This is a genomic window from Streptomyces sp. NPDC003034, assembly GCF_053591375.1.
This window is the reverse complement of sequence record NZ_JBSFTS010000015.1, coordinates 57,672-115,342: the sequence shown is the minus strand read 5'-3', so window position 1 is coordinate 115,342 and position 57,671 is coordinate 57,672. Positions and strand designations below refer to the sequence as shown.

The 57,671-nt window shown below is 72.1% G+C and carries 40 protein-coding genes and 1 riboswitch (2 of these 41 cut by a window edge); of the genes, 10 read left to right on the top strand and 30 right to left on the bottom strand.

Features of this window, described 5'->3' with window-relative positions; genetic code table 11:
• From ACWDX7_RS17275 to ACWDX7_RS17260, 4 genes are all read right to left on the bottom strand, one after another.
• Positions 1-131: the 5' end (the start) of a GntR family transcriptional regulator gene (locus tag ACWDX7_RS17275; protein WP_451492927.1), read on the bottom strand. 547 nt of this gene lie to the left of the window's left edge; the window shows 131 of its 678 coding nt (coding positions 1-131); the start codon lies at positions 129-131; the stop codon falls past the left edge of the window.
• 206 nt (positions 132-337) lie between these two features.
• Positions 338-1,129: a M23 family metallopeptidase gene (locus tag ACWDX7_RS17270; protein WP_451492928.1), complete on the bottom strand. Its 792-nt coding sequence runs from the start codon at positions 1,127-1,129 to the stop codon at positions 338-340.
• Between the two features lie 12 nt (positions 1,130-1,141).
• A riboswitch (cyclic di-AMP (ydaO/yuaA leader) is annotated at positions 1,142-1,301 on the bottom strand.
• A gap of 193 nt (positions 1,302-1,494) precedes the next feature.
• Positions 1,495-2,862 (bottom strand): M16 family metallopeptidase, encoded by a 1,368-nt coding sequence (locus tag ACWDX7_RS17265; RefSeq protein ID WP_451492955.1) that lies wholly within the window; start codon positions 2,860-2,862, stop codon positions 1,495-1,497.
• Positions 2,863-2,882: 20 nt separating this feature from the next.
• Complete coding sequence (locus ACWDX7_RS17260) at positions 2,883-4,256, bottom strand: M16 family metallopeptidase (RefSeq protein WP_451492929.1); 1,374 nt, start codon at positions 4,254-4,256, stop codon at positions 2,883-2,885.
• Positions 4,257-4,585: 329 nt separating this feature from the next.
• Between ACWDX7_RS17260 and ACWDX7_RS17255 the strand changes: the two genes are divergently transcribed.
• On the top strand, positions 4,586-7,039 hold the full coding sequence (locus ACWDX7_RS17255) for a DNA gyrase/topoisomerase IV subunit A (RefSeq protein ID WP_451492930.1): 2,454 nt from the start codon (positions 4,586-4,588) through the stop codon (positions 7,037-7,039).
• Between the two features lie 98 nt (positions 7,040-7,137).
• A complete protein-coding gene (locus tag ACWDX7_RS17250; RefSeq protein WP_451492931.1) occupies positions 7,138-9,222 on the top strand; it encodes a restriction endonuclease in 2,085 nt (694 codons plus the stop codon).
• Positions 9,223-9,274: 52 nt separating this feature from the next.
• On the opposite strand, the gene ACWDX7_RS17245 is transcribed toward ACWDX7_RS17250, so the two are convergent.
• Positions 9,275-10,369 (bottom strand): CobW family GTP-binding protein, encoded by a 1,095-nt coding sequence (locus ACWDX7_RS17245; RefSeq protein WP_451492932.1) that lies wholly within the window; start codon positions 10,367-10,369, stop codon positions 9,275-9,277.
• 24 nt (positions 10,370-10,393) lie between these two features.
• The gene (locus tag ACWDX7_RS17240; RefSeq protein WP_451492933.1) at positions 10,394-11,566 is read right to left on the bottom strand and encodes a citrate synthase/methylcitrate synthase; all 1,173 of its coding nucleotides are present in this window, start codon (positions 11,564-11,566) and stop codon (positions 10,394-10,396) included.
• A 55-nt stretch (positions 11,567-11,621) separates the two neighbouring features.
• Between ACWDX7_RS17240 and ACWDX7_RS17235 the strand changes: the two genes are divergently transcribed.
• From ACWDX7_RS17235 to ACWDX7_RS17225, 3 genes are all read left to right on the top strand, one after another.
• The gene (locus ACWDX7_RS17235; RefSeq protein ID WP_451492934.1) at positions 11,622-12,857 is read left to right on the top strand and encodes a citrate synthase; all 1,236 of its coding nucleotides are present in this window, start codon (positions 11,622-11,624) and stop codon (positions 12,855-12,857) included.
• A gap of 359 nt (positions 12,858-13,216) precedes the next feature.
• Complete coding sequence (locus tag ACWDX7_RS17230; RefSeq protein WP_451492935.1) at positions 13,217-14,833, top strand: ATP-binding protein; 1,617 nt, start codon at positions 13,217-13,219, stop codon at positions 14,831-14,833.
• Positions 14,830-15,528 carry a DUF7342 family protein gene (locus ACWDX7_RS17225; protein WP_451492936.1) on the top strand — a complete coding sequence of 233 codons (699 nt, stop codon included), beginning with the start codon at positions 14,830-14,832 and terminating at the stop codon, positions 15,526-15,528. Before ACWDX7_RS17230 ends, ACWDX7_RS17225 begins: the two co-directional genes overlap by 4 nt.
• 21 nt (positions 15,529-15,549) lie before the next feature.
• Here ACWDX7_RS17225 and ACWDX7_RS17220 read toward each other — a convergent pair whose 3' ends face one another.
• From ACWDX7_RS17220 to ACWDX7_RS17210, 3 genes are all read right to left on the bottom strand, one after another.
• A complete protein-coding gene (locus ACWDX7_RS17220; protein WP_451492937.1) occupies positions 15,550-17,142 on the bottom strand; it encodes a solute symporter family protein in 1,593 nt (530 codons plus the stop codon).
• Positions 17,139-17,684, bottom strand: a complete 546-nt coding sequence (locus ACWDX7_RS17215) for a DUF485 domain-containing protein (protein WP_451492938.1) — start codon at positions 17,682-17,684, stop codon at positions 17,139-17,141. The genes ACWDX7_RS17220 and ACWDX7_RS17215 overlap by 4 nt, the downstream gene beginning before the upstream one ends.
• Positions 17,685-17,838: 154 nt before the next feature.
• Positions 17,839-19,959 (bottom strand): DNA gyrase/topoisomerase IV subunit B, encoded by a 2,121-nt coding sequence (locus tag ACWDX7_RS17210; protein WP_451492939.1) that lies wholly within the window; start codon positions 19,957-19,959, stop codon positions 17,839-17,841.
• 447 nt (positions 19,960-20,406) lie between these two features.
• Between ACWDX7_RS17210 and ACWDX7_RS17205 the strand changes: the two genes are divergently transcribed.
• Entirely contained in the window at positions 20,407-20,640 is a 234-nt protein-coding gene (locus ACWDX7_RS17205) for a DUF7455 domain-containing protein (protein WP_030016583.1), read from the top strand.
• Between the two features lie 293 nt (positions 20,641-20,933).
• On the opposite strand, the gene ACWDX7_RS17200 is transcribed toward ACWDX7_RS17205, so the two are convergent.
• The 7 genes from ACWDX7_RS17200 to ACWDX7_RS17170 form a co-directional block, all read right to left on the bottom strand.
• Positions 20,934-21,806 (bottom strand): S1 family peptidase, encoded by an 873-nt coding sequence (locus tag ACWDX7_RS17200; protein WP_451492940.1) that lies wholly within the window; start codon positions 21,804-21,806, stop codon positions 20,934-20,936.
• A gap of 96 nt (positions 21,807-21,902) precedes the next feature.
• Positions 21,903-23,504 carry an RNA polymerase sigma factor gene (locus ACWDX7_RS17195; RefSeq protein ID WP_451492941.1) on the bottom strand — a complete coding sequence of 534 codons (1,602 nt, stop codon included), beginning with the start codon at positions 23,502-23,504 and terminating at the stop codon, positions 21,903-21,905.
• A 372-nt stretch (positions 23,505-23,876) separates the two neighbouring features.
• Positions 23,877-24,818: a FadR/GntR family transcriptional regulator gene (locus tag ACWDX7_RS17190; RefSeq protein ID WP_451492942.1), complete on the bottom strand. Its 942-nt coding sequence runs from the start codon at positions 24,816-24,818 to the stop codon at positions 23,877-23,879.
• 137 nt (positions 24,819-24,955) lie between these two features.
• Positions 24,956-26,758, bottom strand: a complete 1,803-nt coding sequence (locus tag ACWDX7_RS17185; protein WP_451492943.1) for an ATP-binding cassette domain-containing protein — start codon at positions 26,756-26,758, stop codon at positions 24,956-24,958.
• Between the two features lie 254 nt (positions 26,759-27,012).
• Positions 27,013-27,759, bottom strand: a complete 747-nt coding sequence (locus ACWDX7_RS17180) for an NUDIX hydrolase (protein ID WP_451492944.1) — start codon at positions 27,757-27,759, stop codon at positions 27,013-27,015.
• A 237-nt stretch (positions 27,760-27,996) separates the two neighbouring features.
• On the bottom strand, positions 27,997-29,985 hold the full coding sequence (locus tag ACWDX7_RS17175; RefSeq protein ID WP_451492945.1) for a glycogen debranching N-terminal domain-containing protein: 1,989 nt from the start codon (positions 29,983-29,985) through the stop codon (positions 27,997-27,999).
• A 212-nt stretch (positions 29,986-30,197) separates the two neighbouring features.
• Complete coding sequence (locus ACWDX7_RS17170) at positions 30,198-31,478, bottom strand: DUF4192 domain-containing protein (protein WP_451492946.1); 1,281 nt, start codon at positions 31,476-31,478, stop codon at positions 30,198-30,200.
• Positions 31,479-31,600: 122 nt separating this feature from the next.
• On the opposite strand from ACWDX7_RS17170, the gene ACWDX7_RS17165 reads away from it, so the two are divergent.
• Together ACWDX7_RS17165 and ACWDX7_RS17160 are read left to right on the top strand one after the other, a co-directional pair.
• On the top strand, positions 31,601-33,760 hold the full coding sequence (locus ACWDX7_RS17165) for a RecQ family ATP-dependent DNA helicase (RefSeq protein WP_451492947.1): 2,160 nt from the start codon (positions 31,601-31,603) through the stop codon (positions 33,758-33,760).
• A gap of 215 nt (positions 33,761-33,975) precedes the next feature.
• Positions 33,976-34,605 carry a hypothetical protein gene (locus ACWDX7_RS17160; protein ID WP_451492948.1) on the top strand — a complete coding sequence of 210 codons (630 nt, stop codon included), beginning with the start codon at positions 33,976-33,978 and terminating at the stop codon, positions 34,603-34,605.
• A 313-nt stretch (positions 34,606-34,918) separates the two neighbouring features.
• Here ACWDX7_RS17160 and ACWDX7_RS17155 read toward each other — a convergent pair whose 3' ends face one another.
• The 8 genes from ACWDX7_RS17155 to nrdR all read right to left on the bottom strand — a co-directional run bounded on the left by ACWDX7_RS17155 (position 34,919) and on the right by nrdR (position 45,076).
• Entirely contained in the window at positions 34,919-35,563 is a 645-nt protein-coding gene (locus tag ACWDX7_RS17155) for a hypothetical protein (protein WP_451492949.1), read from the bottom strand.
• A gap of 59 nt (positions 35,564-35,622) precedes the next feature.
• Positions 35,623-36,330, bottom strand: coding sequence for a ribonuclease HII (locus tag ACWDX7_RS17150; RefSeq protein WP_451492950.1), 708 nt, complete (start codon positions 36,328-36,330; stop codon positions 35,623-35,625).
• 523 nt (positions 36,331-36,853) lie between these two features.
• Entirely contained in the window at positions 36,854-38,743 is a 1,890-nt protein-coding gene (locus ACWDX7_RS17145; RefSeq protein WP_451492951.1) for a DUF4153 domain-containing protein, read from the bottom strand.
• Positions 38,744-38,985: 242 nt separating this feature from the next.
• Positions 38,986-39,903 carry an ADP-ribosylglycohydrolase family protein gene (locus ACWDX7_RS17140; protein WP_451492952.1) on the bottom strand — a complete coding sequence of 306 codons (918 nt, stop codon included), beginning with the start codon at positions 39,901-39,903 and terminating at the stop codon, positions 38,986-38,988.
• 11 nt (positions 39,904-39,914) lie between these two features.
• A complete protein-coding gene (locus tag ACWDX7_RS17135) occupies positions 39,915-40,574 on the bottom strand; it encodes a histidine phosphatase family protein (protein ID WP_451492953.1) in 660 nt (219 codons plus the stop codon).
• Between the two features lie 73 nt (positions 40,575-40,647).
• Positions 40,648-41,253 carry a YdbC family protein gene (locus tag ACWDX7_RS17130; protein ID WP_451492954.1) on the bottom strand — a complete coding sequence of 202 codons (606 nt, stop codon included), beginning with the start codon at positions 41,251-41,253 and terminating at the stop codon, positions 40,648-40,650.
• Between the two features lie 261 nt (positions 41,254-41,514).
• Positions 41,515-44,412 (bottom strand): vitamin B12-dependent ribonucleotide reductase, encoded by a 2,898-nt coding sequence (locus tag ACWDX7_RS17125; protein WP_451492383.1) that lies wholly within the window; start codon positions 44,410-44,412, stop codon positions 41,515-41,517.
• Between the two features lie 151 nt (positions 44,413-44,563).
• The gene (nrdR, locus tag ACWDX7_RS17120; RefSeq protein WP_451492384.1) at positions 44,564-45,076 is read right to left on the bottom strand and encodes a transcriptional regulator NrdR; all 513 of its coding nucleotides are present in this window, start codon (positions 45,074-45,076) and stop codon (positions 44,564-44,566) included.
• Positions 45,077-45,545: 469 nt separating this feature from the next.
• On the opposite strand from nrdR, the gene lexA reads away from it, so the two are divergent.
• Complete coding sequence (gene lexA, locus ACWDX7_RS17115) at positions 45,546-46,337, top strand: transcriptional repressor LexA (RefSeq protein ID WP_451492385.1); 792 nt, start codon at positions 45,546-45,548, stop codon at positions 46,335-46,337.
• A gap of 113 nt (positions 46,338-46,450) precedes the next feature.
• Here the strand turns inward: lexA and ACWDX7_RS17110 are convergent, their stop codons facing one another.
• From ACWDX7_RS17110 to ACWDX7_RS17090, 5 genes are all read right to left on the bottom strand, one after another.
• Positions 46,451-48,421 (bottom strand): ATP-dependent DNA helicase, encoded by a 1,971-nt coding sequence (locus ACWDX7_RS17110; protein ID WP_451492386.1) that lies wholly within the window; start codon positions 48,419-48,421, stop codon positions 46,451-46,453.
• A 52-nt stretch (positions 48,422-48,473) separates the two neighbouring features.
• Positions 48,474-50,339, bottom strand: coding sequence for an IucA/IucC family protein (locus ACWDX7_RS17105; protein WP_451492387.1), 1,866 nt, complete (start codon positions 50,337-50,339; stop codon positions 48,474-48,476).
• A gap of 218 nt (positions 50,340-50,557) precedes the next feature.
• A complete protein-coding gene (locus tag ACWDX7_RS17100) occupies positions 50,558-51,220 on the bottom strand; it encodes a GNAT family N-acetyltransferase (RefSeq protein WP_451492388.1) in 663 nt (220 codons plus the stop codon).
• A gap of 32 nt (positions 51,221-51,252) precedes the next feature.
• Positions 51,253-53,115 carry an IucA/IucC family protein gene (locus ACWDX7_RS17095; RefSeq protein ID WP_451492428.1) on the bottom strand — a complete coding sequence of 621 codons (1,863 nt, stop codon included), beginning with the start codon at positions 53,113-53,115 and terminating at the stop codon, positions 51,253-51,255.
• Positions 53,116-53,739: 624 nt separating this feature from the next.
• Entirely contained in the window at positions 53,740-55,017 is a 1,278-nt protein-coding gene (locus ACWDX7_RS17090) for a diaminobutyrate--2-oxoglutarate transaminase family protein (RefSeq protein ID WP_451492429.1), read from the bottom strand.
• Between the two features lie 470 nt (positions 55,018-55,487).
• On the opposite strand from ACWDX7_RS17090, the gene ACWDX7_RS17085 reads away from it, so the two are divergent.
• Positions 55,488-56,660 carry a trypsin-like serine peptidase gene (locus ACWDX7_RS17085; protein WP_451492389.1) on the top strand — a complete coding sequence of 391 codons (1,173 nt, stop codon included), beginning with the start codon at positions 55,488-55,490 and terminating at the stop codon, positions 56,658-56,660.
• Between the two features lie 110 nt (positions 56,661-56,770).
• Here ACWDX7_RS17085 and hflX read toward each other — a convergent pair whose 3' ends face one another.
• Positions 56,771-57,671, bottom strand: partial view of a GTPase HflX gene (gene hflX, locus ACWDX7_RS17080; protein ID WP_451492390.1) — the 3' portion only. Its footprint extends 605 nt past the window's final position; the window shows 901 of its 1,506 coding nt (coding positions 606-1,506); its start codon lies beyond the right edge, outside the window — the gene reads right to left on this strand; its stop codon occupies positions 56,771-56,773.

Sequence of the window (57,671 nt, the reverse complement as noted above, 5' to 3'; positions counted from 1 at the left end):
CGGACGGGGACGCGGGAGACGCCGTACCTGCGGGCGAGCACCTCCTCGGTCAGCCGGCTGCCCGGCTCGAAGACCCCGGAGACGATGTCGTCGCGAATTGCCGTGCATACCGCATGCGCAGGAATACGCAAGACCGGACCTCCGCCTATTTCCGACTGCATCGTCAACGAACGCGCGTGAACGAACGCGCGTGCGCGTACCGCGACTCTATTGCAACACACGATTATTTCCGAGAGCGGTCGGAAATCCGTAAGTTTTGCGGAACGCGAAGACCCCGGCTCGGCGAGCCGGGGTCTTCGGTGAAGGGAGAGGGAGCGACGGTGCGCTGCCGTACGCGTCAGAGGCTGACGCCGTGCGAGCGCAGGTAGGCGACCGGGTCGATGTCCGAGCCGTAGTCGGCGCCGGTGCGGGCCTCGAAGTGCAGGTGGGGACCGCTGGAGTTGCCCGTGGAGCCGGCCAGGCCGATCTGCTGGCCCGGGGCGACCTGCTGGCCGACGGAGACGTTCAGCGCGGACAGGTGCCCGTACTGGGTGTAGGTGCCGTCGTTGTGCTTGATGACGACGTTGTTGCCGTAGGCGCCGCCCCAGCCGGCCTCGACGACGGTACCGATGCCCACCGCGCGGATCGAGGTGCCCGTCGAGGCGTGGAAGTCGATGCCGGTGTGGCTGCCGGAGGACCACATGCCGCCACCGGCGCCGTACTGGGTGCTCACGTACGAGCCCGCGACCGGGGAGACGAAGGTGTTGAGGCGCTTGCGCTCGGCCTCGCGGGCGGCGCGCTCGGCGGCCTCGCGCTCGGCCTTCGCCTTGGCCTCGGCCAGGCGCTTGGCTTCGGCGGCCCGCTGCTTGGCATCGGCCTCGGCCTGCGCCCGCGCGGCGGTGGCCTCGGCGGCCCGCTCCTGGGACTCGGCCTGGTTCTTGATGTCACCCGCGAGGTCCTCGGCCACGACGACGGCGTTGAGGCCGGTGTCCTGGACGGAGTTGTCGATGTCCGCCGCGAACGCCGGGCCCGCGAGGGAGCCGACGACACCAGTGGTGGCGAGGGCGGCGACACCGGCGTAGCCGGCGGTCTTACGGCTCAGACGACTGGAACCGCGGTGCTTACCGGCGGCACGACTGCCAAACGCCATGAAGGGGCTGATCCTTTCCTTCCCTCTCGCCTACCGGGTTAGCTGACGGGTTCGGAGCAGGAAGGTCTCCTACGGGCCTCCTCTTGCGAGGCGGCTCGATTCACCCCAGGGACTGATGTGGGTCCCCGGCTCCCCAGGCTCGCGCCTGACGGGGACTCGGCGATGCTGTCCGCTGCCGCGGGTGCGGCGGGTACGACTGACGAACAGCACGGCCGACGCTAGGCGGATCATCAGTCAATCGCCAAACAGACGCGCCTTTTTGTTGCGTACGCCACATCACATAAAAGCAACCTCACCACTTAACGGACAAAGGGACCCCTGGCGGACAAGCCGCCAGAGGCCCCTTCGGAACCGTCGACAGGGCGTCAGTTGGTGACGACGCTCACGTCCCCGATCCCCAGCGCGCGCACCGGTTCCTCGATGACCGCCGCGTCGCCCACCAGGATCGTGACCAGCCGGTCCACCGGGAAGGCGCTCACGACCGCCGAAGTGGCCTCCACCGTTCCGGTTTCGGCGAGGCGCGCGTACAACTGCGCCTGGTAGTCGTCCGGGAGCTCCTGCTCGACCTGGTCGGCGAGAGTGCCGGCGACAGAGGCCGCCGTCTCGAACTTCAGCGGGGCCACGCCCACCAAGTTCTGCACCGCCACGTCCCGTTCGGCATCGGTCAGACCGCCCTCCGCGAGGGTGCGCAGCACCTTCCAGAGGTCCTCCAGCGCGGGACCCGTGTTGGGGGTGTCCACCGAGCCGCTGATGGCGAGCATCGAGGCGCCCTTGCCGTCGGCGGTGGAGCGCAGCACCTGGCCGAAGGCGCGCACTCCGTAGGTGTACCCCTTCTCCTCGCGCAGCACCTTGTCCAGCCGGGAGGTCAGGGTGCCGCCCAGGCAGTACGTGCCGAGCACCTGGGCCGCCCAGACCCGGTCGTGCCGGTCCGGCCCGATCCGGCCGATCAGCAGCTGCGTCTGGACGGCGCCGGGCCGGTCCACGATGACCACGCGGCCGGTGTCGTCGGCGGTCACCGGCGGCACCGGGAGGGGCTCGGCGGCATCACCCGTCCAGGCCCCCAGCGTGTCCGCCAGCACGGCGTCGAGGTCGATGCCGGTCAGGTCGCCGACGACCACCGCGGTGGCGGCGGCGGGGCGTACGTGGGCCTCGTAGAAGCCGCGTACGGCCGCGGAGTCGATCCGCGCGACCGTCTCCTCGGTGCCCTGCCGCGGGCGGGACATCCGCAGGGACGCCGGGAAGAGCTCCTTGGAGAGCTGCTTGGCGGCGCGGCGCTGCGGGTTGGCCAGCTCGTGCGGGATCTCGTCGAGCCGGTTGCGCACCAGCCGGTCGACCTCGGCGTCGGAGAAGGCGGGCGCGCGCAGTGCGTCGGCGAGCAGGCCGAGCGCCTTGGGCAGGCGGGATGCCGGGACCTCCAGGGAGACCCGCAGGCCGGGGTGGTCGGCGTGCGCGTCGAGGGTGGCGCCGCAGCGCTCCAGCTCGGCGGCGAACTCCTCGGCGGAGTGCTTGTCCGTGCCCTCCGACAGGGCCCGGGCCATGATGGTCGCCACCCCGTCGAGGCCCTCGGGCTCGGCGTCCAGCGGGGCGGCGAGATTGATCTCGACCGCCACCACCTGCTGGCCCGGGCGGTGGCAGCGCAGCAGGGTCAGGCCGTTGGACAGCACCGAGCGCTCCGGGGCCGGGAAGGCCCACGGCTGCGGCTCGCCGGCCTGCGGCTGCGGGTGGAAGGTCATCGTGACGGCTGCGGTGTCGCTCACTGCTCCGCCCCCTCGTTCTCGTTCTCGTCGGACTCAGCGGACTCGCCGGACGCGCCGGCGCCGGCGCCGGCGGCGGGCAGCGGCTCGTACACGAGCACCGCGCGGTTGTCCGGGCGCAGCCGGGCGGCGGCCACGGCCTGGACCTCCTCGGCGGTGATGTCCAGGACGCGCTGGACGGCGGTCAGCGCCAGCTGCGGGTCTCCGAACAGCACCGCGAAGCGGCACAGTTCGTCGGCGCGGCCGGCCACCGTGCTCAGCCGGTCGAGCCACTCCCGCTCCAGCTGCGCCTGCGCGCGCTCCATCTCCTCGGCCGTCGGGCCCTCGGCGGCGAACCGCGCGAGCTCCTCGTCCACGGCGGCCTCGATCGTGGGGATCTCGACCCCGCTGGAGGTCTTCACGTCCAGCCAGCCCAGCGAGGGGGCCCCGGCGAGCCGCAGCATGCCGAAGCCGGCCGCGACGGCCGTCTGGTCGCGGCGCACCAGGCGGTTGTGGAGCAGGGAGGACTCTCCGCCGCCCAGGATGGTCAACGCCACGTCGGCGGCGTCGCACTCGCGGGTGCCGTCGTGCGGCAGCCGGTAGGCGGCCATCAGCGCACGCGCCGGGACCTCCTCGACGATCTCCTCGCGCAGCTGCTCCCCGATGATGTCGGGCAGGGTGCCGTCGCGCGGCGGCTGCTTGCCGTCGTGCGCCGGGATGGTCCCGAAGTACTTCTCCACCCAGGCGAGGGTCTGCTCGGGGTCGATGTCGCCGACGACCGACAGCACCGCGTTGTTGGGTGCGTAGTACGTACGGAAGAAGTGGCGCGCGTCCTCCAGCGACGCGGCGTCCAGGTCGGCCATGGAGCCGATCGGAGTGTGGTGGTACGGGTGCCCCTCGGGGTACGCGAGGGCGGTCAGCCGCTCGAACGCCGTGCCGTACGGGACGTTGTCGTACCGCTGGCGGCGCTCGTTCTTGACGACGTCGCGCTGGTTCTCCATGGACTCGTCGTCCAGGGCCGCCAGCAGCGAGCCCATCCGGTCCGCCTCCAGCCAGAGGGCGAGCTCCAGCTGGTGGGTCGGCATCGTCTCGAAGTAGTTGGTGCGCTCGAAACTGGTGGTGCCGTTCAGGGAACCGCCGGCGCCCTGGACCAGCTCGAAGTGCCCGTTGCCCTTGACGCTCGCCGAGCCCTGGAACATAAGGTGCTCGAAGAGGTGAGCCAGGCCGGTACGTCCCTTGACTTCGTGGCGCGAGCCGACGTCGTACCAGAGGCAGACCGCGGCGACCGGGGTGAGGTGGTCCTCGGAAAGCACCACGCGCAAGCCGTTGGCCAGCCGGTGCTCGGTCGCTGTCAGGCCGCCGGAGCCGGCCTGAGCTGTGGCCGTGTGACCCATGGGCATGTGGTCCCTTCGATCGAGGATGCAGAGATTTCTGTCAGACCTGCCACTGTATGCAAGCGCGTCGGCAGCCGGAGAAGTTCCCGGGTCCGGCCTGGGTCGGAGTAAGCGTTGTCGGTGCCTCGGGCCACAATGGTCCGCGTCCACACCCGTCAGAGCCCCACGAGCCGCCGTCCGACCCCGCGAGACCGTTACACCCGTTACACCCGCCAGAGCAGTCAGATCCGCCAGAGCAGTCAGATCCCGCCAGACCCCGCACACCAGTCACACGTCACACCCGTCACACCCACAGCACACATCTTTCTTGGTTAAGGAGCCGCGCAGCGATGGCCCGCCGCAGCACGAAAACCCCGCCGCCGGAGGAGTTCGAGGAGAAGATCCTCGACATCGACGTCGTCGACGAAATGCAGGGCTCCTTCCTTGAGTACGCGTACTCGGTGATCTACTCCCGGGCCCTGCCCGACGCCCGGGACGGTATGAAGCCGGTGCACCGCCGCATCGTCTACCAGATGAACGAGATGAGCCTGCGCCCCGACCGCGGCTACGTGAAGTGCGCCCGCGTCGTGGGCGAGGTCATGGGCAAGCTCCACCCGCACGGCGACGCGTCGATCTACGACGCCCTCGTGCGCATGGCGCAGCCCTTCTCGATGCGGCTGCCGCTGGTCGACGGCCACGGCAACTTCGGTTCGCTCGGCAACGACGACCCGCCGGCCGCGATGCGTTACACCGAGTGCAAGATGGCCGACGCCACGTCACTGATGACGGAGTCGATCGACGAGGACACCGTCGATTTCACCGCCAACTACGACGGCCAGGAGCAGGAACCGGTCGCGCTGCCCGCCGCCTACCCGAACCTGCTGGTCAACGGCGCGTCCGGGATCGCGGTCGGCATGGCCACCAACATGCCCCCGCACAACCTCGGCGAGGTCATCGCGGCCGCCCGCCACCTGATCCGCCACCCGGGTGCGGACCTGGAAGCGCTGATGCGCTTCGTCCCGGGCCCCGACCTGCCCACCGGCGGCCGGATCGTCGGACTCGCGGGCATCAAGGACGCCTACGAGAACGGCCGCGGCACCTTCAAGATCCGCGCGACCGTGGCCGTGGAGAACGTGACGGCGCGCCGCAAGGGCCTCGTCGTCACGGAACTGCCCTTCACGGTCGGCCCCGAGAAGGTCATCGCGAAGATCAAGGACCTCGTCGGTGCCAAGAAGCTCCAGGGCATCGCCGACGTCAAGGACCTCACCGACCGCGCGCACGGCCTGCGCCTGGTCATCGAGATCAAGAACGGCTTCCACCCGGAGGCCGTGCTGGAGCAGCTGTACAAGCTGACGCCGATGGAGGAGTCCTTCGGCATCAACAACGTGGCGCTGGTCGACGGGCAGCCGCTCACGCTGGGCCTCAAGGAGCTGCTGGAGGTCTACCTGGACCACCGCTTCGAGGTCGTCCGGCGGCGCAGCGAGTTCCGTCGCACCAAGCGCCGCGACCGGCTGCACCTGGTCGAGGGCCTGCTGGTGGCGCTCATCGACATCGACGAGGTCATCCGGCTCATCCGGGACAGCGAGAACTCCGCCCAGGCCAAGGCCCGGCTGATGGAGCGGTTCTCGCTCAGCGAGATCCAGACCCAGTACATCCTGGACACCCCGCTGCGCCGGCTCACCAAGTTCGACCGGATCGAGCTGGAGTCCGAGCGCGACCGGCTGACCGGGGAGATCGACGAGCTGACCGGGATCCTGGAGTCGGACGCGGAGCTGCGCAAGCTGGTCTCCACCGAACTGGCCGCGGTCGCGAAGAAGTTCGGTACCGAGCGGCGCACCGTGCTCCTTGAGTCGGCGAGCACGAGTGTCTCGGCGGTTCCGCTGGAGGTCGCCGACGATCCGTGCCGCGTCCTGCTCTCCTCCACCGGTCTGCTGGCCCGCACGGTGACCGGCGAGCCGCTGGCGGAGGCCGACGGCAAGCGCGCCAAGCACGACCTCATCGTCTCGCAGGTGCTGGCTACGGCGCGGGCCGAGGTCGGGGTCGTCACCTCCACCGGCCGCCTGCTGCGGCTCTCGGTGATCGACCTGCCGCAGCTCCCGGACACGGCCGCCGCGCCGACCCTGGCGGGCGGGGCGCCGATCTCGGAGTTCCTCCCCTCGCTGGAGGCGGACGAGAAGGTGATCTGCCTGATCTCGCTGGACGAGAGCTCGCAGGGCCTGGCAGTGGGCACCGAGCAGGGCGTGGTCAAGCGCGTCGTGCCGGACTATCCCGCCAACAAGGACGAGCTGGAGGTGATCACCCTCAAGGAGGGTGACCGGATCGTCGGCGCGGTCGAACTGCGCACGGGCGAGGAGGACCTGGTCTTCATCACCGACGACGCGCAGCTGCTGCGCTACCCCGCGAGCCAGGTGCGCCCGCAGGGCCGCCCGGCGGGCGGTATGGCGGGCATCAAGCTCGCCGGAGACGCGAAGGTGATCCACTTCTCGGCCGTCGACCCGGCCCGGGACGCCATGGTGTTCTCGGTGGCGGGCTCGCACGGCACCTTGGACGACTCGATGCTGTCCGGGAAGCTGACCCCCTTCGACCAGTACCCGCGCAAGGGCCGGGCCACCGGCGGCGTGCGCTGCCACCGGTTCCTGAAGGGCGAGGACGTACTGGTCCTGGCCTGGGCCGGAAACACTCCCGTCCGGGCGGCGGGGGCGAACGGCAATCCGGCCGAACTCCCGCCGGTCGACCCGCGCCGGGACGGCTCCGGGGTCGCGCTGCCCGCGGCCGTCGCTGCTCTGGCCGGGGGCGAGCTGTAGGAGTGGGGCATGCGGGGTGGACGGTCCTCGGGTCGCAAGCCCCGCATTCCGATTAGTGTTTTCCCTTCGGTGCTTGCGGGTGGGCGGGGGAAAAACTGATGAGTCGTCGGTCCAGCGGAATGATCGGGGTGTGGGCCGAGGCCCAGCGGCAGCAGCAGCGGGCGCAGCTGATCCAGCAGCGCGAGGCGGAGAGCCGGCAGCGGGCGTACGAGCGGGAGCTCGCGCGGGGCCGGCGCGAGCACCAGGCCGCGTACAAGCAGCACCGCGAGGCCGAGGCCCGACGGCGTACCGAGCGGCTTGACGCCGAGGTGGCGGCCCTCCAGGGCCTGCTGGCCGCGGGCTGCCGGGCGCCGGCGTTCCGGATGGTGGCGCTGGTCCGCTCCGAGCAGCTCGAACCCTTCTCCCCCGGCACGCTGGCGCACCCCGTGCCGATGCCGCGCATCGAGCAGTTCCAGCAGCAGGCCGGCTGGACGCTCGGCTCCAACCGGCGGGCGCAGGCGGAGCGCGAGGCACATGCCCGTTACACCCAGGCCTGGCAGGCCGCGCAGGCGGCGGAGACGCAGCGGCAGCGGCAGCTGGCGGCGTACCGCGGGCAGTACGACCGCTGGGCCGCCGAACAGCTCGCCGAGATACGCCGGCACAACAGCGGGCTCGCCGAGCTGGCCGGCACACTGCGCTCGGGAGACGCGACGGCGGTGGTGGACTACTTCTCCGCCGCCCTGTACGCCTCCACGGCCTGGCCCGAGGAACTGCCGCGGCAGGTGAGCGCCGCCTACGACCCGGCGGGGCGGCAGCTGGTACTGGACTGGGAGCTGCCGCGGTACGAGGTGGTGCCGCAGGCCAAGTCGGTGCGGTACATGCCCGGTACGGACCAGGACAAGGAGACGGCCCGGCCCGCCACGCAGCGCCGCGCCCTGTACCGGGACCTGCTGGCGCAGTGCGTGCTCCTGGTCGTGCGTGAGCTGTACGCGGCGGACGAGTTCGGCGTGCTGGACTCGGTCGTCGTCAACGGCTTCGTGGACGACCACGATCCCGTGACGGGCCGCGAGGCCCAGATCGTGCTGGCCACGGTGTCGGCCGCCCGCTCCGCCTTCTCCGGGCTGCGGCTGGAACAGGTGAGCGCGGTGGACTGCCTGGTCGAGGGCCTGCGGGGACAGCTGTCCGCGCGCCCCGACCAGCTGACGGCCGTACGGGCCATCCGCGTGCCGGGCGAGGTCGGCGGCGGGGTGGTCACCCACGGCGGCGCGCACGGGAGCGCGGAGGAGCCCGATCTCTTCGCGATGGACCCGATCGCCTTCGAGAACCTGGTCGCCGAGTTGTTCCGGGCGATGGGCATGCAGGCGGTGACCACCCAGCGGTCGGGAGACGGCGGCGTGGACGTCGAGGCGCTGGACCCGGCCCCGATCCGGGGCGGGCGGATCGTGGTACAGGTCAAGCGCTACCGCAACACCGTGCCGCCTACGGCGGTACGGGACTTGTACGGCACGGTCCAGGACGCGGGGGCGAACAAGGGGGTGCTGGTCACCACCTCGTCCTTCGGACCGGGGTCGTACACCTTTGCCAACGGCAAGCCGCTGGAATTGGTTCCCGGCACCGAACTCGTGGCGCTGCTGCACCAGTACGGCCTGCTGGGGCGGCTGGGCAGCGGTCCCGCCGCCGTCCCGGCGCAGGGCCCGCCCGAGCCCGAGGAGCCGCCCGCGGGTCACAACGTGCTCGGCATGTCCTGGTCGGGCGAGGTCGCGCTGGACGTGTGCGCGCTGGTCTGCGAGGGCAACCGGGTGCTGAGCGAGGACCACTTCGTCTTCTTCAACAACCCGCGCACTCCGGACGGTTCGGTCCGGACGCGGGCGCACGCGGCGCCCGACAAGGCCTCGGTCGAGGTCACCTTCGACGCTTTGCCGCTGCCTGCCGACCGGCTCGTCCTCGTGGCGGCGATCGACCCCGAGATCAATCCCGATGCCGATCTCGCCGGGTTCACCGACGCCCGGATCCGGTTGCTGGGCGCGGCCGGGGAGGAGCTGGGCCGCCTGGAGGTCTCCGACGGCCGGGCGGGCGAGACGGCCCTGGTCCTCGGCTCGTTCCGGCGCCGGCCGAACGGCGACTGGGATTTCGTGATCGGCGGCAAGGGCTACCGGGGCGGGCTGGAAGACCTGCTGCGGGAGCACGGCGTCGAAGTGGCCTAGTAGGGGTCCTGTCGCCCCCTCCCGGCGGTGACCGGGAGGGGCGCGACTTCGATCAGTACTCCTGGTCGGCGCCGGCCGCCTCGCCATCCGGTCCGGGCCGCGGCCCGGGGCCCGGCTGGGCGACGTAGCGCAGGACGCCCCACATGCTCTCGGGGGGCGTCTCCTGCGGCGCCGGTTCGCGGCAGGCCTCCAGTTCGCGCCGCAGAGCGGGGCCGTCGGTACCCGAGCCGATCAGTACGAGCTGCGTCAGGCGCGGTTCCCCCCGCCCCCAGGGCCCCGGGGCGAAGCGGAGGAAGCGGCCGACCGCGTGGACCTCGTACCGCTCCTCGTGACCGGGAACGCCGAACCAGACGTAGCCCTTGATCCGGTAGAGCCCGGCCGGGCGGCGGTCGAGGAAGTCGATGAACCGGCGCGGGCTCAGTGCCTGCTCGCTGGTGAACTCGACGCTCTCGTACGCCGCGTGCACGTGGGTGGAGTGGTCCTCGCCGTCCGCCTCGGCGAGCAGGTCCTCGAAGGAGAGCTGCCCGCGCGTCTCGGTCCAGGGCCGGCGGTCGAAGAGGAGTTCCGGATCGATCCGCCCGTGGTCGGCGCCCACGACGGGGGTGCCCGGTGCGCAGAGCACGGCGAGCTCCGCCTCGATCCGGGCCCGCTCGGCGGCGTCCACCCGGTCGGTCTTGTTCAGCACCACCAGGTCCGCGACGGCGAGGTGCCGGTCGGTCTCCGGGTGCCTGGCCCGGGTCGCGTCGAACTCCGCCGCGTCCACCACCTCCACCATGCCGCCGTAGCGGACGTCCGGATTCTCGCTCGCCATCAGCATCCGGATCATCTCCTGCGGCTCCGCCAGCCCGCTGGCCTCGATGACGATCACGTCGATCCGGTGGGCGGGCGCGGACAGCTTCTCCAGGTACGCGTCCAGTTCACTGCCGTCGACGGCGCAGCACAGGCAGCCGCTGCCGAGGGAGACCATGGAGTCTGCGACGTGACCGGCCACCGACATCGCGTCGATCTCGATCGAGCCGAAATCGTTGACGACGACTCCGATACGGGTGCCTCCCCGGTGGGCGAGGAGGTGGTTGAGCACGGTCGTCTTGCCGGATCCCAGGAATCCGGCGAGGACGACGACGGGAATGGGCTGCCTGCTGTTCACCCGGCCGATGGTAACCAGGCGCCGTCACCCGAGCGGAGGCACCGGCTGGGGCGGGACGGGGCCGGTGTACCGGGCGGCAGGGCGGATGATTTTCGAATCGGCGGCCTGCTCCAGGATGTTCGCGCTCCAGCCGACCACACGGGCGGCGCAGAAGGTGGGGGTGAACATCCCGCGCGGCAGCCCGCACAGCTCCATGACCACGCCCGCGTAGAACTCCACGTTGGTGTGCAGTTCGCGGCCCGGCTTGAGCTCGGCGAGGATTTCCTCGACCCGGTGCTCGACCTCGACGGCGAAGTCCACGAGCGGCCCGCCGAATTCGCGGGCGATGTCACGCAGCATGGCGGAACGGGGGTCCTCGGTACGGTAGACGGGGTGGCCGAAGCCCATGATCCGGTCCCCCGCCAGGACCCGTTCGCGGATCCACGGCTCGATGCGGTCCGCGGTGCCGATGGCGTCCAGGGTGTCCAGGGCGCGGCTGGGCGCGCCCCCGTGCAGCGGGCCGGAGAGGGCGCCGACCGCCCCCGTCAGGCAGGCCGCGATATCGGCGCCGGTGGAGGCGATGACCCGTGCGGTGAAGGTCGAGGCGTTGAAACCGTGGTCGACGGTGGAGATCAGGTACCGCTCGACCGCGCGGGCCTTGGCGGGGTCGGGCTCCTGCCCGGTCAGCATGTAGAGGTAGTTGGCGGCGTACGGGAGGTCCTCCCGCGGTTCGACCGGGTCCAAGCCCTGCCCCAGTCGGTGCAGCGCGGTGAGCAGGGTGGGTACGGCGGCGCAGGCGGCCAGCGCGTCGGCGGCCCGGCGGGCCGGGTCGAGGTCGTAGACCGGGCGGAAGCCGGCGCAGGCCCCGAGCAGGGAGAGCGCCGTGCGCAGTCCGGCGAGCGGACCGGAGAGCGCGGTGGCCCGGGCCAGGGCGGGCAGTGCCTCCCGGACCTCGTCGGGCAGCCGGCGCAGCGGGACGATCTCCGCGGCGAAGCCGGCCCGCTCGGCGGCGTCGGCGGGGAGGGCGCCGCGGAACATCAGGTGCCACACGTCCTCGAAGCTACGGCTCCGGGCGAGCTCGACGGCCGAGTACTGGCGGTAGTGGTAGAAGCCTTCACGGCCTCGGACGTCACCGAGCTCCGTCTCGGCGACGACGACTCCGGCGAGTCCGCGGGGCACGGGGACAAGGATGTTGTTGTTCATGGATCGACCATCCATCTTGGATTCAATCCTTGTCAATATTGATCGAATCAATGTATGTAGGCTGCGCATCATGACGAATGAGACGGACGGAGGACCCCGGCTCAGCACCCGCGAGGCAGCGCAGGTGCTGGGGGTGAAGCCCGCGACGGTGTACGCGTACGTGAGCCGGGGCCAGCTCACGAGCCGACGCGATCCCGTCGGGCGCGGCAGCAGCTTTGACGCGCGCGAGGTGGAGGCGCTGGCCCGGCGCAGCCGACGCGAGGCGGCGGCTGCCCACGGGGAGCTGTCCGTACGGACCTCGCTCACGCTGATCGAGCCCGACCGGTACTTCTTCCGGGGCGTCGACGCCGTAGAACTGGCCACGCGCTACCCGTACGAGGAGGTCGCCGAATGGCTGTGGACGGGGACGCTGCCGCGCGGCGCCCGGTTCACCGCTCCCCCGCAGGCCCTCGCCGCGGCGCGCCGGGCGGTGGCCGCACTGCCCGACCACAGCGGGCCGATCGACCGGCTGCGGGTGGCGACCGCCGCCGCCGCCGTCGCGGACCCGTTGCGCTTCGACCTCTCGCAGGAGGCCGTACTGGGCTCCGCGCGGTGCCTGATCCCGACGCTCGTCGGCGCGCTGCCGACGGCGGGGCAGGACCACCGCGGGACCGGACCGACCGCCTGGCAGCTGTGGCGCCGGCTGACCGCTCGGGAGCCGGATCCGGCTGCCCTGGACGCCCTCGACCTCGCGCTGGCCCTGCTCATCGACCACGACCTGGCCGCCTCGACGCTGGCCGTACGGGTGGCCGCGTCGGCACGGGCGCATCCGTACGCGGCGGTCTCGGCCGGACTCGGCGCCCTCGAAGGGCCGCTGCACGGCGCGGCCGGGCGGCTGGCGCACCGGATGCTGGCCGAGGCGCTGGAGCGGGGCGGCGCGGCGCCGGTGGTCGCGGACCATCTGCGGGCGGGCCGGCGGATCCCGGGGCTCGGACACCGGCTCTACCCGGGCGAGGATCCCCGGGCGCGGGCGCTGTTCGCACGGCTGGAGACGCTGCCCCAGGCAGGGCCCGCGCTGGCCGCCGCCCGGGAGGTCGTCGCCACCACCGCCGCGCGCCGGCCCGGGCTGCACGCCAATGTGGATCTGGCGCTGGCGGTGCTGACGGTGTCCTGCGGGATGGAACCGGAGGCCGGGGAGACCGTCTTCGCGGTGGCCCGTACGGCGGGCTGGATCGCCCACGCGCTGGAGGAGTACCAGGAGCGGCCGCTGCGGATGCGTCCCCGCGGCCACTACCAGGGCCCCCGCCCACCCCAGCCCCTCCCCTGACGCCCGCCCGCACCCCAGCCAGCGCCATGACGGCCGAGCCCGGCCCCGGCGCCGCCCTGTCAGCCGATCCCGCTCCGCCACCCCGTGACGGCCACCCACCCCAGCCATGGCCGTAACGCCCGACCGCACCCCAGCCACCGCCGTGACGGCCGAGCCCGGCCCCGCCACCGCCCTAACCCCGGCCCGGCCCCGTTCCGCCCCGCCGCGGACCAGGGCGGCGGCCCGGACGTGGCGGCCGCAGCTCGCCAGCGCGCGGGCTCCGCTCCCGGCCGGGGAACCGGTCGGACGCGCCTCCCGGCCTCCGGTGCGGAGGCTGCCCGGGATTCCGCTTACGCCCTCGCCCACCTACGGTGCTAGTCATGCGGTTCCCCCTCATGAGCGCTCGGCGCCTCGGGCTGCCCAGACGGGCCGTCTCCCAGATCCTGCTGACCCAGCTGGCCATCGCGGCCGGAGTCGTCGTGCTCGCCACCGGCCTCTTCCTGGCTCCCCTGAGCGCGCAGCTCGACGACCAGGCCATGCGGCGCGCCCTGGCCATCGCCCAGAGCGCCGCGGCCGACCCCTCACTGGCCGCCGGTCTCCTGGCCTCGGGGGCTACGGCGGACAGCCCGGTGCAGTCCTCCGCCGAGCGGATCCGCCGGGCCACCGGAGCCGAGTACGTCGTCGTCCTCGACACGGACGGCATCCGCCGCTCGCACCCCAGCCCCGAACGGATCGGACGGCCCGTCTCCACCGACCCGAGCGACGCGCTGGCGGGCCGGGACGTCATGGAGATCGACGAGGGCACCCTGGGCCGCTCCGCCCGCGGCAAGGTGCCGCTCATCGCCGCCGACGGGGAGATCGTCGGCGCGGTCTCCGTCGGCATCGCCTACGACAGCGTCCGCGACCGGCTGCTCGGCGCCATCCCCGGCCTGCTCGCCTACGCCGGCGGAGCCCTGGCGGCCGGAGCCCTGGCCGCCTACCTCGTCTCCCGCAGGATCCAGCGCCAGACCCGCGATCTGGCGTTCTCCGACATCGCCGGTTTGCTCGCCGAGCGCGAGGCGATGCTGCACTCCATCCGCGAAGGAGTGATCGCCCTGGACCGGGACGGCCGTGTCCGCCTGGTCAACGACGAGGCCGCCCGGCTCCTGGGTCTCGCCCCGGACTCCGCGGGGCTGCTCGCCGGGCGCCCGCTGGAGGACGTACTGGGCGGGGGCCGCACCACCGAGGTCCTCTCGGGCCGCGTCACAGGGCGCGACCTGCTCACCGTGCAGGGGCCGCGGGTCCTGGTGGCCAACCGGATGCCCACCGAGGACGGCGGAGCCGTCGCCACCCTGCGCGACCGGACCGAACTGGAGCACCTCGGCCGCGAGCTCGACGCCACGCGGGGCCTGATCGACGCCCTGCGCGCGCAGGACCACGAGCACGCCAACCGTCTCCACACCGTCCTCGGCCTGCTGGAGCTGGGCCTGCACGAGGAGGCGGTGCAATTCGTCACCGAGGTCGTCGGGGTCCACCGCACCACCGCCGAACAGGTCACCGAGAAGGTCCACGACCCGCTGCTGGCCGCCCTCCTGGTGGGCAAGGCCACCGTCGCCGCCGAGCGCGGCGTCCCTCTTCGGCTGGCCGCGACCACCCTCCTCCCCGACCGCCTGGTGGATCCGGGCGGCCTCGTCACCATCGTCGGCAATCTGGTCGACAACGCCCTGGACGCCACCGCCGGTTCACCGGCGCCGCTCATCGAGGTGGAGCTGCGCGCCGAAGGCCGGACGGCCGTACTGCTGGTGCGCGACAGCGGCCCCGGGGTCCCTGTCGCGCGCCGCGAGGAGATCTTCACGGCGGGCTGTTCCACCAAGCAGCCCAAGGCCCACCGCGAGCGCGGGCTGGGTCTCGCCCTCGTACGCCGCCTCGCGGAGCGGCAGGGCGGAAGCGCCCGGGCCGGTGAAGCAGCGGACGGAGGGGCGGAATTCTCCGTCGTACTCCCGGAGGCCCTGCGATGAACGAGACCCCGATTCACGTATTGGTCGTCGACGACGACATGCGTGTTGCCCGTATCAACGCGGCGTACGTGGCGAAGGTTCCCGGTTTCCTGGTGATCGCGCAGGCTCATTCGGCGGCCGAGGCCCTGGAGTTCCTGGCGGCCCATCCGGTGGACCTGGTGCTGCTGGACCATTACCTGCCGGACGAGAACGGCCTCGACCTCGTCCGCCGCCTGCGCCAGCTCGGCCATCGCACCGATGTGATCATGGTCACGGCCGCCCGCGACCTGGGTACCGTCCAGGCCGCCATGCGCCTCGGCGCCCTCCAGTACCTGGTCAAACCCTTCACGTTCGCCGGTCTGCGGAGCCGGCTGGAGGCGTACGGGGCCCTGCGCCGCACCCTGGACACGGGGGGCGAAGCCGAACAGGCCGAGGTGGACCGGATCTTCGGCGCCCTCGCCACCGCGGGCTCCCCCAACGAGCTCCCCAAGGGGCACTCCGCCACCACCGCCGAAGTGGTCCGCCAGGTCCTGCGGTCCGCCGACGGTCCCCTCTCCACCCAGCAGATCGCCGAACGCGCAGGCATCAGCCGCCAGACCGCCCAGCGCTACCTCAAGCTGCTCGACCGCGCCGGCCGCGTCACCCTCGCCCTGCGCTACGGCGAGACGGGACGCCCGGAACACCGCTACACCTGGCTCCCGTCGGACGGCGCGTGAGACGAGCGGGCCCGCGCGGTCTCAGACCGCTCCGGCGCCCGTCAGCGAACGGACTTCCGTTTGCGCGTACTTCGCCTCGTCGGGAAGTTCCCGGGAGGTGACCGTGCCCAGCCAGCCGGCCAGGAAGCCCAGCGGGATCGACACCAGGCCCGGGTTCTGGAGCGGAAACAGACGGAAGTCCGCGCCGGGGAAGAGGGCGTCGGGGCTGCCCGAGACCACCGGGGAGAGCGCGACCAGCACGACCGCCGGGACGAGCCCCCCGTACACCGACCAGACCGCGCCCCTGGTGGTGAAGCCCCGCCAGAAGAGCGAGTACAGCAGCACCGGCAGGTTCGCGGAAGCCGCCACCGCGAAGGCCAGCCCCACCAGGAAGGCCACATTGAGGTTCTGGGCGAACAGCCCGAGGACGATGGCCACCGCTCCGATGCCCACGGCCGCGACCCGGGCCACCGCCACCTCGCTGCGCTGCCTGGAGCGCCGGCGCTTGAGGGAGGCGTACAAGTCGTGCGCGACGGACGCCGACGAGGCCAGGGTGATCCCGGCGACCACCGCGAGGATGGTCGCGAAGGCGATGGCGGCCACGAAGGCGAACAGCACGGCTCCTCCGGTGGAACCGGCTCCCCCGCCGAGGAAGGCCGCGAGCAGCGGGACCGCCGTGTTTCCGGAGGCGTGGGAGGCCCGTACCGCGTCGGGGCCCACCAGCGCGGCCGCGCCGAAGCCGAGCACGATGGTCATCAGGTAGAAGCCGCCGATCAGGGCGATCGCCCAGACCACCGACCGGCGTGCCGCCCGCGCGGTCGGCACGGTGTAGAAGCGCGACAGGATGTGCGGCAGCCCGGCGGTCCCGAGGACCAGCGCGAGGCCCAGGCTCATGAAGTCGAAGCGGGCGGTCCAGTCCCCGCCGTACTTGAGGCCGGGCGTCAGGAAGCGGGTCCCGTGCCCGCTGCGGTCGGCCGCCGTGCTGAGCAGCTGGTCGAAGTTCCCGTGGAAGCGCAGCAGTACGAGCACGGTCAGGGTCACCGCGCCGCCCATCAGGAGCACGGCCTTCACGATCTGGATCCAGGTGGTGGCCCGCATGCCGCCGAAGGACACGTAGACGACCATCAGCGCGCCGACCCCGACCACGGCGAGCGTCCGGGCCGCCGTGCTCGAACTGCCCAGGAGCAGGCCGACCAGGCTGCCGGCGCCGACCATCTGCGCGACGAGGTAGAGCACCGAGACGACGACCGAGGAGATCCCGGCCGCGATGCGCACCGGTCGCTCCCTCATCCGGGCGGCGACCACGTCCGCGAGCGTGAAGCGGCCGCAGTTGCGGACCAGTTCGGCGACCAGGAAGAGCACCACCAGCCAGGCGACGAGGAAGCCCACCGAGTAGAGCAGGCCGTCGTAGCCGAAGAGGGCGATCAGACCGGAGATGCCGAGGAAGGAGGCCGCCGACATGTAGTCGCCCGCGATGGCGAAACCGTTCTCCAGGGGAGAGAACAGGCGTCCGCCGGCGTAGAACTCCTCCGCCGAGCCGTGCCGGTTCCTGCTAACCCACGTGGTGATGCCCAGGGTGACGGCGATGAAGACGCTGAACAGGACCAGGGCGAGGGTCTGATGTCCGGTGGTCACGACCCGGCCTCCCGCGACCGGATCCGCTCCTGGTCCCGCTGCTGCTCGAAGACCGTCCAGCGCAAGTCGAGGGCCGCGCGGTCCCGGCGCAGCCGCGCGTGCCGCGCGTACGCCCAGGTCAGCAGGAAGGTGCTGAGGAACTGGGCGAGCCCCGCCACCAGCGCCACATTGACCGCGCCGGCGACGGGCCGGGCCATGAGGCCGGGCGCCGCGGTGGCGGCGACCACGTAGGCCACGTACCAGAGGAAGAATCCGGCGGTCGCGGGGACGACGAACCGGCGGTAGCGGCTGCGGACCTCCTGGAAGGCGGGGCTGCGCTGCACTTCCAGGTAGATCTCGCGAGCGCCCGGGGCCCGGTGTCCGCCGGTGGCCGCGGAAGCCGGGGACGTTTCCTCGGCCCCGCCCTCCCCCGCGCCCGCGCCGTCGCCCGCGCCCTCACCCGCGCCCTCACCCGCGCCCTCACCCCAGCCGACGGCCAGCGCGTCGTACCAGGGGTCGTCCAGCCGGATCGTTCCGGCATCACGACCGTCGTGCTTGTCCACCGAACTCTCCTTGTCCGCCGCCGCATTGGCCGCGTGCCAGACAAGGATGTGCGCAATGGTCGCTTTCCGGACGGGTGTCCCGGCGCTCTTCACTCCTTCAGGTGATGGGGTGAAGAGCGCCGGTGTGCCGTGGTGCCGGGTCCGCCCTCGCAGGTCAGGCGTCGATGCGCGAGCGGTCGAGGGTGGCCGCGGAGCTGGTGATGAACTCCTTGCGGGGCGCCACCTCATTGCCCATGAGCAGGTCGAAGACCTGCTCGGCCGAATCGAGGTCACCGATGTTGATCCGGCGCAGGGTGCGGAAGCGGGGATCCATGGTGGTCTCCGCCAGCTGGTCCGCGTCCATCTCACCGAGGCCCTTGTAGCGCTGGATCGAGTCCTTGTACCGGATGTTCTTGCGCTGGTACTCCAGCAGCGTCTGCCGCAGCTCGTTGTCCGAGTACGTGTAGACGTACTTGTCCTGGCCCTTCTTCGGCTGGACCAGCTCGATCCGGTGCAGCGGCGGCACGGCCGCGAAGACCCGGCCGGCCTCGACCATCGGCCTCATGTACCGCTGGAAGAGCGTGAGCAGCAGACAGCGGATGTGCGCGCCGTCCACATCGGCGTCGACGAGCAGGACGATCTTCCCGTACCGGGCGGCGTCGATGTCGAAGGTCCGCCCGGAGCCGGCCCCTATGACCTGGATGATCGCGCCGCACTCGGTGTTCTTGAGCATGTCCGAGATCGAGGACTTCTGGACGTTGAGGATCTTGCCGCGGATCGGCAGGAGCGCCTGGAACTCCGAATTCCGGGCGAGCTTCGCCGTACCGAGGGCGGAGTCCCCCTCGACGATGAAGAGCTCGCTGCGGTCCACGTCGTCACTGCGGCAGTCGGCCAGCTTGGCGGGCAGCGAGGAGGTCTCCAGCGCGGTCTTGCGGCGCTGCGCCTCCTTGTGCTGCCGGGCCGCGATGCGGGTCCGGGCGGCCGCGACGATCTTCTCCATGACGGCGCGGGCCTGCTGCTTGTCGTCGCGCTTGGCGGAGGTCAGGAAGGCCTTGAGCTCCTTGGCGACCACGGCGGCGACGATGCGGGTGGCCGCGGAGGTACCGAGCACCTCCTTGGTCTGGCCCTCGAACTGCGGCTCGGCGAGCCGGACGGTGACGACGGCGGTCATGCCCTCCATCGCGTCGTCCTTGACCACGTCGTCCTCGGCGACCCGCAGCAGCTTCGCCGAGCGCAGCGCCTCGTTCACGGTCTTGGTGATCGAGCGTTCGAAGCCGGAGACGTGGGTGCCGCCCTTGGGGGTGGCGATGATGTTCACGAAGGACTTGACGTTGGTCTCGTACCCCGTGCCCCAGCGCAGGGCGATGTCCACGCCGAGCTCGCGGGTGACCTCGGTGGCGGTCATGTGGCCGCGGTCGTCGAGGACCGGGACGGTCTCCTTGAAGGTGCCCGTGCCGTTCAGGCGCAGCACGTCGCAGACGGCCTTGTCCTGGGCGAGGTACTCGCAGAATTCGCTGATGCCGCCGTCGAAGCGGAAGAGCTCCTCGGTCTTGCCGGCCCCGTCGATGCCGCGCTCGTCGCGCACGAGCAGGGTCAGGCCGGGCACGAGGAAGGCGGTCTGGCGGGCGCGCTGGTAGAGCGTCTCCAGATTGAGCTTGGCGTCCTTGAGGAAGATCTGGCGGTCTGCCCAGTAGCGGATGCGGGTGCCGGTGCGGCCCTTGGGTACCCGCTTGACCTTGCGCAGGCCGTTGGCGGGCTCGAAGGGGCTGTCGGGGCCCTGCTCGGTGAAGATCCCCGGGGCGCCGCGGCGGAAGCTGATGGCGTGGGTCGCGCTGTTGCGGTCGACCTCGACGTCCAGGCGGGCGGAGAGGGCGTTGACCACGGAGGCGCCGACGCCGTGCAGGCCGCCCGAGGCCGCGTACGAGCCGCCGCCGAACTTGCCGCCGGCGTGCAGCTTGGTCATGACGACCTCGACGCCGGACAGGCCGGTCTTGGGCTCGACGTCCACGGGGATGCCGCGGCCGTTGTCGCGGACCTCGACGGAGGAGTCCTCGTGGAGGATCACCTCGATGTGGTCGCAGTAGCCGCCCAGGGCCTCGTCGACGGAATTGTCGATGATCTCCCAGAGGCAGTGCATGAGGCCGCGGCTGTCGGTCGAGCCGATGTACATGCCGGGCCGCTTGCGGACGGCCTCCAGACCTTCGAGGACGAGCAGGTGCCGCGCGGTGTAGTTGGAACCGTCCCGGTCTGCTCCGGACAGCAGCGCGCTGGAAGGCACGGACGTGTGGGCGGTCACGCAGTTCGCTCCTCGCTGAATTTCTTTTCTGGCCCGTCGGGCGCAGGGGTGGCTCGGATGCCGCTCGAAGGGTACCGAGGCCAGGTAGAGCCCATGCAACGCCACCCTCGCGGCTTCGTCAGCCTAGTGCAGATCCGCACGCACGTTCGATCCCCCGGGCGGGTGAAGGAAACATCACGTTCCCTTCCAGGCATGAACCAATTAGGGTTCGGGCACGTCCTCATGAACAAACCCGGCGCCCAGCCGGGGGAGGATGGAACTGCGACAAGCGAACGACTGACAGCGCGAAACCGTAAAGCGACGCAATACGGCTCCTTCGCCGCCAACCGGCAACAGCCGGCCAGCTTCGGAAGGAAGTTTCGAGGAAAAGCCGAGAACGGGAACGTTTTCGGCCTGGTTGGATGTTGACCCTGGTACGACAGCTCGTCGAGCTAGAGAAGAGGCGACGTGACTACTGTTCTGACACCCGCGACCCCGCTGACGGCCGCTGACCGATGCGACCGTTGCGGCGCCCAGGCATATCTGCGCGTCGTCCTGCTGAGCGGCGGTGAACTGCTCTTCTGCGCCCACCACGGTCGCAAGTTCGAGCCGGAACTCAAGAAGATCGCCGCGGAAATACAGGATGAGACCGAGCGGCTTACGTCCGCTCCGGCTGCCAATGCCGAACCCGAGGACCGCTGACACAGGCCTACACCTCGCATCCGACGAGCCAGGACCGGCCAGGCCGGTCGACGGGCGGCACCTCTGAGACCCAGGGGCGCCGCCCGTCCTCATGCCCGGACGTCCTCCTCCCCGGGCCCACCCGGCGCACGCCCACCCGGCAGCCCCCGCCCGCTCACTCCCGGCGCCCGCACCGCCCGCCCTGCCGCGAACGCCGACCGGCCTTCCGGGGTCGCGGCCGCTCCCGACACTGGAGGGCCGTCCGTACGATGCCCCCGCAGGGGGCTTGCGCGCGGTGCACAGGCTGCCGGAGCTCATGGACGGTGTTCCTGGACCCGGCCCTGCTGTGCGCCGCTCTGGGAGACGCTCACGAAGTCGACCAGCGGGGCGATCCGGGTGTACACCCCCGGGCTGTCCGCGCGCCCGCACCCGCGCCCCCACGAGACGAGCCCGATGAGCCGCCCCCGCGCGACCAGCGGACCCCCGCTGTCCCCCTGGCAGGCGTCCGCGCCCCCCTGCCCCCCGCCGCCGGCACACACCATCGACTCCGGCTGGAACTGCCCGTCCCGGTCTCCGGGGTACGCGCGACCGCAGACGTCGTCCGCCAGGACCGTGACCGGAGCCGCATGCAGCGCATACGCGTAGTCACCGAAGCCGCTGGTGTCGCCCCATCCGTACACGGCCGCGTCCGTCCCCGCCCGGTACGCGGGATCCCCCGCTGCCGCCATGGGCAGTACGTACCCCGCCGGCACGGCTTCGCCCAGTTCCAGCACGGCGAGGTCCCCGGCGTTGCTCAGGGGGTCGTAGGCCGGGTTCACCCGGGCCGCGCGGACGGCGATCTCGCGGCCCTCGGCCGCCTGCAGCTCCGTACGCCCGGTGACGACCCGAAGATCCGGAACGGAGTCGACCGGGCCGCCCAGCACCTGGCGGCTCAGGCAGTGGGCCGCGGTCAGCACCTTCGTCGGGCCCACGATGACGCCCCCGCAGAACTGCCCGCCCCGCGTACCTCCGAACCGGTCACGGCTGGCCAGCGCCACCACCCACGGGCTGTCCGCCACCTTCACCGGCTTCCCGCCGATCACCACGCTGTCCGCGGCCGCCCGCGGGGCCTGGGCCAGCGACGTCGCGGCCGCTCCCGCCACCACGGTCAGCGCACCCGCCAGAGCACGGGCAAAGGGACGACGCATGGGGCCTCCTGACTCCGGGTGTGCATGACTCCACCCAGAGTGGGATGCCCGGTGGCCGTGCGCACCCGCGCGGCCACCGCCGCGGACCCGAGCCGGTCAGTCCAGGTAGTCGCGCAGCACCTGGGAACGGGACGGGTGGCGCAGCTTGGACATCGTCTTCGACTCGATCTGACGGATCCGCTCGCGCGTCACGCCGTAGACCTTGCCGATCTCGTCCAGCGTCTTGGGCTGGCCGTCCGTGAGGCCGAAGCGCATCGAGACCACGCCCGCCTCGCGCTCGCTCAGGGTGTCGAGCACCGAGTGGAGCTGCTCCTGCAGGAGCGTGAAGCTCACGGCGTCGGCCGGGACGACGGCCTCGGAGTCCTCGATGAGGTCGCCGAACTCGCTGTCGCCGTCCTCGCCGAGCGGGGTGTGCAGGGAGATCGGCTCGCGGCCGTACTTCTGGACCTCGATGACCTTCTCCGGGGTCATGTCCAGTTCCTTGGCCAGCTCCTCCGGCGTGGGCTCGCGGCCCAGGTCCTGGAGCATCTGGCGCTGCACGCGGGCGAGCTTGTTGATGACCTCCACCATGTGCACCGGGATGCGGATGGTGCGGGCCTGGTCGGCCATGGCGCGCGTGATCGCCTGCCGGATCCACCACGTCGCGTACGTGGAGAACTTGTAGCCCTTGGTGTAGTCGAACTTCTCGACCGCGCGGATCAGGCCGAGGTTCCCCTCCTGGATCAGGTCCAGGAAGAGCATGCCGCGGCCGGTGTAGCGCTTGGCGAGGGAGACCACGAGGCGGAGGTTGGCCTCCAGCAGGTGGTTCTTCGCGCGGCGGCCGTCCTCGGCGATGATCTCCAGCTCGCGCTTGAGCTTGGGCGCCAGCTTGTCCGAGTTCGCCAGCTTGTCCTCGGCGAACAGACCCGCCTCGATGCGCTTGGCGAGCTCGACCTCCTGCTCGGCGTTGAGGAGGGGGACCTTGCCGATCTGCTTGAGGTAGTCCTTGACGGGGTCGGCGGTCGCGCCGGCGACGACCACCTGCTGGGCGGGGGCGTCGTCCTCGTCGTCGGAGATGACGAAGCCCTTGTTCTCGCCGCCCTCCTCCTCGTCGTCGGCTTCGGCCTTGACCACGTCGGGACCCTCGTCCGGGGTCTCGTCGTCGGCTGCGTCGTCGGCGCCCTTCTTGGCGGCCGTCTTCTTCGCCGCCGTCTTCTTGGCAGCGGTCTTCTTGGCGGGCGCGGCCTTCTTCGCCGCCGTCTTCTTCGCCGCCGTCTTCTTGGCGGCGGGCTCGGTTCCGGGCTCGGTTCCGGGCTCGTCCACGAGAGCGTCCGCGGCCCCCGGCTCGACGGGCTCCACCGGCTCGACCTCCGGGTCCGCGGTATCGGCGGGCTGCGCGGCCGCCGGCTTCGCCGCCACGGTCTTGGTGGCCGTCCGCTTGGCCGGGGTCTTCGCTGCGACGCTCTTGCGGGTGGTGCGCTTGGGCGACTCCGCGGCACTGACCATCAGCGTCACACCCTCTTCCTCCAGGATCTGGTTGAGGCTGCGAAGAACATTCTTCCACTGGGTCGCAGGAATCTGGTCAGCCTCGAAGGCCCGACGCACGTCATCGCCGGCGATCTGCCCCTCGGCCTTGCCCCGCTCGATGAGCGCCATCACAGACTCGGAATCGGCGATCTCCGGCGGGAGCGTACGGGATGTGCTGGCCGACACGAACAACCTCTCGGAACGATGGAAACGGCTTCCGACCCCGGGCCTGGTGGTGCTGGACCGGAGCCGACGACCACCGACTGGGGATGGGCCGGCGGCGCGGGCAGGGGCCGGGGAGCTGCACAGCACCTGCAGGGGCTGCTGTGTTCCCTCCGTCGGCCATCACCTCTTAGGTCATCGCGTGACCTCGCGGAGCGTTACGCCCAATCTTCGTGGCCCCAGTCACACCCCGTATACGTCATTGCCGGTCATAGGGTCATACGGGTGATTGCGGCGCGGCCGGGATCGGTTGGGGCGAACGGAGCCGGACACCGGTGTCGCCGGACCCGACCGGGCCCGGCGACACGTCGTACACACCCCCGCGCCCCCGCGCGTCCTCCGTCAGTGCTCGCGCGGGGCGGGGACCACGCGCTCGACCTCCGGATGCACCGTCAGCAGCTGACGCATGGCGTTCTCGGCGGCCAGCGCGTCACCGGCGGCCAGGGCCTCGGCCATCCGCGCGTGGTGGGCGACGCAGGTCTCGCTCGGACGGTCACAGGCGGTGACCGGGCTGCCGGAGACCTGAAGCGCCGAGGAGACGATGCCGGAGAGGTGCTCCAGCATGCGGTTACCGGCGAGCTGGATGAGGAGCGCGTGGAACTCGTTGTCCGCACGGGCGAAGGTGATCGAGTCGCCCTGGCCGAGGGCGTGGCCCATGATCTCGACCATGTCGGCGAGCCGCTGCTGGACGTCCGGACGTCCGTGGCCGGCGGCGAGACGGGCGGCGAGCGGCTCGATCACCCAGCGGAGCTCGTGCAGCTCACGACGCTGGTCGTCCCGCTGTGGCCCAAAGGCCCGCCACTCGATGATGTCCGGATCGAGCAGGTTCCAGTCGGCGACGGGGCGGACTCGGGTGCCGACGTTGGGCCGGGCACTGACGAGGCCCTTCGCCTCCAGGACCCGCAGGGATTCACGGACGACCGTACGGGAGACCTCGAAGCGCTGGCCGATCTCCTCGGGGACGAGCGGGCGGTCCGCGCCGAGGTCACCGGAAACGATCATCTGGCCGAGCTGCTGGACGAGTTGGCCGTGCAGTCCGCGGCCGCGGCTGCCCGCGGCGCGGCGGCCTACCCGGCCGAGCTCGACGTCGGCGCCGTCCCAGTGGGGCGCTCCGACACGGTCGGACCCCGCGGTCTCCGTGTAGGGGTAGCGGTCGAGTTCGCCCGGGCCGGCGAGGCCGGAGTCGGCGTGGCGGGCGGCGGTCATCATGGTGTGCGCAAGGGTACTCACGAATCCTTTGTCGGCCTTGCCTCCTTGACCCTTGAGGTCTTTGGTGAAAAGCACACGAAAGGGTGATCGGTGCCCCCTACGCAATTGACGACTTATCGTAAATAACCGGACGTTTTGCGGGGAGTTGCGATCCGCTTCTCACGAGGAGGCGCCAGCGCTCCCGTCCGGAGCGCTCTCCGGCACCGTAACGATCACCAGCGGACGCGGCTGCGCAGCCGCGTGAACCCGTAGGCGCACAACAAGACCGTCAGTGACAACACCAGCGCGGTCGCGACCGGTTGGGCCATCACCCGCAGGGCTCCGAGGATCAGCCGGTCCGCTTCGGGCGGCCATTGCGCCCAGGACAGGCCGCGGAGGCGGGGCCCGAGTCCCGTCATGGGGTACGCGGACGGGCCGTCCAGCGCCTTGCGCACCAGCGGGACCACCACCACCGGTACGGCGAGCACCGCGGCCAGGCCCGCGGTGGCGGACCGGAAGACCCCGGAGGCCAGGACGCCGGCCCAGGCGCAGCCGACGAGGAGTCCGGCCCAACTCACCGCGGGCGGCAGCCACTCGGCAGGTTCGCGCAGGGGGCCGCTGCCGAAGACCAGCCCCAGGGCCGCGGCGTCGGCAGCGACGGCCAGGGCGCCCAGCAGCAGGGCGAGGGCCGCGCACACTCCGAGTTTGGCGGCGAGCAGTCCCATCCGCCGGGGCACGGTGCCGCGGTCGGCGGCGAGGGCGGGGTAGCGGTACTCCTCGCCGAAGGCCAGGGCGCCGAGCAGTCCGGCGCCGAGGGCGGCGGGTGGCAGCGGCAGCAGCTCCGGCCAGGCCGCGAGCAGCCGGCTCTGCGGGGTCTGGCCGGCGCGGGCCAGCACCAGGGAGATGAGGGCGGAGGTGACGACGACGAGAACCGCGGTGAGGGCGGGCGTGCCGGTGCCGAAGACGCGAAGCAGCTCGTAGCGCAGCGGCCGCAGGGGGCCGCCGACGCGCCGCACCGCCGAGGCGGGCCGCCCGGAGTCAGCACGCCGGAAGCGGCGGCCGGACGCCTCGCCGAGGCCCTCGCCGGGCGCCTCACCGTGCGGGGACGCGGTGCCCGTGGCGCCCGCGGTGGCTCGGGCGCGCGGTACCGGTGACGCCGGCGAGCCGGTGTCCCCCGTCTCATCGGCGAGCTGATGGACCAGCACACCGTGCCGGAACGCCGCTTCGCCGATTTCCGCGCAGTTGCTGCCGTACACGGACAGGCGGCTGCCGCTCTCCTCGACGATCTCCACCGAGCGCTGGGCCGCGCGGGCCTCGCGGCCCAGTACGTCGGCCAGCCGGGCGGCGTGCGGGGTGCGCACGGCGACCCTCGGCCGCAGCCGGGTCCGGGCGAAGTCGGCGGCGTCCTGGTCGGCGACGAGCCGGCCCGCCTCGATGCTGACGACCCGGTCGGCGCTGCGGGCGGCCTCCTTGGCGTCGGCCGTGGTGAAGAGCACCGCCCCACCGAGCGAGGCGTGGCCGCGCAGCAGGCTGTGCAGCCAACCGCGGTCCCGTGGCGAGAGCCCGGCGGCGGGCTCGTCCAGCAGGAGTGTGCACGGGTCCGCGAGCAGCGCCGCGGCCAGCCCGACCCGGCGCTCCATGCCGAGCGAGAGCGAGCCGAGGCGCTGGTCCCGCAGGCCCGCGATGCCGACGACCTCCAGCATGGTGTCGGCCCGGGAGGCCGGCACGCCGGCGGCGGCGCAGAGCATCCGCAGCTGGTTGCGGACGGTCCGCGACGGATTGCCGGGGACATCGCCCAGCAGTACGCCGACCTCCCGGCCGGGATGCGGGATCCGGTGCAGGGGGCGGCCGCGGAAGTAGGTGACGCCGCGGCCCGGTTCGAGTTCGAGCATGAGCCGCAAGGCGGTGGTCTTGCCCGATCCCGGCTCACCGAGCAGGGCGGTCACGGACCCCGGGCGGGCCTCGAAGGTGAGGTCGTCCACCAGGGGCGGGGCGTCTCGACGGGGGGCGCTGGTCAGTCCGATGGCCTGGAGCATCGCTTCTCTCGCGGGGGGTGAGACCGCTCTGCGGCAGGGTGAGTACCGCAAGCAAGATAACGCGATATGTCCGATTTTCGGCGCAACCGGTCCGATGGAATGCCGATATCGCAGTCGGGTACGGCCCGGTGGGCGGTCTCGCCCCCAGAAGACGCCATCGCGGCGGCGTCACGGAGCGAGGGCCCCGGGCGGAGTCGGAGAGGCCGGGGACGGGGACGGGGATGGGGATGGCGGCGAAGGCGGGTGCCTCGGCGTCAGACTTCCGGGCGCAGCATCGGCGGGTTGAGCAGGGTGGCTCCGCCCGCGCGGAACAACTGGGCCGGGCGGCCGCCCTGACGGGTCGTCGTCCCTCCGGCCGACACCAGGAAGCCCGGGGTGCCGGTGACCTTGCGGTGGAAGTTGCGCGGGTCGAGCGCCACTCCCCAGACGGCTTCATAGACCCTGCGCAACTCGCCGACGGTGAACTCGGCCGGGCAGAAGGCGGTGGCCAGGGAGGAGTACTCGATCTTCGAGCGGGCCCGCTCGACACCGTCGGCGAGGATGCGCGCGTGGTCGAAGGCGAGCGCCCCGGAGGCCTCGTCCTCGGGCGCCAGGAGGTCGTCGACGGGGGCCCAGCGCGCGCTGTTGGCATCTCCTCCGGCGCGCGGCGCCGGCAGGTCCGGAGCCAGCACCAGGTGCGCCACGCTGACGACACGCATGCGCGGATCCCGTTTCGGATCGCCGTAGGTAGCCAGCTGTTCCAGATGCGCTCCGTTGCCGACGCCCGGAACGGCCGGGTCGTGCGCGCACAGACCGGTCTCCTCGGCGAGTTCGCGGGCCGCGGCCGCCGCCAGGTCCTCGTCCCCGCGCACGAAACCACCGGGCAGCGCCCAGCGCCCCTGGAACGGCTGCTCGCCCCGCCGGACGACCAGCGCGCAGAGCGCGTGGCGCCGCACGGTGAGCACGACCAGGTCGACGGTGACGGCGAAGGGCGGAAAAGCCGACGGGTCGTAGGGCGACATGCAGCGATCATAGTCGTCTGCCTGACGATAAACAGCGCTTTGCCGACCTCGAAGACCCGGATCCGGCGGCTGGTGCCGCGACCGGAACGGTTTGCGGGTGTGCCCTCGGACTCCTGTGCGGTACCTCGCGAGGCGGAGTACCTCAGCTCGTACCCGGCCGTACTCGCCCGGTACGGCAGCTCGGGCGCAGGCCCCTTGCCGGGCGCCGGCTGACCGGTGAAGGTTCCCGTGACAGCACTACCCTCCCAGTTGGAGCGCATCCGCCGCCTCCTCCACCATGGCGAGTCCGAGCCGGCTGATCCGGACGGCGAAGGGCTGGCCGGCCACGCGGAGCCCCGACAGCCTGAGGGCGCCGAGGGGGGCTCCCGCGAGGGGCACGAGGGCGACCGTGCCGGCGGGGGCGTCGGGCCGGATTCCGGCGATGGCGGTCAGTACGTGGATACCGGCCGCCGCGGCCACTGCGGCCGGGCGGCAGGCCGCCGGATGCGGGATGGGCATGCTGCCGGTGGTGCGCTGCTCGGCCGCGAACATCTCCGGCAGCCGGTATCCGAACGTCTCCGCCGCGTCCAGCAGACCGGTGAGCAGGGCCGCGGCCTCCTTTTCATGGCCTGCCTGAGCCAGGCCGGCCACGGCGATGGCGCTCTCGTACGCCCGCACCGCGCCGGAGCGGTGACCGAACGGGTTGTGCCCCGGTTCCCGGGCCGCCATGCTGCGCATCCCCCACCCGGAGTTCATGCCGGGGGCGCCGAGGAGCCGGGCCAGTTGCTCGGTGTGGATCCGGTCCAGCAGCCCCGGGGCGAGTCGGCCACCGCCGAGCAGCCCGGTGTCGAGCAAGTGGGCTGCGGCGCCCGTCAGCCTGGGCAGCGGCCGCCCGTCGGGGTGCAGGGCCGCGGCGGGACGGCCGCCGTCGGGGCCCTCGATCCAGAACGCGGCCCGGAACCTCTCCCGCAGCAAGGCCGCCCGCTCCCGCCATTCCGCGGCGCCGGGCTGCCCGCACCCGGCCAGCAGGTCGGCGCCGAGCAGCGCGGCCCGGTGGGCGTGGGCTTGGGTCTCACAGCGCCGCGGTCCCCCCTCGGGATCGGCCAGGAACCCGTCCTCGCCGAGAGCGTCCCGCAGCCAGCCGAGGCATCGCTCCGCGGCCGGGAGCAGCTGCGCCACTTCGCCCTCGGGCATCCCCCAGAGCCGGGCTTCGGCGAGTACGGCCACGAAGGCCAAGGTCGCCTCCGTGCCGGTGCACCCCGGTGGGAGCTGCGGTCCCGCGCCGCGCAGGGGTCCCGGGATCTTGCCTGCGTCAGCGGCCCCCTCGCTCCGCTGGCTCCGGGCCAGGATGCGCAGGGTGGCGGCGGCCAGTCCCGTACCGAGGGGGAGCGCCATCCGGGCGGCCCAGAGGGACTCCGCCGGGGCCAGTCCCAGCCGCCACGGCACCCCGGCGGCGGCGAAGGCGTCGCCCGGCTCCGCCGGGTCCCGCAGGAGCAGCGCTCTCAGGTCGTCGACGCTGGTACGAAACCACGCCTCGGCCCTCGGGTCGTCGCCCTCGGCGCGGGCGTCGGCCAGTGGATTGGCCACGGCCCCTGCCGGGGCGCGTGCGGTGCGTTCGGGGCCGGTCCGCAGCTCGATGGTCCGGGACTCGCCCGGCCCCAGGTCCAGCTCCCAGCGCAACAGCCCGGCCGAGGCCAGTGCGTCATCCGGGGGCGGGTCGGCCGCCGTCACCGCCTGAGCTTCGGCGGTGCTCCAGCGCAGTCCGGCGGCGTGCACCCCGGCGGGCAGCTCCGGCCCGCCGCGGCCGGCGGCCACGGCTGCCAGCTCGGCCAGATCGGTGCCGAGCGAGACCTCCACGGGAAGTCGTACCGGCCGGGTCGCGAAGCTGCGCACGGTGATCCGCTCTGTGCCGTCCGCGTGCCGGATCCGCTCCACTGCGATGTCCGGATCGGGGCCGGGCTCGGCTCCGCTGCGGACCGTCGCGGTGAAGGAGGCCCGATCGGCTCCGAGGCCGTGTCCCTGGACGGCCACCGGGTCCCGGCCGCCGACGCGCAGCACGCAGCGGGAGAGCAGCCTGCGCCCGGAGCGGTAGATCCCCTCGACTCCCCGCCCGGTCAGTTGGCCGTGCTCCGGCGAGATGACCAGGCAGGGTGCGGCGACGCAGATGACGGCGCCGTGCACGGGCGGCAACTCGGGCCTGCGGGCGGCGGGTACGCCCGGGGGTCGGGGAGGTGCGGGGTGAGACATGCGTCGCCTTGTCTGCGCTCCGGTCGGTTCAGCTGGGTGGTGGCGGCGCGGCCGGGCCCCCACCACCCCCCAGCTGAACGTCCCCGCCCCCACCGGGGTCACGGGCGCGTGGGCCGGCCGAGCGCCCCCGGGGCAGGGCGTCCGTCGCGGGACCGGTCCCGGGCCGTCCGGGAATTGCCGCACGTGGCCTGACGGGCAGGCCGGGCGCGCGCTCACTGCTCGCTCCCCGCGGTGCGGCGCGGCTCGCGGCGCGTCGTACGGCCGGCGCGGCCCGGCCGGCCCGGGCCGCCGGGAGGGCGGGTACCGGCCTTGGCGCGCTTGCGGCGGGGCTCGCGGCGGCGGCGCTCCTCTCGCAGGCACTGCCGCAGCCCTTCGGGGTCGATGCCTTCATTGCAGGCATGGTGGAGCAGCTGGGCGAAGCGGTATTCGGCATCCGCTTCCAGGGCCATCCCGAGTGCGATCCGGGCCGTGGGCTCGTCTCCGGTGGACCAGGAGACCCAGCCCGCGAGGGTGAGCGGAGCCGCCGCGTGCTCGCCGTAGGCTCCGACGCACCGGCGGGACAGGGCCCGCCACAGTCGCAGGGCGGGGGCGGCCTCCTCGTCCTCCATCCACTCGGCCGCGATGTCGCGGATCTCGCGGTCCTGGAGGCCGAGGATCAAGGAGGCGGCCTCGTCGTGGCCGAGCAGCGCGTCGTCCCAGTCATCGGCGCACGGGCCGCCCTCGACGGGCGGGGCCAGGGTCATGCGCCGCATCAGGGCCCGGGCCAGGGTGATGGTCTCGGCGCCGACCTCCTCCCGGCTCGCTCCGTCGAGGATCTTCGGCACCAGGGCGGTGGCCGCCCGGTCCAGAGCCCCTTCCATTTCCTGTGCCACGGTTCCGCGCAGCGGTGACAGCCGGCTTTCGATCTCCTTGAGGGAGCCCCGCACCTGGAGCCCGGCGAAGGTGGCCGCGGCGGCCAGGACCGAAGTGCCCACGGCGGCCAGCATGGTCCCCTCTGCCGGGCAGCAGCGCACGTCGGGGCAGCAGTAGGACCAGTACCGGCCGCCGGAGAGGCACAGGGCCTCCAGGACGGGCACCTCCAGCGCTCCGCAGGCCAGCCGGATCCGCTGGGCGAACGGCCGCAGCCGGGTCATCACCCGCTGGCCGGTCTCGTCCCCACCTGGATCCTGGCAGAGGAAGACGACGATGCCGTCGGGCTTTCCGCCGCGCCGTTCGCTGCCCCGGACGAGGCACTGCGCGACCTGCCGGGCGGTCTCCTCCCACTCCGCCGGGCTGGCGGGGATGCCGACGCGGAGCCTGCCTCCGAAGCGGCCTCCCTCGCCGTGCACGGCGACCATGACGAGGGAGTCGGTCGGGTGGAAACCGAGCATGTAGGGCAGCGCGTCGGCCAGCTCGGCCGGGCTGCGGAGCGTGATCTGCGGGTCGATGGCGGATCCGGTCGAGCTGACGGGAGGACGGCCGGACGGGGTGCGTGATGCGTCGTTGTTCTTCATGCCCCGAAGGTCTCGTGCATGATCCGATCCGGAAACCCCTGTGGATAACTGTTTACTACTCAACATCCACAGGCTGAGAGCGCCATTGGCGCAATGTCGGAGGCATCGGGTTGCATGGGGGCATGAACCCAGACCTGAGGTCCTCTGCCGACTCCGTACTGGCCCGCCTCGTGGGCGACCCCACGGGCACCGCTCGGTTGCGTGAGGACCAGTGGCGGGCGATCGAGGCCCTCGTCGCGCACAAGCGACGGGCCCTGGTGGTGCAGCGCACGGGCTGGGGCAAGTCCGCGGTGTACTTCGTCGCCACCTCGCTGCTGCGGGCGAGCGGCGCCGGTCCCACGGTGATCGTCTCCCCCCTCCTCGCGCTGATGCGCAACCAGGTGGAGGCCGCCGCCCGGGCCGGGATCCGCGCCCGTACGATCAACTCCGCGAATCCCGAGGAGTGGGAAGGGATCCAGGCCGAGGTGGCGGCGGGCGAGGTCGATGTGCTTCTGGTCAGCCCGGAGCGGCTCAACAACCCGGATTTCCGCGACCAGGTCCTTCCCAAGCTCTCCGCCGCGACCGGCCTCCTCGTCGTCGACGAGGCGCACTGCATCTCCGACTGGGGGCATGACTTCCGCCCGGACTACCGGCGGCTGCGCACCATGCTGGCCGACCTGCCGCCGGGCGTCCCCGTCCTGGCCACGACCGCCACGGCCAATGCCCGCGTGACCGCCGACGTGGCCGAACAGCTCGGCACCGGCGCCGGTACCGACGCGCTCGTACTGCGCGGCCCGCTCGACCGCGAGAGCCTGAGCCTCGCCGTACTCACGCTGCCCGACGCGGCGCACCGGCTGGCCTGGCTCGCCGACCACCTCAAGGAGCTGCCCGGCTCCGGGATCATCTACACACTGACCGTGGCGGCGGCCGAGGAGGTCACCGCCTACCTGCGCCACCGCGGGCACACGGTCTCCTCGTACACCGGTAAGACGGAGAACGCCGACCGCCAGCAGGCCGAGGACGACCTCCAGGCCAACCGCGTCAAGGCCCTGGTCGCCACCTCGGCCCTCGGCATGGGCTTCGACAAACCCGACCTCGGCTTCGTGGTGCACCTCGGCTCGCCGTCCTCCCCCATCGCCTACTACCAGCAGGTCGGCCGGGCCGGCCGCGGGGTGGACCACGCCGAGGTGCTGCTGCTCCCAGGCCGGGAGGACGAGGCGATCTGGCAGTACTTCGCCTCGGTGGCCTTCCCGCCGGAGCAGCAGGTACGCCGCACCCTCGACGTCCTCGCCCAGGCGGGTCGGCCCCTGTCGCTGCCCGCCCTGGAACCCCTCGTAGACCTGCGCCGCACCCGACTGGAGACGATGCTCAAGGTCCTCGACGTCGACGGCGCCGTGCACCGGGTGAAGGGCGGCTGGACCTCGACCGGCGAACCGTGGGCCTATGACGCCGAGCGCTACGCCTGGGTGGCACGCCAACGGGCCGCTGAGCAGCAGGCCATGCGCGATTACGCGGCGACCGGGGGATGCCGGATGGAGTTCCTGCGGCGCCAGTTGGACGACGAAGAGGCCGTCCCGTGCGGCCGCTGCGACAACTGCGCCGGCGCCCGGTTCACTGCGGATGTCTCCGCCACGGCACTGGACACGGCCCGCGGCGAGCTCGGCCGCCCGGGCGTGGAACTGGAGCCGCGCAAGATGTGGCCGACCGGGCTCGCGGCGGTCGGCGTCGACCTCAAGGGACGCATCCCGGCGGGCGAACAGGCCTCCACAGGAAGGGCTTTGGGCCGCCTGTCCGACATCGGCTGGGGCAACCGGCTGCGGCCGATGCTCGCCCCGCAAGCTCCGGACCAGGTGATCCCGGACGATGTCACGCAGGCCGTGGTGGCGGTCCTCGCCGACTGGGCGAAGGGGCCGGGCGGCTGGGCCTCGGGGGCGCCGGACGCCCCGGCGAGGCCGGTGGGCGTGGTGGCCCTGCCCTCGCGCAGCCACCCGCAGCTGGTGGGATCGCTGGCCGCCCGGATCGCGGAGGTCGGGCGGATGCCGCTCCTCGGCATGGTGGCGTACACCGACGAGGCACCGGAGTTCGGGCTGCCCTCCTCGAACAGCGCCCAGCGGGTGCGCGGTCTGCACCAGGCTCTGACCGTGCCGCCCGCCCTGGCCCAGGCACTGGCGGAGGCAGCGGGGCCGGTGCTCCTCGTCGACGACCGCGCGGAGAGCGGATGGACCCTGGCAGTCACCTCCCGCCTGCTCCGCCGGGCCGGTGCGAAGGGGGTGTTCCCGCTGGTGCTGGCGCTCCAGCCGTAACCGAATGCGTCATCTTCGGCGTGGCGGGGCAAGGATATGAACGGCATACCGGCGAATTCCGGTCGGCGGCGCCAATTGCTCGTTGCCGCATGCTCCGCAGCCACGCGAGAATTGGAGTGCTCCCGCTCCGCTCCTCGGCACTCACCTGGGCCGGGCTGCGGCGCGCCCGCACTCCAGCCGTGCCCGTCCGCGGGCGTGTACCCGAAGGGAGGACCGTGACCTTCGGATTCGCCCCGCCCTCGGTCACGTCGCTGACAACGGCAACCGGCGGCGCCAGCCGGCACGGCAGACTGCTGGAGCCCGCCGCATGGACGGCGGCCGGCATTCCGCTGCTGCGCAATCCCCGCGAGGTCGTCAGCGGGCTGCACTCGCGGCACAGCCCCGTGCCTTCCACCGCGGTCATCGCCGTCCTCGGCCCGGAGGAACAGCTGGTGGCCAGCGCGTCGTTCGTACAGCGCTCCACCTCGGCCGACGGTTGGGAGTACCGCAACGCGCTGCTGTCCCGGCTGCGCCGGATCCTCCCGCACGACCTGCGGCGCCGGAGCCCCGTGCGCACGGCGGTACTGCTCTACTGCCGCGACGGCGACGAGCGGTGGACCGAGGAGGACGGAGCCTGGATGTGGGGGCTGCGGGACGCGTGCACCCTCCACGGGCTGCGCTGCGGCGCGTACATCACGCTGACCCGCGGCGGCTGGCAGGTGCTGGGCGAAGGCCGGGGCGGGCGGCGGCCCAGCTCGGACGAGCGGCCGCGGCATCTCGGCGACACGGCGGCCGAGTTTCCTCCGCTCGGCCTGCGCAGCAGCCCCGGCGCGGCCGAGGCCCTGCGCCGGACCGCCGCGCGCTGAGCCCGTACGGCCAGAGCCACCAGCTCAAGGCGAGATGAGCTCAGGTGACGGCGCATCACGTCAGGCCAGGTACGCACCGCGGGCCAGGGCACCGCGAGTAGGAGCGCCCGAAACGGCACGGCCGGCAAGGCGCCGCGGCCCGGAGCAGCGGGGACGCAAGGGAGACCGCTGCTCCGGGCCGCATACTCCCTCGGGCATGCCTCACAGTCGTACCCCCGCGAGCGAGAGACGGCAGGTCAGGCCCTGGGCTTCAGCGGGGCCGGCTCATCGCCTGCCCCGCTCCTCGCCCCTCACCCCGTCGGGCAACGGGACGTCAGACGCCCGCGCCCAGCACGGAGTTGATCTGCTGCGGATCGCCGCACACGATCAGCAGCGAACCCGCCCGCTTCAGCGCGGACGGCAGGGCGCCTGCCAGCGCGTCGACCGGTCCGCCGTTGGCCGCGAAGACCACGACGGGGCGGGCGGCAGCACGCGGCGCCTGGGCGGCGTCCGCGTAGAACACGTCGTCCCCGGCGTCGTGCAGGGCCCAGTAGGCGGCGTCGCCGAAGGACAGCTCGTGCGCGGCCCACGGGTGCGGGTCGCCGGTGGTGAGCACCAGGATGTCGCCGGGCGCGCGCCCGGTGTCGAGCAGCAGGTCGACGGCCTCTTCGGCCGCGTCCAGCGCACCCTCGGCGGAGGCCGGGATCAGCTGGATCTGCGGCGCCGTCACCGAGACGGACGGCGCGGTGGGGCCTGCGGGGACTGCGGGAACGGGTCCGGGGGTGGCCTGCGGCGCACGCTGCGCGGGCGGTGCGGGCCGGACGGGACCGGGGCGCCCGGGCCGCGGTACGGCAGCAGCGGGACGCGGACCAGGTACGGGGCGGGGGGTCTGCGCGGTGCGGCCTGCGGCCGGCGTGACGCGGGGACCCTGGGCACTCTCGTGAATCTGAGGCTCCTCGGTGGCGGGGGTGAGAGGCATGAGTTGATCTCTATCAAACACCGGTACGAAACGTACCGGCCGTCGGGACGTGGGCGCGATCAGAAATCGAAGCCGAGTTGGCCTCCGTCTTCCAGCTCCATCGATTCCTCGCTGCGGCGCACCTTCTTGAGGTGGCGCCATCTGGGCAGCGTGTCGAGGTACGACCAGGAGAGCCGGTGGTAGGGGGTGGGCCCCCGCTCCTGCAAGGCCGCCCGGTGCACGGGCGAGGGGTATCCGGCGTTGTCGGCGAAGGCGAAATCCTCGAAGCCGTCGCCTCCGCCCAGTACGGCCATCATCCGGTCGCGCCTGACCTTGGCGATGACCGAGGCCGCGGCGACGGCGACGCAGGACTGGTCACCCTTGATCACCGTACGGACCCGCCAGGGCAGGCCGAGGTAGTCGTGCTTGCCGTCGAGGATAACGGCGTCGGGCCGCACCGGCAGGGCGTCCAGGGCGCGGCCCGCCGCGAGCCGCAGGGCCGCGGTCATCCCGAGTTCGTCTATCTCCTCGGGGGAGGCGTGTCCGAGCGCATGCGCGGTGACCCAGTCCTCCAGGACGTCGATGAGGGCATCGCGCCGCTTGGCGGTGAGCAGTTTGGAATCGGTGAGTCCGGCGGGAGGCCGGCGCAGGCCGGTGATCGCGGCGCACACCGTGACGGGACCGGCCCATGCCCCTCGTCCGACTTCGTCGACCCCGGCGATGACTTTGGCGCCGGTGGTTGCGCGGATGGAGCGTTCGACGGCGTGGGTGGGTTCTTCGTACGGCATGGCGCCAGCAAGGTTACGCCGCCCCGGGCCGCGTGCACACCCCGGCCCTGGTCCGGCTCGCAGGCGGACCGGTGGCCGACCCCGGCTCGCCCGCCGGGCGGGCCCGGACCTACCCCGCCACCGGGCGCGCGTGGCATCCCGGCGGACCCAGCTCCCCGGCGCCGCCGCCCTCCTGCCCTGAAGGGCGGGACCATCACCTCGCCGATCCCTTCCCCGACTCAGGGGGAGCATCCCGATTCGCTCCCGCGTATTGTCGTGCGGCGGTTCGACACCACCGGAATCACATGGCCGTGCACGCACCCTTCGCATCGGCCCGGACGTCACCCCATGTGATTCCCGGGCGAACAAAGACCCGGATCCGCCCTCGCCCCGGCCCGGGCAGCCAGGACCGGCGACTTGGCACGTACTCGGCAGCGGCGTGATCGCATTCGTGAAGCCCGATCCGCTGGGATGAGGCCGCGGCTTCGGTCAGGGACCGTGCGGGCACACCGCAGAACCGGCTAGTACTCGGTGCGGGTGCCGGCTAGTACTCGGTGCGGGTGCCGAAGGCGCCGAGGCGCGAGCAGACCTCGTAGGAGGCCGTCACCGGACGCTCGCGCAGGATCTGCCGGGCCCGGTATTCGCCGAAGCTCATCGCGTACCAGGGCACGTGGCCTGCCCTCGACATGTCGTTGTTGATGCCTCTCAGGGCGCAGGACCTGTGCGGCTCGGACAGCCGGTCCAGAGCCGGTACCGCGTCCGCCGACATGGACTGGAAGTAGGCGAGGTCGATCTTCTCGTCGTCCGCGTAGCGGGTCACGTTTCGCTCGGCGACCATCCCGTCCGGAGACATCAGGCCGAAGGCGAGGACGCCCGCCGCCACGCTGCCCGCGACGGCGCGCGGCAGCCAGCGCGCGCCGAACACCCCGGCCGCCATGATCAATACGATGACCAGCCCCAGCCACAGTTCCATCGCCGCCACCGACACCCGCAGCCGGGTGAGCCCGTAGGCATCCACGTAGAGGTCCATGCGGCGCAGTGCGGAAGCGACCACGACCAGCGTCAGCGCGCACAGCAGCCCGAGCACGACCTGTACGAAGCGCCGGTCGCCGGCCCCCGCTCGCGGCGCCCAGCGCAGGGCCAGCGCGATCACGGCGAGGGTCAGGAGGGTGGCCCAGAGCAGCTGCCAGAAGCCCTGCCGGGCGTACTCGGCGTAGGAGAGGTCGGTGCTGTCCAGGACCTTGTCGTAGCCACCGAACAGGACGGCCAGCTGGACGGCGTTGAAGCCGGCGAAGAGCAGGTTGAGCACGACGAGCGGCAGGGCCCATTCCACGCGCGACCGCGGCTTGCCGGGGGCGACCTTGATCCGGTCCCAGCGCAGGGGAGCCGCGGCGGCGCGGGCGGCGGCGAGCGCGAGGGCCGCGCCGAAGACGAAGAGCACGATGCGGATGGGTCCGTCGCCGATGGAGATGTCCGGGGTCAGGCTTCCCAGCAGATCGGCGAAGGCCGCGTCCGCGGAGGCGAAGAGCGTGCCGAAGAGCATCAGCAGGACGAGCGCCACGGCGGCCGCCTTGACCACGGGCAGCCAGCGGTCCTTGTTCATCACCCTGCCGCGCGAGCGCAAGCCGCTCCAGGCCCATCCGACGCCGGACACGGCGGCGTCGAAGAAGCCGAGCGGGCTCAGCAGGACGCCGGGCCAGGTGCGGCTGCCGTGCAGGGCCAGCGCGCCGAGCAGGACGGCGGCGAGGAGGGCGAGCGTGGACGGCCACGCGGAATCGCGCAGCGCGGGTACGGCGAGGAGGGCGAGGCAGCCGAGTGCCCAGGCGACGGTCCAAGGCCGCGCCGTACGACGGGCCGTGCGGGCGGCGACGTACGCGGCGACGGCGGCGGGCAGCACGGCGAGCAGCAGACCGGGACCCAGGCCGTCGGCCACGAACAGCGCGGCGGCCAGACCGGCGACGAAGGCGGCGACGAGTGTGGCGGTACGGATGGGGGCGGCTTCGGCGGGGCGCACCAGTTCGGCCCATCCGGACGGGGCGGCGGCCTTGGCGGCGGCCCGTTCCCGCTGCTGCTGCGCTTGCCAGGCGGCGGCGTCGGCGGGCACCCAGGGCGGCTTGCCCGCTCGCGCTACGGCGCGAAGGGTGCCGGCAGGGCGCGCTGCCGGAGCCGCGGCGGCAGGGGGCTCGGCGGCAGGGGGCGCCGGAACGGGCGCGGGCTTGGCGGGGTCTCCCGTTCCGGTCGGATCCGGCGGGGCGGGCACTGACCCGGCCGCCGGGGCCACCGTTCCCGCCCGTTCCGCGGCCGCGCCGGCGGGCACGTCCTCGGCGGAACTCCCGGCCGCTTCCCCGGCGACCGGCCCGCTCGCGTCCGTACTCGCGTCCGTACTCGCGTCCTCGGCCTTGCCGTGGTGCATCCCGTCGGTGTTCTCAGACATCGGGTTCCCCTCCCCTACCGGCCGCCCCCGGACTTCTCGTGGAGACGGCGAAGCGGACAGAGTAGGCCCGTGACGTGCGGTTTCTGCCAGGCCCATAAGGTCCCTGTGGCAGGACCGTGACAAACCGAAAAGGGGTATCGCCCCCCGTGACGCCCCACCGGCTCGACAGCACCTCCGGACCCGAACCACCTCCCGGACCCGGACGGCCGGGGCACCCGGGCCGGCAGGCGCCAGGTGGACTCCTACGGCGCCGCCGCCTCCGGCAACCAGGCCGGGAGGGCCTCCGTACGGGCCAGCCACGCGGCCGGCAGCACCGCCTCCCCGCGCGCACCGAGCACCCCGCCGACGATCGCGCAGGTCGTGTCGACGTCGCCGCCCACCTGCGCGGTGGTCCAGAAGGCCCGCTCGTAGTCGTCCAGGGACCGCGCCGCCGACCACAGGGCGAAGGGCACGGTGTCGTGGGCGCTCGTCCGGCGCCCGCAGCCCAGTACCGCCGCGACCGTCGTCGCGTCGCCGTAGTCCAGCATGTCCTTCGCCCGCCGCAGCCCGGCGCCCACCGCGCTGCGCGGCACCAGGGCGATCACCCCGTCCAGCAGGTCGGCGGCCTTGGGCGGACCGGCCGGATCCGCGGCCAGCGCGGCCGCCGCGGCGACCGCCATCGCCCCGCACACGGCCTCGCGGTGCTGGTGGGTGGTGTAGGCGGAGATCTCCGCCTGATGTGTGGCCTGCTCCGGGTCGTCGGCGTACCAGGCGCCCAGCGGTGCGATCCGCATGGCGGCGCCGTTGCCCCATGATCCCTGCCCGTTGAACAGCTCGGCGGCGAGCGTGCGCCAGTCCTCGCCCTCCCGGATCAGGCGCAGCATGCGGTTCACGGCGGGCCCGTAGCCGCGGTCGAAGTCGTGGTGGTGGGCGAAGGAGCTCGCGAGGGCGTCCTGGTCGATGCGTCCGTGCTCGGCGAGCACGGCCACCACCGAGCAGGCCATCTCGGTGTCGTCGGTCCACTGCCACGGCTCGGTGCCGGAGGGCACTTCGCGCCGCTTGAGGAGGGGGTAGTTGACCGGGACGAAGTACTGGGAGCCCAGGGCGTCACCCAGGGCCAGTCCTCGCAGGCTGGCCATGGCGCGTGCGTAGCGCCGTTCGGTAGAGGAGTCAGGGGTCATCGCGGGTCACTCTAGCCGTCCAGGTCATAAGGCTCCGGTGTGGTCCACCGCTCAAATGGGCGGTCCATCCGGTACCGGCCGTCCGGGCCCAGTTGCAGCACCCGGAATTCGCCGTTCCCGGGGTTGGACAGGGCCTCGAACTCGGCCACGGACCAGTGGAACCAGCGCATGCAGAACAGCCTCATGGTGAGGCCGTGGGTCACGAGAAGCACGTTCTCGGGGTGGTCCGGGGCCTCGAAGCTGCGGTAGAGGCTCTCCAGGAAGGATCCGACCCGGTCGTAGACGTCGGCTCCCGACTCGCCCTGGGCGAAGCGGTAGAAGAAGTGCCCGTACGCGTCCCGGTAGGCCTTCTGGAGCCGTACGTCGTCCCGGTCCTGCCAGTTTCCCCAGTCCTGCTCGCGCAGCCGGGGCTCCTCGCGCATCCGGACCCGCGAGGGGTCCAGCCGCAGTTCCCGGAAGGTCTGCAGGGTCCGGCGGTAGGGGGAGACGTAGGCGCTGATGGTCTCGTCTCCGAAGAGCTCGCGCAGCCGTACTCCGGCCGCCGCGGCCTGTTCGCGGCCCTTGCGGGTCAGCCGCAGGGCGTGGTCGGGCTCGCGTTCGTACACCGAGTCGTCGGCGTTGCCCTCCGATTCGCCGTGCCGGACAAGGACGATGCGCCGTGGTCGGACCATCCCACGACCCTATTCGGCCACGTTTCGGCCCGCCGACCGGGCACGCCGAAACACGCCGATGATCATCGTACGGTCATACCGTCCAGGAGGGTTCGAGGTCGACGACGTCACCGGTGAGGGCCTCCACGTCGGCCTGTATCTGGGCGCGCAGGGCGAGCCGCTCCACCCGCTCCTGCCGGTACTTGCCGTGCTCGGCGGCCGCACGCCACATCGAAAGCACCAGGAACTCCCGGCCCGGGGCCTCCCCGAACAGCCCCCGGATCATGCCGGGCGAACCGGCCATGGCCGGATTCCATACCTTCTCCTGCATGAGCGCGAAATGGTCGACGCGTCCCTCGCGTACCCGGGTGTGCGCGACCCGGACCACGTCGGCGTCCGTGAACCGCGGCTCGAATCCGGTCTTCACGTCGAAGCGGTGGTCGAAGAGCGTTGCCCGCGGACCGGTGTAGGTGCCCTTCTGCGCGGCGGCCAGCCGGTCGTGCGAGCGGGCCATGAAGGAGTCGTAGAAGGAACGGCTCTCCCAGAAGGTGAAGACGTGCGCGACCCCCTGCCGTCCCCGGCTCCAGCCGCCGCCCTGCCCCCGGAATCCCGGCTCGCCAGGCAGCCCCGCCCATTTGCGCTGCCCCCGCTCGAACCCGCGTCGGTCCGTCACCGTGCAGCGAATCCACTTGACCAGCACGGCGCCATCGTACGGTCCCCGCGCGGCCCGGGGTCAGTCCTCGGCGCAGGTGCATCCGCACCGGTTCCGCACCGCCCCGCAGGGACGGCCGAAGTCCGAACTCCCGGTCAAGCACACCGAGCACATCCAGCGCGCCGGGCAGACCGCCGGGGCGGCGCCGCGTCGCACGACTGCGCGGGCGGGTCACGCCGAAGGAGGCGGAGCCGGGAATCCGGCTCCGCCTCCTTCGGCATTCGGTTCACGCCCTGACGACGCCCGTGATCAGCTGCAGCCGCTGGTGGAGCCGCAGCCCTCGCAGATGTAGCAGGAGCCGGCGCGCTGCATCTTCGTACCGCAGGAGAAGCAGAGCGGGGCGTCGGCGGAGACGCCGAGCTGCATCTCGACCAGTTCGGCGTTGCTGTGCGCCGTCTTCGGGGCCGGAACCTGGACCGCAGTGGCCGGGGCCGGCTTCGGGACCGAGGGGACCGCGGTCAGCGGGGCCGACTGCGCCAGGGTCTCGGTGTCGAGCTCCTCCCCGTCGAGCGGCTCGTAGGAGCCGGTCTCCAGGTGACGCTGACGCTCCTCGGCGGTGTGGATGCCGAGGGCCGACCGGGTCTCGAAGGGCAGGAAGTCGAGCGCCAGGCGGCGGAAGATGTAGTCGACGATCGACTGCGCCATCCGCACGTCCGGGTCGTCCGTCATACCGGCCGGCTCGAAGCGCATGTTGGTGAACTTCGAGACGTACGTCTCCAGCGGGACCCCGTACTGCAGGCCGACGGAGACGGCGATGGAGAAGGCGTCCATCATGCCCGCGAGGGTCGAGCCCTGCTTGGACATCTTCAGGAAGACCTCGCCCAGACCGTCGTCCGGGTAGGAGTTCGCGGTCATGTAGCCCTCGGCGCCACCGACCGTGAAAGAGGTGGTGATCCCCGGGCGGCCCTTGGGGAGGCGCTTGCGGACCGGGCGGTACTCGATGACCTTCTCGACCGCCGTGCGGATGGTCTCCTCGGCCTTCGCGGTGACCTCGGCCTTCTCCTCTTCCTTCTTCTTGGCGGAGAGGGGCTGGCCGACCTTGCAGTTGTCGCGGTAGATGGCGAGCGCCTTGACGCCGAGCTTCCAGGCCTCGAAGTAGATCTCCTCGATCTCCTCGACGGTCGCCGTCTCCGGCATGTTGACCGTCTTGGAGATCGCGCCGGAGATCCAGGGCTGGATCGCGGCCATCATCCGGACGTGGCCCATCGCGGAGATGGAACGCTCGCCCATGGCGCAGTCGAAGACCGAGTAGTGCTCGCTCTTCAGCCCCGGGGCGCCGACCACGACGCCGTGCTCGGCGATGTGGGCGACGATCGCCTCGATCTGCTCTTCCTGGTAGCCCATGCGGCGCAGAGCCTGCGGCACGGTGCCGTTGACGATCTGCATCGAGCCGCCGCCGACGAGCTTCTTGAACTTGACCAGCGCCAGGTCCGGCTCGACACCCGTGGTGTCACAGGACATCGCGAGACCGATGGTGCCGGTCGGCGCGAGGACGGAGGCCTGGGAGTTGCGGAAGCCGTTCTTCTCGCCGAGGCGCAGGACGTCCTGCCAGGCCTCGGTGGCCGCGGCCCAGATCGCGTTGTCCAGGTCCTCGGTGCGCGGCGCGACGGCGTTGGCGTCGGCGTGCTGCCTCATGACGCGCTTGTGCGACTCGGCGTTGCGGGCGTAGCCGTCGTACGGGCCGACGATTGCGGCCAGCTCGGCGGAGCGCTTGTACGCCGTACCGGTCATCAGCGAGGTGATGGACGCGGCGAGGGTGCGGCCGCCGTCCGAGTCGTACGCGTGGCCGGTGGCCATCAGCAGGGCGCCGAGGTTGGCGTAGCCGATGCCCAGCTGGCGGAAGGCGCGGGTGTTCTCGCCGATCTTCTGCGTCGGGAAGTCCGCGAAGCAGATGGAGATGTCCATCGCGGTGATGACGAGCTCGACGACCTTGGCGAAGCGCTCGGCGTCGAAGGACTGGTTGCCCTTGCCGTCGTCGTCGAGGAACTTCATCAGGTTCAGCGAGGCGAGGTTGCAGGACGTGTTGTCCAGGTGCATGTACTCGCTGCAGGGGTTGGACGCGGTGATGCGGCCGGACTCGGGGCAGGTGTGCCAGTTGTTGATCACACCGTCGTACTGGATGCCCGGGTCGGCGCAGGCCCACGCGGCCTCGGCCAGCTTGCGGAAGAGCGCCTTGGCGTCGACCTCTTCGATGACCTCACCGGTCATACGGGCACGCAGGCCGAACTTGGTGCCGTTCTCGACGGCCGTCATGAACTCGTCGTTCACACGGACGGAGTTGTTGGCGTTCTGGTACTGGACGGACGTGATGTCGTCGCCGCCCAGGTCCATGTCGAAGCCCGCGTCGCGCAGGGCACGGATCTTCTCCTCCTCCTTGACCTTGGTCTCGATGAAGGCCTCGACGTCCGGGTGGTCCACGTCCAGGACGACCATCTTGGCCGCGCGGCGGGTGGCGCCGCCCGACTTGATCGTTCCGGCGGACGCGTCGGCGCCGCGCATGAAGGAGACCGGACCCGAGGCGTTGCCACCGGAGGAGAGGAGCTCCTTGGAGGAGCGGATGCGGGAGAGGTTCAGGCCGGCGCCGGAGCCGCCCTTGAAGATCATGCCCTCTTCCTTGTACCAGTCGAGGATGGACTCCATGGAGTCGTCGACGGCAAGGATGAAGCAGGCGGAGACCTGCTGCGGCTGGGGCGTTCCGACGTTGAACCACACCGGCGAGTTGAAGCTGAAGATCTGGTGCAGGAGGGCGTAGGTCAGCTCGTGTTCGAAGATCTCCGCGTCGGCGGGCGACGAGAAGTAGTCGAAGTCCTCGCCGGCCTTCGTGTACGTCTTCACGATCCGGTCGATCAGCTGCTTCAGACCGGTCTCGCGCTGCGGGGTGCCGACCGCACCGCGGAAGTACTTGCTGGTGACGATGTTGACCGCGTTCACCGACCAGAAGTCGGGGAACTCGACGCCACGCTGCTCGAAGTTGACCGAGCCGTCGCGCCAGTTGGTCATGACGACGTCACGGCGCTCCCAGCTCACCTCGTCGTACGGATGCACGCCGGGGGTGGTGTGGATGCGCTCGATACGCAGGCCGCCCTTGGCTGCCTTGGTCCCCTTGGCGCGGGAACCACGTGCCGAGCTGCTCGCCGTCTCTGTCATGCCGCCTCCCATATGCGGGCAAAAACGCCCTAAAGTGCCAGCGTTATTCCGCGGCACGGTGCTGTGTCCTGGATCTACGTTCGTGCTCTTCGCTCGACTGACCGGCCGCGCCGCGATCCCAGTGCGCTGCGATGCGGTGCGGGCCGTCCGGTCAGTCGGCGGCGGAGGCGGGCACGGGGACCGAACCGGTCCCACCGGGCTCGCACTCTTCAGGGTGAGCCCGCCGCTCGCGCAGTTCCACGATGGCGGTCTCGAAGTCTTCAAGGGTGTCGAATGCTTTATATACGGACGCGAACCGCAGGTACGCGACCAGGTCGAGCTCCTGCAACGGACCGAGTATGGCCAGACCCACATCGTGGGTGGTCAGCTCGGCACTCCCCGTGGCACGCACCGCCTCTTCGACCCGCTGGCCGAGTTTGGCGAGCGCGTCCTCGGTGACCGGCCGCCCCTGGCACGCCTTGCGCACGCCGGAGATGACCTTGGTGCGGCTGAAGGGCTCTGTCACCCCGCTGCGCTTGATCACCATCAGCGAGGCCGTCTCCACCGTCGTGAAGCGACGGGAGCAGTCGGGGCACTGACGGCGCCGACGGATCGACGTCCCGTCGTCCGTGGTGCGGCTGTCGACGACGCGGCTGTCGGGGTGCCTGCAGAAGGGGCAGTGCATGGTTCCCTCACCCTCCCTCTTGGCACGACTGAATCACCCCACAAGGCCCCTGAACGGCAGAGAAGGGTCTCTGCCGGGAGCTTCTGAAGCAGCCACCAGCATATGCGATGCCGGGTGCCCCGACAGACCGGGGACCACAACTTCTGGGTGGCAGCGCTCATCCAACCACTAGATCTTGGGTTGTGGTGGATTCACACCGCTCCGCGTGTCGCGGCGTCGGATGGGCGATCACGGGGCTTTCCGGTGCCAGACTGGGCCCGGACCCGCACGATGGCGACCCGAGCGGGAAGGGTACCGTAAGCGGCGCACGCGGGACCGAACCCACGTTCGCCGATTGGACCGTCCATACACCTCTCGATGTGGCCATGCCGGGCGATCTGCGATTTTTCACTCGAACGTGTGTTTGGCGCAACCTTTCGAAAGCAACTACCGTTGTCCAGCGAGGGAGACCATTTCGAGAGGGGCCGACGTGACCACCACCGCAGACAGTGCCACCATCACTGCCCAGAACCGCTCCCAGAGCCGACTTGAGCCGGTGCATGCCATGAACGACGTAAACCTGAACCCGGAGGCGGAGCCCGTACGCCCCGCACGCTCGCTGCCAGGTCGACCTCCAGGCATCCGCGCCGACAGCTCCGGACTCACGGACCGGCAGCGGAGGGTCATCGAGGTCATCCGTGACTCCGTGCAGCGGCGGGGTTATCCCCCGTCGATGCGGGAGATCGGTCAGGCGGTCGGCCTCTCCAGCACGTCTTCGGTCGCGCACCAGCTGATGGCCCTGGAGCGCAAGGGCTTCCTGCGCCGCGATCCACACCGGCCCCGGGCCTATGAGGTGCGCGGCTCGGACCAGCCGAGCTCGCAGCCCACGGACACCACCGGCAAGCCCGCCGCTTCCTACGTCCCCCTCGTCGGCCGGATCGCGGCCGGTGGCCCGATCCTCGCCGAGGAGTCCGTCGAGGACGTCTTCCCGCTCCCCCGCCAGCTGGTCGGCGACGGTGAGCTCTTCGTGCTCAAGGTCGTCGGAGACTCGATGATCGAGGCCGCCATCTGTGACGGCGACTGGGTCACGGTCCGCCGCCAGCCGGTCGCGGAGAACGGCGACATCGTCGCCGCGATGCTGGACGGCGAGGCCACGGTCAAGCGCTTCAAGCGCGAGGACGGCCACGTCTGGCTTCTGCCGCACAACGCCGCCTACCAGCCGATCCCCGGCGACGAGGCGACCATCCTCGGCAAGGTCGTCGCGGTACTGCGACGGGTCTGACCCCGCCGCTCTCCATCCAGCCCCGGGTCCACTGCGCCGGTCCCGGGGCTGTTGTGTGCCCTCAACCGGACCGGCCGCGGCCCTGGTGAGGTGACCGATCACCGCCGGAGCGGCTACTTGCCATCGGCCTTCGCGGACGCGTCGATGGCGGCGAGGGAGCGGCGCGCCTGGTTGCGGTCGGTGGTGTACCAGAAGTCCGGCAGCGTGGCCCGCAGGAAGCTCCCGTACCGGGCCGTGGCCAGCCGGGGATCCAGCACCGCGACCACACCCCGGTCACCCATGGCCCGTACAAGGCGACCCGCGCCCTGGGCCATCAGCAGGGCCGCGTGCGTGGCGGCCACGGCCATGAAACCGTTTCCGCCGTGCTCCTCGACCGACTTCTGGCGGGCGCTCATCAGCGGGTCGTCGGGGCGCGGGAAGGGGATGCGGTCCATGACCACCAGCTGGCAACTGGCACCCGGCACGTCCACGCCCTGCCAGAGCGAGAGCGTCCCGAACAGGCACGTCCGCGGGTCTGCGGCGAATGCCTTGATCAGCTCGCCCAGCGTCTCCTCGCCCTGGAGCAGGATCGGGTGGTCGAGCCGCCCGCGCAGTTCCTCGGCCGCGGCCTTGGCGCCGCGCATGGAGGAGAAGAGTCCGAGGGTGCGGCCGCCGGCCGCCTCGATGAGCTCGGCGAGCTCGTCCATCATGTCGCCTCGGGTGCCTTCCCGGCCGGGCGTTGCCAGGTGCTTGGCGACGTAGAGGATGCCCTGCTTCGGGTAGTCGAACGGCGAGCCGACGTCGAGGCCCTTCCACAGCGGTACGTCGTCGCCCTCGACTCCCTCGGCGGACAGGCCCAGCGAGGCCGCGACGCCGTTGAAGTCACCGCCGAGCTTGAGGGTCGCGGAGGTGAGGACCACCGAGCGGTCCTCGAACAGCTTCTCGCGCAGCAGGCCGGACACCGAGAGCGGGGCGACCCGGAGCGTGGCGCCGAACCGGTCGTGACGCTCGTACCAGACGACGTCGTACTCGGAGCCGTTGACGATCCGCTCCGCCACCGTGTGGACGCTCTCCACAGCGGCCAGGGCCTGCTTGCGGACCGCGTCCTCGTCGGCGACGGACTTGTCGCGGGTCGAGCCGATCGCTGAGATGACGTTGCGGGCGGCGTCGCGGAGGGACATCAGCGCGTACCCGAGATCCTCGGGGAGCACTTCCAGCCGGCCCGGGAGCGCCAGCTCCATGACCCGCTCGAAGGATTCGGAAGCGGTCTGCAGCGAGTCGGCCGTCTTCTCGTCCACCAGCTTGGCCGCACGCTTGACGGCCCGGTTGACCTGCCCGGGGGTGAGTTCGCCGGTGGCGACGCCGGTCACCCGGGAGACCAGCTCGTGGGCCTCGTCCACGATCAGCACCTCGTGCTGCGGGAGCACCGGTGCGCCCTCGATGGCGTCGATGGCGAGCAGCGCGTGGTTGGTGACGACCACGTCGGCGAGCTTGGCGCGCTCCCGCGCGGCCTCGGCGAAGCACTCCGCCCCGTACGCGCACTTCGTCGCGCCCAGGCACTCCCGGGAGGAGACGGAGATCTGGCTCCACGCCTTGTCCGATACGCCGGGGGTCAGGTCGTCGCGGTCGCCCGTCTCCGTCTCGTCCGCCCAGTCGCGCAGGCGCAGCAGGTCCTGGCCGAGCTTGCTGGTGGGGGCGGCCGCTTCGAACTGGTCGAAGAGACCTTCCTCCTCGTCCTGCGGCGCGCCCTCGTGCAGCCGGTGCAGGCAGAGGTAGTTCGACCTGCCCTTGAGCATGGCGAACTGCGGCCGGCGGCGCAGCTGCGGGTGCAGCGCCTCGACCGTGCGGGGCAGGTCCCGCTCGACCAGCTGCCGCTGGAGGGCGAGGGTCGCCGTGGCCACGACCACACGCTCGCCGTGGGCGAGGGCCGGTACCAGGTAGCCGAGGGACTTACCCGTGCCGGTGCCGGCCTGGATGAGGCGGTGCGAGTTGTCGTCGATCGCTTCGGCGACGGCTTCGGCCATGGCCACCTGGCCGGGGCGCTCCGTGCCGCCGACGGCGGAGACGGCGGCGTGCAGCAGGTCGGGGAGGGAGGGCTTCGTCATAGCACTGCCAACCCTACGGGGCCCCACCGACAGTGACGGCATCGGCGAGGATTCATGGCCGGTACAAGGGATTGGGCACGGTGCCGTGCTGCACGGCGTGCGGGCGGTCGGGGCGGTCGCGGTAACCGTCCTCGTAGAGCCGGTTCCGGTTCAGGCAGAGCCGTCCGATGCGCTCACCGAGGAGGTCGAAGAGCTCGTAACGCTCCTTGAGCTCCGGGAACCGGGCCTGGTGGCGGATGATCTCCGCCCGTACGAGGGACCAGAACACGCTCTCCGGGACGCCGAGGCGGTCCTCGCACAGGGCCGAGAGGTAGCGGAAGACGCCGACGAAGAGCCCGGAGTGGATGAACTGCGGCAGGAAGTCGGCGGGCTCGGTGAGCAGGACCGCTCGGACCTCGGCGGGGAGGGAGTCGAGCTCGGGCAGCGGTTCGCGGCTGATGTTGATGTCGTCCACGAAGTCCTTGACGGCGAGCCGGACGGGGACGTCGTGCTCATCGAAGATCACGATGGCGTTCTCCCCGTGCGGGGAGAAGACGGTGCCGTAGCGGTAGAGGAAGTGGAGCAGCGGTGGCAGCAGGGCGGCGAAGAGGCGCTTCAGCCACACGGAGGGGGTCAGTCCGGAGCGGGCGACGAGCTCGGCGGTGAAGGACCGCCCGCGCGGGTCGATGTGGAGGAGGGCGGCGAGCGTACGGGCGCGCTCGCCGGGTGCGAGGCGCCCGGCCAGGGGCTCGCGCCAGATCGCGCCGAGGAGCTCCTTGTACTGGTACGGAACCTCGGACAGCTCCTCGTAGACGGGGTGGCGGACGGTGACGGAGGCGACCTCGCCGAGGAGGACGACCCGGCATTCGTCCCGGAGGAAGGGGTCGGTGTCCCGGAGGGAGTGGATCCAGGCGGTGACGGCCGGGGCGGCGAGGGTGAGGGCGGAGGGCAGGCCGCGCCAGACCATGGTGTTGAACACGGAGAGCGGGAGCTTGACGCTGAGCCGGTCGGGCCGGGTGAGGTTGAGGAAGGTACGGATCGACTGCTGGGGAAGGCGCACGTCGGTGTCGGCCGGGAGCGGGACGAGGGCGCCCGAGGCGAGGGCCGGGGCGAAGAGGGGGAGAACGACCTCGTCCCACTGCCAGGGGTGGACCGGGAAGTAGAGGTAGCCGCGGGGGTCGAGGCCGCGCTCGCGCAGGGCGTGGTCGAAGGCCGCGCGGGTCAGGGGGTCGAGCTCGGCGCGGTAGAGCCGGGCGGGGTCTTCCAGGCCTGCGGTGCCGCGGTAGGCCGCGAGGGAGGTGTGGGCGGCGAGCCAGGGCAGCCGCTGGCGGGTGCGGGACTCGGGAGCCCAGGCCGTGGTGTCGGAGGCGGACAGCCCGATGCGGCCCTTGTTGAGGACGAGCCAGGGGTGGCCGGTCTGGTGGCCTTCGAGGGCGGCGTAGTCCAGGTCGGCGAGCACGTCGGCGGTGAGCGCGGTGTGGTCGATGCGCGCGTCGGCGGCGAGGGTGGCGCTGAGCTCGCGGACGAGGTGGCCGAGGGTGGCGCCGTCGAGGCGGAGGAGGGTCCGGGCGCGGATGAGGAAGGTGTACGGGTCCCCGAAGGCGGCCGGCGGCTGCGGGTCGGGCGACTGCGGAGGGGTGAGGGTGATGGTGTCCGGGGTGACGTGCCAGCTGCCGTAGGCGCGGCGGCGGGCGCGGAAGCCGAGGCTGCTGCCGTCGTCCAGGGTCAGGGTCCACGCGTCGCCGGATGCGGACGGGGCGGGGGCGGGGGTGGGGACGATGATCTCCTCGTAGGCGAACTCCGAGAGCATCTTGGCGAGCAGGCGGCGGGCGGCGAAGTCCCAGGTGGCGCCGGTGAGTTCGGGCGGCGTGCGCGGGTGCTGCGGCGACGGGGGCAGGTCGGTGTCCGGGGAGTCGGGGGCGGCGGGGAAATTCGGCACGGGACTCCTCGGAGATCGGGAACTTTCCTGCGTGACGCAGAGTTTTCGAAGAGAGAGGTGCGAGACGAAGAGGCTGAAGAGATACGGCTGAGCGGCTGGCACGGCTGACGCGGCTGACGAACCGAGGATGCTGAGGACTGCGGAAGGGGAGGCGGGGCGATGCGGGATATTGGCGCTGTTGGAGACGTGCGGGATGTGCGGGATGTGCGGGACGGCAGTCAGAGGAGACCGCGGAGCACGCGCTCCCGGATCATCAGGGCGGCTCGCTTCTCAGGGAGGTCGATTTCCGCGCAGCAGCGGAAACCGGAGTTCAAGAAGGCCGATACCGAGGGGGCGTTGCGGATGTCCGGTTCCGCGATGACGCGTGTGCAGCGGGGGCGGTTGTCGAACACCAGGTCGGCGACCGCGCGCAGCAGTGTGGTGCCCAGGCCCCGGCCACGGTTCGCGCCGTCTCCGATGAGCAGGTGGATACCCGTGTCGTGGGGGCGCGCCGGGTAATACCGGGAGAGCGGGTCGAGATCGGCACGGTAGATCTCCCAGTAGCTCATCGGCGTGCCGTCGAGGAGGCCGAGGCAGGGGATGCTGCTGCCGTGTCCGTCCCGTTGGGCCCGCAGGTGGGCCGCGGTGACGGCAGCGGGGCCGGCGAGCTCCCAGAAGGCGGCCACCTCGGGGTCGTTCATCCACCGGGTCAGCAGCTCCAGGTCACGGCCCTGTCGTACCGGTTCGAGACGGAAGACTCCGGCAGGGGTGACGGTGCTGCCCCAGGCGGCAGGCGTATCGAGGAGATCGGCCTCGGCCAGCAGGGGCAAGAGCGAGGCCGGCAGGCGTAGTTCGACGGTGGCGTCGACTGCGGATCCGGCGGGTGCGTCGGTGGAGGGCATCGGGTGGCTCTTCTCCGCGTCGTGTGGACGCGTCAATCGTGAAGGGGGTTGGCGATGGTGACGTAGACGGACTGGGTGTCGACGGGGCCGACGAGCTCGTCCAGTCCTCCCAGGCGGGTGAGGAGATTCGCCTTGCACCGCAGGGTCGGTGAGTCGAGCAGCTGTGCGGGGAGCGGACCGAGCCCTGCGGCCTTGCCGAGGAAGCGGCGGAAGGCGGCGAGGAGTACGCGTTCGTCGGCGAGCCGCTGCGATCCGAAGGCGCCGATGAGGCCGAGCACGTTGTTGATGCCGAGGTAGTAGGCGAAGCGTTCGTCGGTGACGGCGTCAGAGACGAAGGTGTCGCTGACGCTGCCGATACCGGGGAGTCGGTGCTCGAGTTCCGCGCGGCGGGATTCGCGGAAGTAGTAGCCCTGGTTGTCTCGGTAGCGGCCTCCGATCGGCCAGCCGGCCGGGTCGAGGAGGACCAGGGTGTTCTGCTGGTGCGCTTCGAGGGCGACACCGGCGAGCGCGTCGAAGGCGAGCACCGGTAGGACGACGTGGTCGAGGTAGCGCAGGAACCACTCGGCGGCGACGGCGGACGTGGTGCGTCCGGTGGCGAGGGCGAGAGCGGAAACGATCTCGGCGAGCCGGGACCGCATGGTGGTGCGGCCGGGCCACGGACGGGGAGCGGTGAGTGCGGCGATGCAGACGGCGTCGTCGCGGGAACGGAAGGGGTTGTGGCGCAGTAGGACGTCGAGACCGGGGACGGGGGCGCCCTCCGGGGTGTCGACGGCGACCCAGGCTGGGTCGCGGACGATGTCGAAACCGGGGTGGACCGCCTGCCACTGCTCTGCCAGGCCGGTGCGGAGCAGCCGGTGCACCTCGACACCCCGGTGGAGTTCCTTGCGGAGGTTCTCGCGACGGGAGTTGGTGATGCGCAGGCCCAGGGAGAGCTTGAGCATCGCGGGAGCGCCCGGGCGGTGGACGGTGCGGATGGAGGAGGTGGGGTACCAGGGGTCGCCGTACGGCCCCAGGTCGTACAGGAGTCCCGCATCGCGGAGGGCGACGACGGCGGGGCGGTGCAACAGGTCACGGGCCTGCCAGGGGTGCAGAGGAAGCGGGGCGGCGCCGTCGGGCAGCGGAAGTCCTGGGGCCAGCCGGCCGAGGAGCTGGGCGGCGGAGACCGGGCGGCCCCGCTCGGTCCAGGCGGAGTCGGTGGCGAGGGCGGACGGGTGGACCGCGAGCCAGTGCAGGGGGAAGGAGCCATGGAGTTCGGGTGAGTAGCGGCCCACTTCGGCGTCGGAGAGTCCTTCGCGGCTCTTCGGGGTCGGGTGCAGGGGGTGGCCGAGGAGGAGGGACTGCTCGGCGGTCAGGAAGGGGTCCCCGGCGACGGGAGCGGGGGCGGTGGGGCGGTGGCGTCGGTCCGCGATGAACTGCGCGGTGCGTTGGACCGAGTCGGCGACCCTGCCGACGAGGTCGGCTCCGCCGCGCCCACCGCCGGTGCCCTCGCGGGTGATGAGTGCGGCGAGGGTGACGGCGTCCAGGGCGGGGGCGTCGGCGGGGGCGCCTTCGATCCGGGCGGGAGCGAACCGGTGCCAGCCTGCCGGGGACCAGTACCGGACGGCGAGGAGCAGGGCCATGCCGGAGGCGGGGAGGGGGACGCGGAGCAGGGTCCCGGCGGGGCCGTCCGGTCGGCCGAGACCGGTTTCGCGGACCCAGCACCGCAGCAGGTTCTCCACCGCCGCGGCTTCGGCGGCGACGGCGGGGTCCCGGTGGTCCAGGAGGTCGGGCAGGGCGGCGGGCTCCGGCCCGAGGGGGCCGGTCCAGCCTGACCACGGTCTAGGGGTGCCGTCCTTCTGCCGGGGCACGGTCGGCGCTGCCCCGACCCGGACGCCCGGAAGCTGCTGCGTCGGGATCTCGCCGGTGGCCTCGCCGCTGCGCCGACCGGTCGGCTGCCCCGAGCCGGACGGCTGCTCCGCCGCGGCCTCCTCGGGCTCGGCGGGCGTACCGAAGCGGGGCCCGCCGGTGGACCTGGCTGAACCGGCCGCCGTGTCCTCGGGTCCCGCGGCGGACGCGACCCCCGGCGCGCCGTGCGGCCCCGGGCCGGTGCCCCGGCGGGGGACCTCGCCGGACCCGTTCGTCCGGGACGCGGGGCGCTCCTCGGCGTCCCCCGCAGCAGGATCGGTCCGTGCCCCGGAACCGGTCTGCGACTGAGCCCGGCTGCCGCCCGGCCCCGGCTGGGCAGCGGCCGGGCTGGGGGGCACCCCCGGGTGGGCGTCGGCCGGGTCGGGGGCAGAGTTTCGGGGCGCGACGGCCGGGTCGAGGGGCGTCCCCGGCGGGGCGGGGGCGCGGCCGCCCGGGGCGACGGTGGGTGGCGGCCAGTGGGCGGCGTTGGGCGCGGGGGCCGGCTCCGGGTGTGGGTCGGGCGCCGGGGTCGCGAGGCCGGGAGGGGGCGTGAGCGGTTGGTCGGAGGGGCCGGGGGCCGGGCTCTCGGGGGTCGCGTCGTGCTGGTCGGGCATCGCGGGTCCTCGGGGTGCGGGTCAGTGGAGAAGGCGGGCGGCGGCCGGGATGGCGTCGGCCAGGCGGTCGAGGACCGCGGCGGCCTGCTCGTCGGTGAGGGTCAGCGGGGGAAGCAGCCGCACGACGGCGCTGTGCCGGCCGCCGAGTTCGACGATCAGCCCACGGTCCAGGCACTCCTGGCGGACGGCTGCGGCCAGGGCCGGCGCGCAGGTCCCGGAGTCGGGGTCGACCAGTTCGACGCCGATCATCAGCCCGCGGCCCCGGACGTCCCCGACGCACGGGTGCGCCGCCGCCAGGCCCCGCAGGGCCGTGAGCATGCGCTCGCCCAGGGCCGCCGCGCGTTCGGCCAGCCGGTTCTCGCGTACGAAGGCCAGCGTGGCGGTACCGGCCGCCATGGCCAGCTGGTTGCCGCGGAAGGTGCCCGCATGCGCCCCGGGGGCCCAGACGTCCAGCTCGCCCCGGTACACGATCACCGCGAGCGGCAGGCTGCCGCCGATCGCCTTGGACAGGACCATCACGTCGGGCACCACCCCGGCATGGTCGACCCCCCAGAAGGCACCGGTCCGGCCGACGCCGGTCTGCACCTCGTCGGCGATCAGCGGGATCCCCCGCGCCGCGGTGATCTCGCGCATTCCGCGCAGCCAGTCGTCGGGGGCCGGCAGCACCCCGCCCTCACCCTGCACCGGTTCGAGGATCATGCCGGCGGGCGCGGGCACCCCGCCCTTGGGATCGTCCAGCAGGCTCTCGGTCCAGTGGGCGGCGAGCCGGGCGCCTTCGGGGCCGCCGACCCCGAACGGGCAGCGGTAGTCCTGCGGGTACGGCAGCCGGGTCACCCGTACGTCCGTCGCACCGCCCGACGCGTCCAGGGCTCCGGCGGTCATGCCGTGGTACGCCCCCGCGAAGGCGAGCAGCCCCGAGCGGCCGGTCGCGGTGCGGACCAGTTTGAGCGCGGCCTCCACGGCGTCGGTGCCGGCCGGCCCGCAGAACTGGATGCGGGCATCGGCGGCCATGGCCGGCGGCAGGTTCGTGAAGAGCTCGGTGGTGAAGGCGTCCTTCACCGGAGTCGCGAGGTCGAGCACATGCAGCGGGGCGCCGGAGTCGAGGACGCCGCGGATGGCTTCCAGTACGACCGGGTGGTTGTGCCCGAGGGCGAGAGTGCCGGCGCCGGAGAGACAATCGAGGTAGCGCCGCCCGTCGGCGCCCTCGATCGTCAGCCCGCGGGCGCGCACCGGGACGATGGGCAGGGAGCGCGCGTACGTCCGGGCGGCGGACTCGCGCTGCGCCTGCCTGCGCAGGATGCCCTCCGTTGCCGCCGGCCCGGCGGAACCGGCCGGTCCTCCGGACCCGCGGCTTCCCTGCGACGGGGCCTGCGGCGGAACCCGATGGGGAACGTCCAGAGGGATCCGCGGCGCGATGTCCGCCCCCCGTTCGGCCTCGGCCTCGGCCTCGGCTGCGGCCGGCTCGGTCAATGCCACGAGTGTCGGTCCTCCCGCACGGATGCTCTTCCGGAATGCGCCTCGAACGTGAACACTGCTCCCCCGTCCCCCGTACGTACCAACGACGGTGACGGCGACGGATCACGGGTGACCACAAGATCCTTGCCGGCTCGGGGCGGCGAGGCGGAACCGCCGCCCCGGGCGCCGGCGTCCTGGGCGGCAGCGGCATAGTGGGGGGCTGCGCTCGGCCATCACCGCACCCGGGCCACCAGCACCAGCACCACCCGGCACCACCCACCACCCAGATCAGAACCACCAGGGGGACTGACGACATGCGACCGAACCGACCGGTCACCGCGATCCTGTGCGCGGCCGCGCTCGCGCTGACCGCCGCGGCCTGCGGACCCGGCGACGGGGAGGCCGGCGGCGACGCCAAGCCGACCGTGGCGGCGAGCCTTCCGTCCGGAGTCGACGGGATCAAGATCCCGGACCAGCTCAAGGACAGGCTCAAGGAGCACGGCATCGACCTGGAGAAGTGGAAGGGGGGTGAGTGGAAGAACTGGAAGAAGGAGGACTGGCTCCGTGAGGCCGGCGACTACATAAACCCGATCATCGAGGGTCTGTGGGACTCGGACCGGATGCGTGACGCCGAGCAGCCGCAGCGCCCGTCCGTCGACCCGGACGCGGGCAAGGACCAGGGCGTCACCGACCCGGCCCCGGCGCCGGTAGCGGCCAAGTCGGTGAACGCGCCCTACCACCAGAGCGTTCCTGAGGCCGGCAAGGTCTTCTTCGACGGGCCCGAGGGCTCGATGGTCTGCTCGGCGACCGTGATCAAGGACCCTGCGCACCCCGGCAAGTCCAACATGGTGTGGACCGCGGGCCACTGCGTGCACGCGGGCAAGTCGGGCGGCTGGTACCGCAACATCGCCTTCGTCCCCTCCTACAACAACGCGGGCAAGCCGGCGGCGCAGCTCAAGGGCGCGCCGCGCGAGCAGGTGGCTCCGTACGGCGTCTGGTGGAGCGACTGGGCGCAGACCTCCGACCAGTGGATCGCGACCGGTGGTCCGACCGGCGGTGCGGGCGCCCCGTACGACTTCGCGGTGCTGCACGTGACCCCGGAGAAGAGCACGGGCAAGTCCCTGGAGGAGACGGTCGGTTCGGCCCTCCCGGTGGAGTTCAACGCCCCGGCCGTACCGAAGGTCGCGGGTATGACGGCGACGGGTTACCCGGCGGCGGCCCCCTTCGACGGGCAGAAGGCGTACCAGTGCACCGACAAGCCGGGGCGGCTGTCGCTGAACGCGACCGACCCGGTGATGTACCGCATCGGCTGCACCATGACCGGCGGTTCCTCCGGCGGCGGCTGGGTCGGTACGGGCGCCGACGGCAAGCCGGCGCTGGTGTCGAACACCTCGATCGGTCCGGCCAAGGCGGGCTGGCTGGCCGGACCCCGGCTGGGCCCGGAGGCGAAGGGCATCTTCGACGCCGTCAGCGGCAAGTTCAAGTAGTCCGGCCCTTCCACCAGGCGCGGCGCCTTGGCCGTACACGGGCGCGCACGGCAAAGGGCCCCCCGCAACCGCGGGGGGCCCTTTGTGCGCCGGTGCTATGCCGCTGCCTGTTACCGCTTGGCGAGTGCGTACGGAGCCAGGTCCGATGCCAGTTCCTGGTGGACCCGTGCCTTGAGCAGGGTGCCGTCCGCGGTGTGCTCCTCGGAGATCACCTCGCCCTCGGCGTGCGCCTTGGCGACCAGCGAGCCGCGCGTGTAAGGAACCATGGCCTCCACCTCGACCTCGGGCCGCGGCAGCTCGGAGTCGATGAGCGCGAGGAGTTCCTCGATGCCCATGCCCGTGCGCGCCGAGACGGCGATCGAATGGCGCTCGATCCGCAGCAGCCGCTGCATGACGAGCGGGTCCGCGGCGTCCGCCTTGTTGATGACCACGATCTCGGGCACGTTCACCGCGCCCACCTCGCGGATGACCTCGCGCACGGCCGCCAGCTGCTCCTCCGGGGCCGGGTGCGAGCCGTCCACGATGTGCAGGATGAGGTCGGAGTCGCCGACCTCCTCCATCGTGGAGCGGAACGCCTCCACCAGGTGGTGCGGCAGGTGGCGCACGAAGCCGACCGTGTCGGCCAGGGTGTAGACCCGGCCGCTCGGCGTCTCGGCCCGGCGCACGGTCGGGTCGAGGGTGGCGAACAGCGCGTTCTCCACCAGTACGCCCGCGCCCGTGAGGCGGTTGAGCAGCGAGGACTTGCCGGCGTTCGTGTAGCCGGCGATGGCCACCGAGGGCACCTTGTTGCGGCGCCGCTCCTGCCGCTTGATGTCACGGCCGGTCTTCATCTCCGCGATCTCCCGGCGCATCTTCGCCATCTTCTCGCGGATCCGTCGCCGGTCGGTCTCGATCTTGGTCTCACCGGGGCCTCGGGTGGCCATGCCGCCACCGCCGCCGCCGCCCATCTGCCGGGACAGCGACTGACCCCAGCCGCGCAGGCGCGGCAGCATGTACTGCATCTGCGCGAGC

What these genes read in the sequence shown, in the direction of transcription:
- ACWDX7_RS17155 (WP_451492949.1), bottom strand. Translation starts at nt 35,563, where the DNA reads ATGCCTCTCACCCCCGCCACCGAGGAGCCTCAGATTCACGAGAGTGCC.
- nrdR (WP_451492384.1), bottom strand. Translation starts at nt 45,076, where the DNA reads ATGCACTGCCCCTTCTGCAGGCACCCCGACAGCCGCGTCGTCGACAGC.
- ACWDX7_RS17225 (WP_451492936.1), top strand. Translation starts at nt 14,830, where the DNA reads ATGAACGAGACCCCGATTCACGTATTGGTCGTCGACGACGACATGCGT.
- ACWDX7_RS17185 (WP_451492943.1), bottom strand. Translation starts at nt 26,758, where the DNA reads ATGCTCCAGGCCATCGGACTGACCAGCGCCCCCCGTCGAGACGCCCCG.
- ACWDX7_RS17085 (WP_451492389.1), top strand. Translation starts at nt 55,488, where the DNA reads ATGCGACCGAACCGACCGGTCACCGCGATCCTGTGCGCGGCCGCGCTC.
- ACWDX7_RS17240 (WP_451492933.1), bottom strand. Translation starts at nt 11,566, where the DNA reads ATGGATGGTCGATCCATGAACAACAACATCCTTGTCCCCGTGCCCCGC.
- ACWDX7_RS17135 (WP_451492953.1), bottom strand. Translation starts at nt 40,574, where the DNA reads ATGGTCCGACCACGGCGCATCGTCCTTGTCCGGCACGGCGAATCGGAG.
- ACWDX7_RS17255 (WP_451492930.1), top strand. Translation starts at nt 4,586, where the DNA reads ATGGCCCGCCGCAGCACGAAAACCCCGCCGCCGGAGGAGTTCGAGGAG.
- ACWDX7_RS17170 (WP_451492946.1), bottom strand. Translation starts at nt 31,478, where the DNA reads ATGAAGAACAACGACGCATCACGCACCCCGTCCGGCCGTCCTCCCGTC.
- ACWDX7_RS17145 (WP_451492951.1), bottom strand. Translation starts at nt 38,743, where the DNA reads ATGTCTGAGAACACCGACGGGATGCACCACGGCAAGGCCGAGGACGCG.
- ACWDX7_RS17140 (WP_451492952.1), bottom strand. Translation starts at nt 39,903, where the DNA reads ATGACCCCTGACTCCTCTACCGAACGGCGCTACGCACGCGCCATGGCC.
- ACWDX7_RS17175 (WP_451492945.1), bottom strand. Translation starts at nt 29,985, where the DNA reads ATGTCTCACCCCGCACCTCCCCGACCCCCGGGCGTACCCGCCGCCCGC.
- ACWDX7_RS17230 (WP_451492935.1), top strand. Translation starts at nt 13,217, where the DNA reads ATGCGGTTCCCCCTCATGAGCGCTCGGCGCCTCGGGCTGCCCAGACGG.
- ACWDX7_RS17260 (WP_451492929.1), bottom strand. Translation starts at nt 4,256, where the DNA reads ATGGGTCACACGGCCACAGCTCAGGCCGGCTCCGGCGGCCTGACAGCG.
- ACWDX7_RS17110 (WP_451492386.1), bottom strand. Translation starts at nt 48,421, where the DNA reads ATGACGAAGCCCTCCCTCCCCGACCTGCTGCACGCCGCCGTCTCCGCC.
- ACWDX7_RS17100 (WP_451492388.1), bottom strand. Translation starts at nt 51,220, where the DNA reads ATGCCCTCCACCGACGCACCCGCCGGATCCGCAGTCGACGCCACCGTC.
- ACWDX7_RS17270 (WP_451492928.1), bottom strand. Translation starts at nt 1,129, where the DNA reads ATGGCGTTTGGCAGTCGTGCCGCCGGTAAGCACCGCGGTTCCAGTCGT.
- ACWDX7_RS17180 (WP_451492944.1), bottom strand. Translation starts at nt 27,759, where the DNA reads ATGTCGCCCTACGACCCGTCGGCTTTTCCGCCCTTCGCCGTCACCGTC.
- ACWDX7_RS17200 (WP_451492940.1), bottom strand. Translation starts at nt 21,806, where the DNA reads ATGCGTCGTCCCTTTGCCCGTGCTCTGGCGGGTGCGCTGACCGTGGTG.
- ACWDX7_RS17150 (WP_451492950.1), bottom strand. Translation starts at nt 36,330, where the DNA reads ATGCCGTACGAAGAACCCACCCACGCCGTCGAACGCTCCATCCGCGCA.
- ACWDX7_RS17235 (WP_451492934.1), top strand. Translation starts at nt 11,622, where the DNA reads ATGACGAATGAGACGGACGGAGGACCCCGGCTCAGCACCCGCGAGGCA.
- ACWDX7_RS17250 (WP_451492931.1), top strand. Translation starts at nt 7,138, where the DNA reads ATGAGTCGTCGGTCCAGCGGAATGATCGGGGTGTGGGCCGAGGCCCAG.
- ACWDX7_RS17165 (WP_451492947.1), top strand. Translation starts at nt 31,601, where the DNA reads ATGAACCCAGACCTGAGGTCCTCTGCCGACTCCGTACTGGCCCGCCTC.
- ACWDX7_RS17125 (WP_451492383.1), bottom strand. Translation starts at nt 44,412, where the DNA reads ATGACAGAGACGGCGAGCAGCTCGGCACGTGGTTCCCGCGCCAAGGGG.
- ACWDX7_RS17265 (WP_451492955.1), bottom strand. Translation starts at nt 2,862, where the DNA reads ATGACCTTCCACCCGCAGCCGCAGGCCGGCGAGCCGCAGCCGTGGGCC.